Source organism: Streptomyces halobius, assembly GCF_023277745.1.
GTDB classification, from domain to species: Bacteria; Actinomycetota; Actinomycetes; order Streptomycetales; family Streptomycetaceae; genus Streptomyces; species Streptomyces halobius.
Window position 1 is genome coordinate 4,257,703 of record NZ_CP086322.1, and the last position, 55,532, is coordinate 4,313,234.

60 protein-coding genes, 1 tRNA gene and 4 pseudogenes (2 of these 65 only partly in view) are annotated in these 55,532 nt (G+C 66.8%); 11 read left to right on the plus strand and 54 right to left on the minus strand.

The annotated features are described in order from the left end of the window. From K9S39_RS19320 to K9S39_RS19410, 19 genes and pseudogenes are all read right to left on the minus strand, one after another. Positions 1-2,630, minus strand: the 5' portion of a protein-coding gene (locus tag K9S39_RS19320) for a BTAD domain-containing putative transcriptional regulator (protein ID WP_248864617.1). It extends 337 nt beyond the left edge of the window; the window shows 2,630 of its 2,967 coding nt (coding positions 1-2,630); its start codon is at positions 2,628-2,630; the stop codon falls past the left edge of the window. Positions 2,631-2,679: 49 nt separating this feature from the next. Then, a complete protein-coding gene (locus K9S39_RS19325; protein WP_248864618.1) occupies positions 2,680-3,150 on the minus strand; it encodes a TadE/TadG family type IV pilus assembly protein in 471 nt (156 codons plus the stop codon). Further along, positions 3,147-3,545 carry a TadE/TadG family type IV pilus assembly protein gene (locus K9S39_RS19330; protein ID WP_406707969.1) on the minus strand — a complete coding sequence of 133 codons (399 nt, stop codon included), beginning with the start codon at positions 3,543-3,545 and terminating at the stop codon, positions 3,147-3,149. The genes K9S39_RS19325 and K9S39_RS19330 overlap by 4 nt, the downstream gene beginning before the upstream one ends. Positions 3,546-3,602: 57 nt before the next feature. Beyond that, the gene (locus K9S39_RS19335) at positions 3,603-4,058 is read right to left on the minus strand and encodes a TadE family protein (protein ID WP_406707970.1); all 456 of its coding nucleotides are present in this window, start codon (positions 4,056-4,058) and stop codon (positions 3,603-3,605) included. Between the two features lie 11 nt (positions 4,059-4,069). Then, a complete protein-coding gene (locus K9S39_RS19340; protein ID WP_248864621.1) occupies positions 4,070-4,315 on the minus strand; it encodes a hypothetical protein in 246 nt (81 codons plus the stop codon). Positions 4,316-4,351: 36 nt separating this feature from the next. Next, positions 4,352-5,263, minus strand: coding sequence for a type II secretion system F family protein (locus K9S39_RS19345; protein WP_248868860.1), 912 nt, complete (start codon positions 5,261-5,263; stop codon positions 4,352-4,354). Positions 5,264-5,265: 2 nt separating this feature from the next. Continuing rightward, positions 5,266-6,237: a type II secretion system F family protein gene (locus K9S39_RS19350; protein ID WP_248864622.1), complete on the minus strand. Its 972-nt coding sequence runs from the start codon at positions 6,235-6,237 to the stop codon at positions 5,266-5,268. A 25-nt stretch (positions 6,238-6,262) separates the two neighbouring features. Beyond that, entirely contained in the window at positions 6,263-7,570 is a 1,308-nt protein-coding gene (locus tag K9S39_RS19355) for a CpaF family protein (protein ID WP_248864623.1), read from the minus strand. After that, on the minus strand, positions 7,567-8,397 hold the full coding sequence (locus tag K9S39_RS19360; RefSeq protein ID WP_248864624.1) for a hypothetical protein: 831 nt from the start codon (positions 8,395-8,397) through the stop codon (positions 7,567-7,569). The genes K9S39_RS19355 and K9S39_RS19360 overlap by 4 nt, the downstream gene beginning before the upstream one ends. Positions 8,398-8,411: 14 nt before the next feature. Continuing rightward, entirely contained in the window at positions 8,412-9,149 is a 738-nt protein-coding gene (locus K9S39_RS19365; RefSeq protein WP_248864625.1) for a hypothetical protein, read from the minus strand. 504 nt (positions 9,150-9,653) lie between these two features. Beyond that, entirely contained in the window at positions 9,654-10,691 is a 1,038-nt protein-coding gene (locus K9S39_RS19370) for a hypothetical protein (protein WP_248864626.1), read from the minus strand. Next, positions 10,682-11,398, minus strand: a complete 717-nt coding sequence (locus K9S39_RS19375) for a hypothetical protein (RefSeq protein ID WP_248864627.1) — start codon at positions 11,396-11,398, stop codon at positions 10,682-10,684. The genes K9S39_RS19370 and K9S39_RS19375 overlap by 10 nt, the downstream gene beginning before the upstream one ends. 865 nt (positions 11,399-12,263) lie before the next feature. Then, positions 12,264-12,587 carry a histone-like nucleoid-structuring protein Lsr2 gene (locus K9S39_RS19380; protein WP_248864628.1) on the minus strand — a complete coding sequence of 108 codons (324 nt, stop codon included), beginning with the start codon at positions 12,585-12,587 and terminating at the stop codon, positions 12,264-12,266. Positions 12,588-12,658: 71 nt separating this feature from the next. Next, positions 12,659-13,027 (minus strand): annotated as a pseudogene (locus K9S39_RS19385) (transcriptional regulator); the annotation flags it as partial. 15 nt (positions 13,028-13,042) lie between these two features. Continuing rightward, positions 13,043-13,363, minus strand: coding sequence for a hypothetical protein (locus tag K9S39_RS19390; RefSeq protein ID WP_248864629.1), 321 nt, complete (start codon positions 13,361-13,363; stop codon positions 13,043-13,045). 69 nt (positions 13,364-13,432) lie between these two features. Next, complete coding sequence (locus K9S39_RS19395) at positions 13,433-13,648, minus strand: hypothetical protein (RefSeq protein ID WP_248864630.1); 216 nt, start codon at positions 13,646-13,648, stop codon at positions 13,433-13,435. Continuing rightward, on the minus strand, positions 13,648-14,697 hold the full coding sequence (locus K9S39_RS19400) for a major capsid protein (RefSeq protein WP_248864631.1): 1,050 nt from the start codon (positions 14,695-14,697) through the stop codon (positions 13,648-13,650). The genes K9S39_RS19395 and K9S39_RS19400 overlap by 1 nt, the downstream gene beginning before the upstream one ends. Beyond that, positions 14,694-15,122: a head decoration protein gene (locus K9S39_RS19405; protein ID WP_248864632.1), complete on the minus strand. Its 429-nt coding sequence runs from the start codon at positions 15,120-15,122 to the stop codon at positions 14,694-14,696. Before K9S39_RS19405 ends, K9S39_RS19400 begins: the two co-directional genes overlap by 4 nt. Positions 15,123-15,240: 118 nt before the next feature. Then, positions 15,241-15,912, minus strand: a complete 672-nt coding sequence (locus K9S39_RS19410) for a hypothetical protein (protein WP_248864633.1) — start codon at positions 15,910-15,912, stop codon at positions 15,241-15,243. A gap of 162 nt (positions 15,913-16,074) precedes the next feature. Between K9S39_RS19410 and K9S39_RS19415 the strand changes: the two genes are divergently transcribed. Then, positions 16,075-16,632 carry a hypothetical protein gene (locus K9S39_RS19415; RefSeq protein WP_248864634.1) on the plus strand — a complete coding sequence of 186 codons (558 nt, stop codon included), beginning with the start codon at positions 16,075-16,077 and terminating at the stop codon, positions 16,630-16,632. Here the strand turns inward: K9S39_RS19415 and K9S39_RS19420 are convergent. Next, positions 16,517-18,316 (minus strand): hypothetical protein, encoded by a 1,800-nt coding sequence (locus tag K9S39_RS19420; protein WP_248864635.1) that lies wholly within the window; start codon positions 18,314-18,316, stop codon positions 16,517-16,519. The genes K9S39_RS19415 and K9S39_RS19420 overlap by 116 nt on opposite strands. A gap of 200 nt (positions 18,317-18,516) precedes the next feature. On the opposite strand from K9S39_RS19420, the gene K9S39_RS19425 reads away from it, so the two are divergent. From K9S39_RS19425 to K9S39_RS19435, 3 genes are all read left to right on the plus strand, one after another. Then, positions 18,517-19,266, plus strand: coding sequence for a DUF4145 domain-containing protein (locus K9S39_RS19425; protein ID WP_248864636.1), 750 nt, complete (start codon positions 18,517-18,519; stop codon positions 19,264-19,266). A 124-nt stretch (positions 19,267-19,390) separates the two neighbouring features. Beyond that, a complete protein-coding gene (locus tag K9S39_RS19430) occupies positions 19,391-20,002 on the plus strand; it encodes a TetR/AcrR family transcriptional regulator (RefSeq protein WP_248864637.1) in 612 nt (203 codons plus the stop codon). Then, on the plus strand, positions 19,999-20,409 hold the full coding sequence (locus K9S39_RS19435; protein WP_248864638.1) for a DUF6069 family protein: 411 nt from the start codon (positions 19,999-20,001) through the stop codon (positions 20,407-20,409). The genes K9S39_RS19430 and K9S39_RS19435 overlap by 4 nt, the downstream gene beginning before the upstream one ends. A 49-nt stretch (positions 20,410-20,458) precedes the next feature. Here K9S39_RS19435 and K9S39_RS19440 read toward each other — a convergent pair. Continuing rightward, a pseudogene (locus K9S39_RS19440) lies at positions 20,459-20,650 on the minus strand (ion transporter permease); the annotation flags it as partial. 119 nt (positions 20,651-20,769) lie between these two features. Here K9S39_RS19440 and K9S39_RS19445 point away from each other — a divergent pair. Next, positions 20,770-22,011, plus strand: coding sequence for an IS701 family transposase (locus K9S39_RS19445; protein WP_248864639.1), 1,242 nt, complete (start codon positions 20,770-20,772; stop codon positions 22,009-22,011). 166 nt (positions 22,012-22,177) lie between these two features. Here the strand turns inward: K9S39_RS19445 and K9S39_RS19450 are convergent, their stop codons facing one another. The 4 genes from K9S39_RS19450 to K9S39_RS19465 form a co-directional block, all read right to left on the minus strand. Further along, positions 22,178-23,716, minus strand: coding sequence for a phage terminase large subunit family protein (locus K9S39_RS19450; RefSeq protein ID WP_248864640.1), 1,539 nt, complete (start codon positions 23,714-23,716; stop codon positions 22,178-22,180). Continuing rightward, positions 23,703-24,245: a hypothetical protein gene (locus K9S39_RS19455; protein ID WP_248864641.1), complete on the minus strand. Its 543-nt coding sequence runs from the start codon at positions 24,243-24,245 to the stop codon at positions 23,703-23,705. The genes K9S39_RS19450 and K9S39_RS19455 overlap by 14 nt, the downstream gene beginning before the upstream one ends. A gap of 124 nt (positions 24,246-24,369) precedes the next feature. Beyond that, positions 24,370-24,582, minus strand: coding sequence for a LexA family protein (locus K9S39_RS19460; RefSeq protein ID WP_248864642.1), 213 nt, complete (start codon positions 24,580-24,582; stop codon positions 24,370-24,372). After that, a complete protein-coding gene (locus tag K9S39_RS19465; protein WP_406707971.1) occupies positions 24,579-24,824 on the minus strand; it encodes a hypothetical protein in 246 nt (81 codons plus the stop codon). The genes K9S39_RS19460 and K9S39_RS19465 overlap by 4 nt, the downstream gene beginning before the upstream one ends. 291 nt (positions 24,825-25,115) lie before the next feature. Here K9S39_RS19465 and K9S39_RS19470 point away from each other — a divergent pair, with 291 nt between their 5' ends. Both K9S39_RS19470 and K9S39_RS19475 read left to right on the plus strand, forming a co-directional pair. Beyond that, complete coding sequence (locus K9S39_RS19470; RefSeq protein ID WP_248864643.1) at positions 25,116-26,396, plus strand: hypothetical protein; 1,281 nt, start codon at positions 25,116-25,118, stop codon at positions 26,394-26,396. After that, positions 26,393-27,523 (plus strand): hypothetical protein, encoded by a 1,131-nt coding sequence (locus K9S39_RS19475; protein WP_248864644.1) that lies wholly within the window; start codon positions 26,393-26,395, stop codon positions 27,521-27,523. The genes K9S39_RS19470 and K9S39_RS19475 overlap by 4 nt, the downstream gene beginning before the upstream one ends. A gap of 109 nt (positions 27,524-27,632) precedes the next feature. Here the strand turns inward: K9S39_RS19475 and K9S39_RS19480 are convergent, their stop codons facing one another. The 5 genes from K9S39_RS19480 to K9S39_RS19500 all read right to left on the minus strand — a co-directional run bounded on the left by K9S39_RS19480 (position 27,633) and on the right by K9S39_RS19500 (position 35,090). Beyond that, positions 27,633-28,157 (minus strand): hypothetical protein, encoded by a 525-nt coding sequence (locus K9S39_RS19480; RefSeq protein WP_248864645.1) that lies wholly within the window; start codon positions 28,155-28,157, stop codon positions 27,633-27,635. A 4-nt stretch (positions 28,158-28,161) separates the two neighbouring features. Further along, positions 28,162-29,601, minus strand: coding sequence for a methyltransferase domain-containing protein (locus K9S39_RS19485; RefSeq protein ID WP_248864646.1), 1,440 nt, complete (start codon positions 29,599-29,601; stop codon positions 28,162-28,164). Then, positions 29,598-30,266: a ParB/RepB/Spo0J family partition protein gene (locus K9S39_RS19490; protein ID WP_248864647.1), complete on the minus strand. Its 669-nt coding sequence runs from the start codon at positions 30,264-30,266 to the stop codon at positions 29,598-29,600. Before K9S39_RS19490 ends, K9S39_RS19485 begins: the two co-directional genes overlap by 4 nt. 142 nt (positions 30,267-30,408) lie before the next feature. Further along, a complete protein-coding gene (locus tag K9S39_RS19495) occupies positions 30,409-32,940 on the minus strand; it encodes a DEAD/DEAH box helicase family protein (protein ID WP_248864648.1) in 2,532 nt (843 codons plus the stop codon). After that, positions 32,937-35,090 carry a DNA methyltransferase gene (locus K9S39_RS19500; protein WP_248864649.1) on the minus strand — a complete coding sequence of 718 codons (2,154 nt, stop codon included), beginning with the start codon at positions 35,088-35,090 and terminating at the stop codon, positions 32,937-32,939. The genes K9S39_RS19495 and K9S39_RS19500 overlap by 4 nt, the downstream gene beginning before the upstream one ends. A 299-nt stretch (positions 35,091-35,389) precedes the next feature. On the opposite strand from K9S39_RS19500, the gene K9S39_RS19505 reads away from it, so the two are divergent. After that, positions 35,390-36,655, plus strand: a complete 1,266-nt coding sequence (locus K9S39_RS19505; protein ID WP_248864650.1) for an IS701 family transposase — start codon at positions 35,390-35,392, stop codon at positions 36,653-36,655. A gap of 135 nt (positions 36,656-36,790) precedes the next feature. Here K9S39_RS19505 and K9S39_RS19510 read toward each other — a convergent pair whose 3' ends face one another. The 18 genes from K9S39_RS19510 to K9S39_RS19595 all read right to left on the minus strand — a co-directional run bounded on the left by K9S39_RS19510 (position 36,791) and on the right by K9S39_RS19595 (position 48,117). After that, positions 36,791-38,977: a hypothetical protein gene (locus tag K9S39_RS19510; protein WP_248864651.1), complete on the minus strand. Its 2,187-nt coding sequence runs from the start codon at positions 38,975-38,977 to the stop codon at positions 36,791-36,793. Beyond that, positions 38,974-39,645, minus strand: a complete 672-nt coding sequence (locus K9S39_RS19515; RefSeq protein WP_248864652.1) for an ABC transporter ATP-binding protein — start codon at positions 39,643-39,645, stop codon at positions 38,974-38,976. Before K9S39_RS19515 ends, K9S39_RS19510 begins: the two co-directional genes overlap by 4 nt. Positions 39,646-39,739: 94 nt before the next feature. Next, positions 39,740-40,009: a hypothetical protein gene (locus tag K9S39_RS19520; protein ID WP_248864653.1), complete on the minus strand. Its 270-nt coding sequence runs from the start codon at positions 40,007-40,009 to the stop codon at positions 39,740-39,742. A 738-nt stretch (positions 40,010-40,747) separates the two neighbouring features. Then, positions 40,748-41,029, minus strand: a complete 282-nt coding sequence (locus tag K9S39_RS19525) for a hypothetical protein (protein ID WP_248864654.1) — start codon at positions 41,027-41,029, stop codon at positions 40,748-40,750. Next, positions 41,029-41,247 (minus strand): hypothetical protein, encoded by a 219-nt coding sequence (locus K9S39_RS19530; protein WP_248864655.1) that lies wholly within the window; start codon positions 41,245-41,247, stop codon positions 41,029-41,031. Before K9S39_RS19530 ends, K9S39_RS19525 begins: the two co-directional genes overlap by 1 nt. Before the next feature lie 152 nt (positions 41,248-41,399). Then, positions 41,400-41,720 carry a VRR-NUC domain-containing protein gene (locus K9S39_RS19535; RefSeq protein WP_248864656.1) on the minus strand — a complete coding sequence of 107 codons (321 nt, stop codon included), beginning with the start codon at positions 41,718-41,720 and terminating at the stop codon, positions 41,400-41,402. Beyond that, complete coding sequence (locus tag K9S39_RS19540) at positions 41,717-41,977, minus strand: hypothetical protein (RefSeq protein WP_248864657.1); 261 nt, start codon at positions 41,975-41,977, stop codon at positions 41,717-41,719. Before K9S39_RS19540 ends, K9S39_RS19535 begins: the two co-directional genes overlap by 4 nt. Positions 41,978-42,185: 208 nt before the next feature. Beyond that, positions 42,186-42,374: a hypothetical protein gene (locus K9S39_RS19545; RefSeq protein WP_248864658.1), complete on the minus strand. Its 189-nt coding sequence runs from the start codon at positions 42,372-42,374 to the stop codon at positions 42,186-42,188. A 19-nt stretch (positions 42,375-42,393) separates the two neighbouring features. Then, positions 42,394-42,660 (minus strand): hypothetical protein, encoded by a 267-nt coding sequence (locus K9S39_RS19550; RefSeq protein ID WP_248864659.1) that lies wholly within the window; start codon positions 42,658-42,660, stop codon positions 42,394-42,396. Between the two features lie 34 nt (positions 42,661-42,694). Next, positions 42,695-42,937, minus strand: a complete 243-nt coding sequence (locus tag K9S39_RS19555) for a hypothetical protein (protein WP_248864660.1) — start codon at positions 42,935-42,937, stop codon at positions 42,695-42,697. Between the two features lie 119 nt (positions 42,938-43,056). After that, the gene (locus tag K9S39_RS19560; protein WP_248864661.1) at positions 43,057-43,566 is read right to left on the minus strand and encodes a hypothetical protein; all 510 of its coding nucleotides are present in this window, start codon (positions 43,564-43,566) and stop codon (positions 43,057-43,059) included. A gap of 232 nt (positions 43,567-43,798) precedes the next feature. Beyond that, the gene (locus tag K9S39_RS19565; RefSeq protein WP_248864662.1) at positions 43,799-44,677 is read right to left on the minus strand and encodes a hypothetical protein; all 879 of its coding nucleotides are present in this window, start codon (positions 44,675-44,677) and stop codon (positions 43,799-43,801) included. 32 nt (positions 44,678-44,709) lie between these two features. Beyond that, on the minus strand, positions 44,710-45,069 hold the full coding sequence (locus K9S39_RS19570; protein WP_248864663.1) for a hypothetical protein: 360 nt from the start codon (positions 45,067-45,069) through the stop codon (positions 44,710-44,712). A 28-nt stretch (positions 45,070-45,097) separates the two neighbouring features. After that, positions 45,098-45,322, minus strand: a complete 225-nt coding sequence (locus tag K9S39_RS19575; protein ID WP_248864664.1) for a hypothetical protein — start codon at positions 45,320-45,322, stop codon at positions 45,098-45,100. Next, positions 45,319-45,645 carry a hypothetical protein gene (locus K9S39_RS19580; protein WP_248864665.1) on the minus strand — a complete coding sequence of 109 codons (327 nt, stop codon included), beginning with the start codon at positions 45,643-45,645 and terminating at the stop codon, positions 45,319-45,321. Before K9S39_RS19580 ends, K9S39_RS19575 begins: the two co-directional genes overlap by 4 nt. Positions 45,646-45,762: 117 nt before the next feature. Continuing rightward, positions 45,763-46,767: a ParB/RepB/Spo0J family partition protein gene (locus tag K9S39_RS19585; RefSeq protein ID WP_248864666.1), complete on the minus strand. Its 1,005-nt coding sequence runs from the start codon at positions 46,765-46,767 to the stop codon at positions 45,763-45,765. Positions 46,768-46,919: 152 nt separating this feature from the next. Further along, on the minus strand, positions 46,920-47,099 hold the full coding sequence (locus K9S39_RS19590; protein WP_248864667.1) for a hypothetical protein: 180 nt from the start codon (positions 47,097-47,099) through the stop codon (positions 46,920-46,922). A 313-nt stretch (positions 47,100-47,412) separates the two neighbouring features. Next, on the minus strand, positions 47,413-48,117 hold the full coding sequence (locus tag K9S39_RS19595) for a beta-ketoacyl-ACP reductase (RefSeq protein ID WP_248864668.1): 705 nt from the start codon (positions 48,115-48,117) through the stop codon (positions 47,413-47,415). A gap of 358 nt (positions 48,118-48,475) precedes the next feature. Between K9S39_RS19595 and K9S39_RS19600 the strand changes: the two genes are divergently transcribed. Further along, on the plus strand, positions 48,476-49,288 hold the full coding sequence (locus tag K9S39_RS19600) for a helix-turn-helix domain-containing protein (protein ID WP_248864669.1): 813 nt from the start codon (positions 48,476-48,478) through the stop codon (positions 49,286-49,288). Between the two features lie 15 nt (positions 49,289-49,303). Here the strand turns inward: K9S39_RS19600 and K9S39_RS19605 are convergent, their stop codons facing one another. The 5 genes and pseudogenes from K9S39_RS19605 to K9S39_RS19620 form a co-directional block, all read right to left on the minus strand. Continuing rightward, on the minus strand, positions 49,304-51,031 hold the full coding sequence (locus K9S39_RS19605) for an immunity 49 family protein (RefSeq protein WP_248864670.1): 1,728 nt from the start codon (positions 51,029-51,031) through the stop codon (positions 49,304-49,306). A gap of 26 nt (positions 51,032-51,057) precedes the next feature. Next, positions 51,058-51,150, minus strand: a pseudogene (locus tag K9S39_RS19610) (EamA family transporter); the annotation flags it as partial. A gap of 252 nt (positions 51,151-51,402) precedes the next feature. Beyond that, positions 51,403-52,161, minus strand: coding sequence for a zinc ribbon domain-containing protein (locus K9S39_RS19615; RefSeq protein ID WP_248864671.1), 759 nt, complete (start codon positions 52,159-52,161; stop codon positions 51,403-51,405). Between the two features lie 3 nt (positions 52,162-52,164). Then, positions 52,165-52,362, minus strand: a pseudogene (locus K9S39_RS43010) (recombinase family protein); the annotation flags it as partial. Between the two features lie 307 nt (positions 52,363-52,669). Then, positions 52,670-52,903: a DNA-binding protein gene (locus tag K9S39_RS19620; protein WP_248864672.1), complete on the minus strand. Its 234-nt coding sequence runs from the start codon at positions 52,901-52,903 to the stop codon at positions 52,670-52,672. A gap of 138 nt (positions 52,904-53,041) precedes the next feature. Between K9S39_RS19620 and K9S39_RS19625 the strand changes: the two genes are divergently transcribed. Continuing rightward, positions 53,042-54,697 carry a tyrosine-type recombinase/integrase gene (locus tag K9S39_RS19625; protein WP_248864673.1) on the plus strand — a complete coding sequence of 552 codons (1,656 nt, stop codon included), beginning with the start codon at positions 53,042-53,044 and terminating at the stop codon, positions 54,695-54,697. Positions 54,698-54,792: 95 nt separating this feature from the next. Here the strand turns inward: K9S39_RS19625 and K9S39_RS19630 are convergent. After that, a tRNA-Thr gene (locus K9S39_RS19630) sits at positions 54,793-54,866 on the minus strand. A 179-nt stretch (positions 54,867-55,045) separates the two neighbouring features. Here K9S39_RS19630 and K9S39_RS19635 point away from each other — a divergent pair. Next, a protein-coding gene (locus K9S39_RS19635) for an ABC transporter ATP-binding protein (RefSeq protein ID WP_248864674.1) crosses the window boundary here: on the plus strand, positions 55,046-55,532 show its 5' end (the start). It continues 650 nt past the right edge of the window; the window shows 487 of its 1,137 coding nt (coding positions 1-487); the start codon lies at positions 55,046-55,048; its stop codon lies beyond the right edge, outside the window.

The following is a 55,532-nucleotide window of genomic DNA, read 5'->3' on the forward strand; positions in this document are numbered from 1 at the left end:
TCGGGCCGGTCGGCCAGGAGCGGGCCGCGAGCGAGAGCGAGGGCGTCGGTGAGGAAGCGTTCGCGGACGGCGGGGTCGTTGGCGCCGGCTCCGGCCGTGGCTTGGTGGTGGAGGGTCTGGAGGACGTCCCAGTCGGATACGACGGAGGGCGTGAGGGTGAGGCGGCCCGTGGCGTCGATGGTCAGGCGCGGGGTGCCGTCGGGGTCGTTGCCCAGCCAGGTGCGTAGGCGGCCGATGAGGGCGTCGTGGACGTCCTGGGTGACGCCGCGGGGCCACAGGGCCGAGGCCAGGACGCGGGGATGGACGCCTTCGCGGTGCAGGAGGAGGAGCGCCAGGGCTTCGTGCAGGAGGGCGCTGCGTTCGGCTTCGGGGGTGTCGAGGCCGGTGATCTCGTACGGGCCGATGATGCGGGCGTAGACGGCGGGCGGGGTGGGGCCGGTGAGGTCGACAGCCAGGGGCGGTGCCGCCGGGCCGGGGCCGTCATCGGTGGGCGTGGCCTGCGCGAAGAGTTCGACGACGGCGTCGTGTTGTGCGGCGGGGAGGAGCTGCGCGGCGAGGTCCAAGCCGAGGAGCGGGGCGACCAGGCGGCCCTCGGGGGTGATCTCAAGCTGCCAGTTGGCGCCCGGCAGGTCTGTTTGGGCCGTGGCCAGAAGGTAGCCGATGCCGAGCCGACCGGAGTCGGCGGCGAGCTCGGCAAGGTGCTGTGCCTCTTCCGGGGAGGGCTCTGCGCCGAGGAGGACCAGGTGCGGCGCCGACTGGGCGTGCTGGGTTCGGCCCGTGCGGCCGGTGAGGACGGTATCGTGGCCGGCGGCTGCGAGGGCGCGGCGGCGGTGATCGGTCTCAGCGTCCATGGTTTCGAGCAGCGCAGCCACGTCGGGTAGGTGACGGAGCCGGGTGGGCGCGAGGGTAGGGAGCGTGTCGCCGAAGCCGACGAGGGTGACGGTCATGCGGTCGGACCAGCCATTGGTCGCGAGTTCGGCGGCGATTGAGGAGAGGACCGCGGTGCGGGCCATGGGGGCGCCCGAGAGCGATACCAGGCCGGGAACGGCTTCGAGGTTGAGCAGCAGGCGCGCGCCATCCAGGGTGCCGAGGCTCACCAAGCCGGGGTACGGCGCGGCGGTGCCGTCCTCCTGCGGCAGCTGCGGCACGGCTGCGCGTTCCAGGCGCCAGAACAACTCGCCCTGGCCCAGCGTCCAGGGGGCGGGCGGCTGACCTGCGTTGTGGGCGAGCTGGAGATGGAGCTCCGTGCCGGTGAGCCAGGCGGCGTAGATGGTGGGCAGGGTGCGCCCGGACGCGGTCAGGGCGCAGGTCAGACCGCGCAGGGCGAGATCGAGATCGCGTACGGCGTTGGGATCAGCGCCGATCAGGAGGGCGTCGTGGGCGTCGGCTGCCGGGCCGGTCGGGACCGGGGCAGCGTGGCGACCCGGGTGGATGGCACGCGCCGCTGCGTCCCACAGCGCGGTGCGGCGCCGGCGGCCGAGCGCGGCGAGCAGCCCGGCGGCGAGCAGCGGGGCGGCGATCAGGACCTCGGGCAGCCCGACCGCCGGGGCGTCTTGCACGGAGGTGGAGGGCGCCGGAGCGGTCGTACGGTCGGCGGGGGAAGGGTGTGACGGCGCGGGCGGAGCGACGTGCTCGGCGGGCGGCTGATTGCCCCGGTGTGCTTGTTTCCCTTGTTGTGCCCGTTGTTCACTGTTCTGATCGTTGTGGGCATGGTCCGGGGTCTTTGTGGTGCTGGTCTTGTCGTACGCGGTGATCTGCTCGTGTACGTCGGGGTCGACCTTGGGTGCCTGGTCGGGCATCTCGACGAGGTCGCCGCCGTGTGCGTCGGCGGGCATTTCCACGATCCATCCGGGGCGGATCAGGCTGGCCAGGGAGAGCCGGGAGCCGTCCGGCTGGAGCCGGTCCTTGTTGAGCTCGTAGATCTCCTTGTAGCGGCGGCCGTCATCGAGGTGGCGCTGGGCGATTTCCCACAGGGAGTCGTGATGGCGCCCCTCGGGTGGCTGGATGCGGTAGAACTTCGTCGATTTCGCGCTCTTGTGCGGCGTCGCGGCGTCCGGGCCGCTCGTGGCACCCGCCTTGTCTGCCGCGGCATGCTGCTGGTGCTGTGCCGACCCGTGCGGGGCTGCCTGCTGGTGCGCACCCGGCGTCTGCTGTGCGGCCGCTGTCGTCAGGTTGCGCTGTGGTGCCTCGTTGCCCGGGCCGAGACCGGACAGGTTCGGGGCCAGGCTTGCCGCGGATGCGCCGAGCAGCAGCAGAGCGGCAATGAGCTGCCGAGCCATGAGCTGGCTGGGGCCCGCTCCAGGGATCTGGGTGGGCAGCCCGACCCCGGACACTGCCGCTTTGACCTCGACGAGGACGCAAGCGGCGAACTGCGCCCAAGCGACCCAGACGACGACGGTGAGAACGTCGATGAACGTCGTCAGAGTAATCGGCTGCTGGAGAGTGGACAGGGACGGAACGGAGTCGGGGAGCGGCCAGCCAACGAAGTAGACGAGCGCGCCGGGTACGGCGATCAGCAGAGCTACAAGTGCGAGGGCGGCGAGGGCGGCCTTGACGAAGTCGCCGGCGGTGCGGGTGTGGCGGGGCAGCGGCCTGGGCTGTGGGGTCGTGTAGGGGGTGTGTCGGGCCATGGCTTGCTGCTCCCGTGGATCGTGGATCGGTGTGGACGGCGGGTGGGTCTCAGCCAGTGCGTGACTCGGCAATGGAGGTTCCGTGCACAGTGATCGCTCCGTCGTAGAAGAGCCCGGTCAACACGGGCCGATAGGTGAGCTGGATATCGACCTCTACCTGTTGTGCGTTGGCACTCAGGCAGTGGGAAGCGGCGGCGTCGGGGCCGGACAGTCCGACCTCGCGGGCATAGGCGGCCACCCGGCTGCCACAGTTCTGGTAGTTGATGCGGGCTTCGCCGGTGCTTCGCAGAGCTTCCTGGTCGATGTCCTGAGCGGCGTAACGGGCGGCCTGCTCGGCGATATCGGCGGCGCGTTCGCGCTGGGAGATGGACAGCCCGCCGTCGATGACGAAGGCGGCCAGGGACATGAACAGAACGGCGAAGATGATCGCGGCCGCGCTGCCGGAGCCTCGGTCGTCCCAGTGCCTGATCCGGCCGAAGGTGAGAGCGCGCAGGACGGTGTGCCGGCGGGGGGCGCTCATTGGGCCCTCCGGAACGGATCGAGGGGCGAGGTAGCGCGGCCGGTGAGGTTGGTAGGAATGTTCAGGCCGAGCATGCTCAGCCCCCGGATCTCGCAGCTGACTTCGACGGTGAAGAGCCCGCCGGCCTTGAAACCGGCGCTCGCCTTGCGGACGGTGACCGGCCCCGAGCACACGTCCGTCAGGTCGGCTGTGGCCGCCTTCTTTGCTTCGCTCATGGCGACCGGCGCGTCCCGCTGGATCGACCCGGCGCGTGCGGCATCGCGTGCCGCACCGTCCACGGCACCGCGGCCGTCGACGAGCTGCCCGAACGCGACCAGCACCAGGATGAACAGGATGATGACCGGCGCGAGGATCACCACCTCGATGGAGGAAATGCCCTGATCCATGGAGGGCATCTCCTGATCAGCGTCGGCGCCGGAGCCAAGACGTCGTATGAGCCTGCGCACGCCCGGTCAGCCCCCATCCGGCACGAAACGCTCAACCGGCCCCTGCGACCGCGCATGGACGGTGAAGTTGAGACCGGGGAAGATGTTCGGCACGCGGGCTGTGATCTCCACTCCGACCGTGTTCTGTTCCGGCCGGACCGGATTGACGTGTGGCTCGATGAGCAGCTGCGGCCCCAGCTGCTCGATATAGCTGTTGGCCTTGGTCGTTGCCTTGCCTCGCCAGCCGCCGGGATTGTCGTCCGCCTCGGCACGGGCGTCGCGCGCTCCGGCCTGGGCTGCCGCTTGTGCCACATGATCGGCGAAGAAGTACAGGGCGAACTGCACGGTTGCGAAGATCATGAAGAACAGGACAGGGGTTAGCACCACGAACTCGATCGCGGACATCCCCGCATCGCGCTGCGTGGTGGCCGCCTGCGTTCTGCGGCGTACGAAGCGTCGAAACCCCTGACGGACTCGGTTCATTGCGGGGTGGCTCAGCAGGTCTTGCTGGCCGAGGCGCCCTTGATGCAGTTGCCGACCTTCGTCGCACCGCTCTTGAGCGCATCGTTGATGATCCAGGCGACGGCGCCGACGATCGCGACGACGACCGCAGAGATGATCACCCATTCGACGGCGGATACACCGCGGTCCGAGTCTTCGGAGCGGGCGCGCTCCAGCCGCCCCTGCAAAAAGGTGACCAGGAAGTCCACGGCCGGATGACTGAAGCCGAGCTTGTTCATATCAAGAGTCCCCCTTGAAATTGGTGATTGCCATCGTTACATCTGGAATACGCGGATCGCCGCTGGAAAAACGAGGAAGACCAAGAACGCGGCGCAGAGCAGGAGTTGGGCCACGAGCATGGACTGCGACTTCTCGCCCGCTCCCCCCTCGATCTCCGAGAGTTCGCGCTGCCGCATGGTCTCCGCCCTTGACGCCAGAGACTCGCGGACCTTTGCCCCGTCGTCCGCCACAAGACCCAACGACGCGGCGAGGTCGCGCAGTTCCTCCACGCCGAGTTCCTCGCCGAGCCGCCCCAGTGCTTCCCACTGGCTCGTACCGGTGATCCGCGCATCGGCGAGGCAGTTACGGATCCGACGCAGCGCCCATCCGTCGCCCACCTCGGCCGCCGCCATCAGCGCCTCGGGCAGCCCGCGACCGCCGGCGAGGTTCATGGCCACCAGGTCGAGATACGCCCCGATCACCCGGCGCAGGTCCCGCCGCCGATCAGCCGCGTCCCGCCGGATCTCCAGATCAGGCAGTACGAAGAAGATGGCGGCGAACACCAGGGCCAGCCAGATGGGGATGGCCGGGCTGCTGCCCCATCCCGCCGCCCACACGGCGGCGAAGACGAGCGGTCCGAAGAAGAGTCCGCACGAGGCCAGCAGGACCTTCGTGGCCAGAAAGGACTCCCAGCCGCGGTCGAGAACCGCCAGGTCCGCGCGCATCGACCGCAGCTCCCACCCTTGCTGCAGGTAGAAGGCGGCGACCCGGGCCCCCACGCGAGCACGCAGTGGCGCCAGTCGGCCCGTCACCGGCGCGGATGCACGGATCGGAGCGTGTACGGCACCACGGGAGCGCAGCGCATCGACTCTGGCCACCGTCGCCACGGCTCCGCGCCGGGAGGGCAGTAGAGCACGCACGAGCAGGTAGACGCCTAGTCCGAAGACCGCGCCGATCAGCACCATCATCGTCATCGCTGGACCGCCCCCTTCCCAGGCCGAATGCTGTCCGACTGAGAGCCGTCAGGTCCGAGTGAGGTCTGCGGCGATTGTGGGCGGGCAAGGTGGGTGGGTGGCTCTTCCCGGACCAGGAAACGGTCCGGCGTCTCGACGCGTGACAGCTTCCGCAGCCACACAAAGCCCAGCGCGAACAGTCCGCACACCACCGCCAGGACGAGCTGCCCGAGCGGCGTGCCGTACGGCTCGACGAAACTCCGGTTGAAGATCGACAGGCCGAAGACGAAGGCCAGCGAGACGCCCACCACGATCTGCACGCTGCGCCGGGTGCTGGCGCGCTGCGCCATGACCCGCTGCCGCATCCCGACTTCCTCACGCGCGGATTTCGCCAGCGCACCAAGGACTTGGCGCAGCCCGGGGCCGCGCAGGCGGGAATTGAGAATGAGCGCCGCGATGATGATGTCCGCGGATGCGTCATCGATCTCGTCGGCGAGCTGCTGCAGCGCGGCGGGCAGCGGAGTACGGGCGCGCAGACGGTCCACGAGGGCATCCAGGTGTGGGCGCAGGGCCGGGGCGGCAGCGCGCGCCGAAGCCGGGATGGCCTGTTCCAGGCCCACCGCGCCGGCAATGGTGTCGCGCATGGACTCCGTCCAGGCGGCCAGCGCCTCCACCCGCCGCATCGCGGCCCGTTCCTCGGCCGCGCCGCCGAAGAAGCGATGCCATGCCAGGACGAGCACGGCGGCGGCGAGGGCGAGGACAATCCACCGGGTCAGCAGCAGCGTCAGCAATCCGACACCGACAGCCAGTGATCCGCGGCGGCTGGCGAACCGGGCCAGGTCCTGGGCCCGCTTGCTCGCCTTGGCTCGTTCATGCGCGGGCTTGGCGGGCAACCCCCGCAGGGCGAGGACCAGCAGCGCCAGGCCCCCGCCGACACCAATCCCGCAAGTGAGCGCGATCAGCACCGGCAGCGAGAAAAGGCTGCCCATCGAACCGAAACCTGTCATCCGCCGCTCACCCCCACGATCCGCTGGAGCGGTAGCCGTAAGCGGCCAGCTCCTCGACGCAGGAAAGGGGCGCGTGCGGCACGATCCGCCCGTCACCCGCCTCGGCGAACACCTCACTCGACAGCACTCGCCCGTCCATACCGTTGACCTCACGGATGGAAGTGACCGTGCGGCTGAGCCGTCCACCGGCGGCATAAGCGTTGCGCCGCTCGATGAAGACGACGAAGTTGATCGACCCGGCGATCAGCATGTGCGTGGCCTCAATCGGCAGCCGCTCCTGCGCCTGGAGCGCATACGTCGCGATACGGCTGAACACCTCGGCGCTGCCATTGGAATGGATCGTCGACAGAGACCCGTCGTTGCCCTGCGACATGGCGTTGAGCATCGTGACGATCTCATCGCCGAGCACCTCACCGACAATGACCCGGGACGGGTTCATACGCAGAGAGCGCCGCACCAGCTCCGCCATGGAAATGGCGCCTTGCCCCTCGGAGTTGGCCAGCCGCTCCTCGAACGCCACCACATTCGGGTGCAGTTCCGGAAACTGATCCAAACCCAGTTCCAGCGCACGCTCGACCGTGATCAGCCGCTCCTCGGCCGGGATCTCATTCGCCAGCGCCCGCAGCAGCGTCGTCTTACCGGCATTCGTCGCACCCGCGATCATGACGTTCTTCCGCGCCCGCACCGCAGCCGACAGGAACGAGCCGATCTCCGGCGTCAGCGTCCCGTTGCCGACCATGTCCGAGACGAACACCTTGCCCATACGAGCCCGCCGGATCGACAGCGCGGGCCGACGGGTCACGTCCATCACAGCCGACAGTCGCGAACCGTCCGGCAGACGCAGATCCAGCTGCGGATTAGCCGTATCAAACGGCCGCGAGGACAGACCCGAGTACGCACCGAGCACCTGAATCAGCTCGACGAGCTCCTCATCGGACTCGGCCACCGGCTCGGCGGCCACCTCACGCCCATCGGCGTAACCGACAAAGACGCGGTCGCAGCCGTTGATGTCGATGTTCTCGACGTCCGGGTCATCCAGCAGCGGCTGAAGGCGCCCCACACCGAACAGGGCCGCGTGCACACCGGCCGCGTACGCCTCCTCGGTCTCCGCATCCGGCGGAGTACGCCCCAGGTTGATCTCAGCCCGCGCGTGATCCTCAAGGATCTGGGCGATGACGGAGCGCGCGTACTGCCGCTCATCCTCACCCGTCATCGGCGCGAGACCCGACGCCTGGTCGAGACGGCGCTGCTCGGCAATCCGGTCGCCGGCCTCCTGCCGGAACCGCTTGATCAGCTGGTGATCGATGACGCTCATCGGCCCGCCCCCGGAACCGGCCCCCGCAGCCAAGCGGCGCCGTACTGCCGATACAAGTCCTGCACGACCTTGCGCGACGAACGGATGAGCAGCGTCTTGTCCAACCTGCCCCCCTTACGCCCCGCCAACTGCGCGGCACCCGCCGGATCGCGGGCAATCGTGCCGACGACCTGAGCACCCACCTGCGCCTGCAGCAGCATGCTGTTCACCTGGCCCGCGATCCGCGCCGCCCCCGAGGGCTCGGCAATCAGCAGCACCCCGATCAACGGCATGCCCAGATGGGCCCCGCCATGGTGCCCGCCGTGCAGCTTCGCCGATAGCGCAGCCGCACGATCCCGCACCCGGGCGATCTGCTCCGGCTCCGTACTCGACACCAGCAACACCACAGATGCGTCCGCCAGCAGCTCAGGTGTGGGGGACTCCGCCCCGATACGGCCGCAGTCGGCGATCACGTCCGCCGCGCCCCTGGGCGACTCCCCGAGACCGGCGAACGCACGCCCCAAGGTGCCCCAGAGCCCCGACAGACCGGCAGCCTGCTCGGACGTACCGAGCCCCACGAGAACGTCGAGCCCGCCGGACATCGGCTGGACGTGATCCCACACCTGCTCCGCGACAAGCCCACGCCGCGCTGTTGCCGCCAGCGACAACAACCCGAGGTTCGGGTCCAACGGACCGCCATGCGCAGCGACACTTCGATAGACGAGATCTCCACCGGCCGGATCGGCCTCCGCCAGGAGCGCGCGGCGTGGCCACACCGCAGCCAGGGCGACCGCCGCCGTCGTGACCCCAGGGGACCCCTTGTCCGCCGCGAGGGCAATCAACGCCATATCTCTCGCCCCGGTCAGCTGCTGTGCGCGGGAACGAGAACCAGCGAAACCTCGCCGGCAGCGGCAGCTTGGGTCAGCTTCGGCGCGGCCGTCTGGTCAACGACCAAGGAAACCGGCAGATCGCCGCCGCCGGCAGAAGCACCGTCTCCACCGTTGACCGTCTGGACCTTGGCGCGATCGACGAGCAGCGGTTCGCTTCCGGCCGTACCACCAGTGCCGCCCGTGGCGGCTCCGCTTGCCCCAGCAGAAGACTTCGAACCATCGGTCCCGACCCGGTACGCCGCAACCACGTCACCGGCCTTGAGCCCACCCGGATACTGCCCGCTCTTCAGCGACAGCCCCACAACGACCTGATTGGCCTTCGGCCCCTGTTGCTCGGTCAGCATCGGCCCCACCAGCACCGAACCCTCGACAAGATCAGTCGAAGCGCGGTACTTGCTCAAAAGGCCGCGCTGGGACCACTCGACATATTGGACATCGGAATCCTTCGCCACCATGACCGAAGAGATCGCCGACTCCGGAACCTTCTCACCGGCCGAGACCCTCTGCGTCACCTTGATTGCCTCAACACGTTCCCCGGCACGCAGCACGAGAATGGTGGAACCAAGTGCGCCAGCCAAAATCAGGAGCACGGCCAGAGCTGCGAGCGCAGGCTTCCGCTCCCGTGGCGTAACTGGCAGCCGCTCACCGACAGGTGGACTTACCGGACTGCCGCCGCGGGTGCCCGCCTGCGCATGCTGCTGAGTGTTCACGAGCTCCCCCCGGATGTCCCCAAGTGCCGCTGTGCATCCGATGAGGTGGGTCTTGAGCCCGCTGCGACAAACGGCTAACTGCTAAGCCTTGGCACCGTATCAGCCGCTCAGTACCCCCTCAAGGGAGGTCAACTGGCTCGCACCGTTGGCGGGAGAGTGACATGCCCCATTCATTCCGCTCTCCGAAGAGTGCACGCCGGGACGTCCACCAACACTGCTGGCTGGCGCCGAATCACCACCGAAGACAAAACCGACCGACACGCACAGCAAGACAACGTTGAAATTGAGCCATCCACGCCCCGTCGCCGGGCAGTGCCCGGCGACGGCGTAGGCTTATCAGCCCCAAGAAACACGGCGATGCCGCGGAAATCGTGGAGTGGTGGCGGTGTTCCAGGGGTAACCGGTTCATCGCAAGGCTGCACGCGGCCCGAGCTGCCGCGTGCCAGCCGCTGCCATCTGCGCATCATGTGCATCGTCTGCGTGACGATGATCCGTGTTTGCGCGTCAGCGATTGATCGCTTGGGCCTCTTGAACGGTGATGTCGGTGGTTGTACCGAAGGTGCCGTTGGGAAGGTCGCCGCTGGCGCCACCAGAGCCCTTCCATGCGATCTCCCAGGTCAGGGTTGCTTTGAGTTTGTGAGGCGGCGTGTTCGTGGTGGCGCGCAGGTAGGTGACGCCGCAGGGTGGGTCCTGCTTTCCCTTGCCCTTGACGTAGGGGGTGCCAATGCTGCCATCGTCGTTGATCGGGCAATCGCCAGAGGCAGGGAAGACCTCCGCGTCCTGAGTGCCCGGCTCGATGTGCAGGCTGACCGGTTTGGCAGTCGTCGTCGCCGACATGTCGAGGGCTGGGAGGCTCGCCGTCACAGATATTGGCTTGAATCTCGCCTTATTTAGCCAGACCCAGGTAGGGAGGTTAACTGTCTGCTTCCCGTTAGGGTTCATTGAGACGGCGGTGTCAGGGACTCGGATCTTGTCATAGGCGAGTCCCGCAAGAATTTTTGGTGAAATGGCGTGCTCGACCTTAGGGTCCTCACCCTTTTTCACCCACCATGGGTCGCGGGAGAAGCACTCCCACGCAGCGGTTTCATCCATCCGGTCGCGGTTAATGAAGTGCCCCCACCAGTAACCTTTTCCGGTGTCATCCTTGTGGAAGTTCTCGTCGGGGGCCCCCTTCCCGAACTTCTTCTTCGATTTCTTCACCCACTCGGCTTCGTCGGGGCCATACGACCACAGGTCTTCCCACCACGCCTTGTACTGATCGGGCGTGTATTTCGGCGCAAACCAGCAAGGTGGAGGCGTCCAATCGCCAACGGGTGTTACCGCACCAACAGATCCGCCCGACCCGTTTTTCGTCAGATCGTAGGTGATCTTCGATGCGATCTCTTGCCCCTTCTTCTCACCGCTCGGTTGACCTCCCTGAGACCCTGGCTTCGGTCCCCGGCCTGGGGCACGCCCATTGGCAAGTGCCTCAGATGAGGTCGAAGCGAACGTCACGGCAACCAAGGCCACGGCTAGAATCCGGCCTGTCTTCTTCAACGGCATTGGTGAGCCCCCCTCTTGGACATCATCTGCGCGGCCTGCCACACGCCCTTCTCGTCCTTCTCCAGTCGCAAGTTGTAGAAGACATATGCGTCGGCGACCGATGATGCACCATCGGTCCGTTTTCCAGTCTTGCGATCCTTGTTGTAAGCCTTAGTCTCATCACCACAGTAGGTGAGGCCGGCCGATCCGTCCTTGAGGAACGTGACCTGCCGGTTGAAATAGCGCACGGTTCCCGTGATGCTCTGGCCGGCATCCACAAACTGCTGTACCCATTCCACACTTGCCTTCAAGGCGTCGCTCTTGGCATAGAACTTCAATGCATCAGAGTCCGGCACTCCTCGAATGATGGCATCATCCGTTGCCCGAATGAACTCTTGGTTGTCCTTAAGTACAGCGGCCTTCCTCGCATCGTCGGCGCCACTCTTCTCAAAGACGAGCTTGTCGTCCTCTGGAAGGGTGATCTTGGGCCGCTCGACCCCATCGTCTGAGGGGGAAGTGCTCGGCACTGCTGACTTCGACGAGTGATCTGTGCCTGGGATCTCGTCAGACTCCTTAGACTTGTCGTCGCTTCCGCCGCACGCGGTCAGCAGCAGAGCCGCGCTGACAGCAAGCGCGATGGCGGTGGGCACAAGACGGCGGGCCACGAGCAACAACTCCCGGTAGGAATAGACTATCCAATGAGCTAAGACGCTATCGCTGTCGTGCATGGTTCCGCTGCAGGACCGGTCATGTCATGGCTTGCTCAGGGACGGGATCGGGTCAACTGGCCCCGCCAGCCGCAGAGGGTCGAGTGCGGCCTGCCCCGTGTTGCCAAATCTGTGTCAGGACCTGGCACTTGCCGAATCTGGAGAGCGGTCCGCCCACTCAGATAGAAGGAACGGGCCGCAGCGACCGCGCCACCGAAGTCGTGGAAGGCCCGGTCGCGGGCGGCTGCGTCGCGGGTGACGGTACCGGCGTCCAGCCCCAGGTCCCAGCAGGCCAGCAAATGGCGAGTGATCCGGGTGGTATCCAGGCGAGAGACTGTGTGCTGCGGGTTGGCGTCGACGGCGTGAGCGTTGATGTGCAAGGCGGCAGTGACCGCCTCGGCCGTAGCCGTAGGGTCGACAAGGAGATGGTGGCCGCCGATCGGGGTGGGCCACACGTCCCAGGCGCTGTCCCAGACTGCCGAGCGGACCAGGATCCGCAACATTTCCTCGGAGCCGTCGAGGGTGGCCAGTTCGTGGTCGGTGAGCTAGAACGCGCGCTGGCCGGGTACCAGGGCGTCGGCGTGAAGTCCTTGGGCCGCGGAAGCTTGAAGGGCTGCTGCCTCCAGATCCGCGGGGCTCTCGCAGTTGCGCCATGCGATGGCGGACAGGATGTGGGTGCGCCACGGCTGCGTGAAACCTGACTCGTGTTCGCGAGCATGGATATCACGTCCCCGACGTAGCCGAAGGGCAATTGATCAGTCTGGCTAGCGAATTGCCTGAAGTTATGTGACATTAGGTCCCAAAATTCCAGACACTGAGCTGGGTGTCGCGTGAGACTGCGAAGAAGCCCTTCACGGCACGTGAAGGGCTTCTTCAGTGTGCCAGTTCAGTGAGCCTTCTGGTACGCCTCGCGAATGTCAGCTGGCACACGACCGCGATCGTTGACCTGGTAGCCGTTCTCCTTCGCCCATGCCCTGATCGCCGCGGTGTCGTCACCGCTGACGGCAGCCTTCCGGGGCTTGCGAGCCCTTCCAGTCTTGCGGCCGGCCTTCAGGAAGGGGCCAACCGCCTCAAGCAGTTTGTCGTAGCTGTCCGACCCGAGGTCGATCTCGTACGTCACACCGTCAAGAGAAATGGTGTGCGTTGCGGCCTCTGAGGACTCTTCGCCCGTGAGGTCGTCTGTGTAGATGGTGACAATCTTCTGTGCCATGGGTCAAAGTGTAGAGGCGCCTGGTGCTTTCCATCTCCACAGCTGATCGCACTGCAACTTTCGTCAGTGTTTTAAACGCCAGCTGGCAGCGCGTTCAGTCGTTCGCGAAACTCGCGTACGGCCGGGACGGAGCGATGTGCGTTGAGTCCGCCTGAGAACTCCTTCAGCCTGTCCAAGGCGCGAATCGAACTGACTCGACTCTCCAGCAAATCGGCGCCGTAATTCGCGGCATCGAGTGCGCCGTCGAGGTCGTGGCCTTCTAGACGGGCCTCAGCGAGTCGGCTGGACCGCACGGCCTTGTCCCTCGGAGCTGCCTTCCTGACCGAGGTCTCCAGAGAGGCGGTGGCCCGGTCCACCTGACCGGACCGAAGCATCACCTTGCCCTCCGTCGACTTCAACTGGGCCTCTCCGTACCAGTCAAGCCAGTCTGGCGACTCGTCGTCTGCCAAGTGTGCTCACCGTCGCCGCCGAGCGCAGAGCTGGACGGTGGTGAGGAGGTCGTGGCCCGTGGCGTGCGGATCGTCAGGGGCTGTCTCGTCGGCGATTTGCGCGGCGCGGCGTTCGAGGGCGGCGACGTTGGCTGAGTTGTCGATGGTGGCGACGCCATTGACGGTGACCTTCAGCGGTTCGGCGACGAGCGCGGCGACCCGCTCGTGCAGGACTTCGAGGGCGACGGCTTTCGCTGAGCGCAGATGCTCGTACCGGGCCGTGAGGTCTTCGGCGTCGGTGTCGGGTCCGAGCTGGGATTGAAGCCAGCGCAGTACGTCGATGTTCACGCAGTTCCTGGTTAAAGAGGCGGCGGGGAGGAGCGCGGGTTCGGCTCCTCCCCGCCGCGTGGGTCGGCCCTAGGCGGGCTTCGCCTTCCGGGCGGACTTACTGGGGGCTGACTCCTGGGTGGGCGGCTGTCCGCCTTCCCAGCAGCACGGATTGGTGATCTGCTCGGCGATCGCCCGATCCGTGACCTGCTCGCCGGCGAGCAACACCACGGGGATGCGTTCAACCGGGTCGAGGACGTGGACTGCGGCTGCCAGGACGCCCAGGGAATTCACGGCGGCGCTCATTAGAGGACGGTCGCGGTGATGTGGCAGTCCGGCGAGTACAGGACCGGCATCGCCATCGCGGCACCCTTGGTCCAGATCTGCACCGGGTCGTCTTCGACATCGCGGGTGATGACGATGCCCGGCGCGTCCTCCCGCTCGATCTGGGGGTTCGTGCCGCGCGACAGAGCCAGGGATTCGGTGGTGGTGCCGTACTGGGTCTGGCCCCACTTCGCTCGGTCCGGCGGAAGCATGATCCACCGGTCATCCGGCAGGACCCGCTTCGAGACGTCGTCCTGCCAGACCTGAGCCTTGTAAAACGTGACGGGCGGCAGACCGTAGGTACCACGCACGGAGTTGATCTGTTCCGGGTTCAGCGTCGCAGTCGGCGTCTGTCCGCCAGCCGGCGTGCCGTAGTAAGCCGCCCGGTAGGACTGGTTGCTGGCCAGGTGCGACCACGCCTTACGGGAGGTGAGCACCATCTCCGGCGCGGGCGCGCCGATCGAGTCGAGGTAGTCGATCCACCGCAGCTCGTCCGCTATCGGATCGGCGTCCGGGGCGCTCCACGGCTTCGGCGCGGTCGGCATGTTGGCCTGCGGTACGCCGTAGTCGACCTCGACGGTCAGACCGTTCTCGCCTGCCAGACTGAACTTGCCGTCCAGGAGCACATCACCGGCAGCGAGCTCCAGACGGGAGCGGATCGCCTCGACGTGCCGCTCCACGTCGTCGTACAGCAGCTCCACCAGGCGGTCGTCGTCCGCGCCGCGGGAAGCGTCGAGGAGCAGCTGCTCCATCTCGCCGATCAGGAGCTTTTGGCCCAGCGCCGGAAGGGTGCCCTCGGTCTGGGTTGACTCGGCCTGCCGCTTCGCGAACGGTACGGACGAGTCGAAGGCACGGTAGGAGGCGGTGTTGACGCGTCGCTTGGACTGCCGGACCCGCCACTTCACGTCCTTCACCTGCGTCTCGGCGAACACTGACTGGGTGAGGAGGAAGTCAGCCGGGGTCGGGATGGACCTGGCGTAGACCGTCAGGTCGGCGACGGATACGCCCTTGAGGAGGTCGGCGACGCTCATGCGCTCACCGCCCCGAGGAAGCGGATCTGTGCGGCCGTCGGGTTGAACGCAATCTTCGTGGGGTCGATGCCGCCGGGGATCTTGGAGGTCTTCACGGTGCCGTGCCAGAACAGTGCCGCGGGGACCTTGGTGGTGCCGGGCGTGAACGCTGCTTCGGCGTATACGAGGCCGGCGAGGGTCTCGCGGCCGTCCTTTGCCGCAGGGTCGTACGGGCCGTAGAGGCCGGAGGTGGTGATGCGGCCGACTGGGACACCGGAGCGGACGTAACCGTGCGGCTGGCCTGCGGACGGCTCGACGTAGTGAGTGTCCTTGGCGAGCTTGGTCAGGTCGAGAGTGATGGTCTCCGTGGAGTCGGTGCCGTGCCGGGAGGCGAGCCAGTCCCGGTCAGCGGTCACCGTGACGGAGGTGGTGTACGGCTGGATCAACGCCGCTTCTCCTGGTGGTGCTGGGTGCGGTCGCGCACTCACCCGGTGGTGGCGCGGTCCACGAGGAGGAAGGGAGGGGCGTGGTCCCCAATTTGACCCCAGCCAGGGCCAGTCGGTGTTACTTGGGGGCGGGGAGGATGCCGCGGCGGCGGGCCATCTCCAGACCGGCCGACCCGGGTTTGTGGTCGACGCCGCCGGGGCGCGGCGGCGGGACCGAGGCAGGAGCGCCGCCAGGAGCTGCAGGAAGCTGCTGGGCACCTGCGGGGATGCTGGCGAACAGCTCGGGGCGGCGAGTCTTCAGCTCCTGTACCGCCTCGCTGAGGGCGTCGCTGTCCGCGTCGTCCGGGGCGCGCAGGAGTGCCACGGCGTCGTCCAGGTCGTGACCGGTTGCCCCAACGCTGGCGAGGGCAGCTCGGCGGGCAGCGTCGCGCTCGCGGGTAAGGGCCGCAGCTTCACGGGCGGCAGCAGCCTTCTCACGTTCGATCACCGTCTGTTCGCGGCGCTCCGCCTCGGACAGCTGCTCCTGCTCGGCCTGCCGGGCACCGGCGAGGTACTCCTCAAGTGCGCTGGTATTGGAGAAGCCGAGCTTTTCGATCAGGCCGCGCACCGCGGCCCGGCCGCCCTGGTCCTTCTCCCGGGCCATCAGCGTGTTCAGCTGCTTCTGGCTGATGCTGACGGTGACCTCGTCGTTCGACGGATCGTCGGAGGAGGCGCCGAGCATGGGGTAGATCGGGCGGCCGTCACGGCGGTAGCCGAGCACGGTACGCGGAGCGGGCAGGCTGCGGGTCATCAAGTGGTGCTACTCCCATGACGGCCCCGCGCCGTGATCGAGTCTACGGATGCCAAGAGCACATCTGCTGCCCGGCACTGGCCACTCGGATCCGGTAGGCCAACCAGGCTGGCACACGGCTCCGTTAGATGTCGGTCGGCGCAAACCTGAGATGATCAACTTATGTCTGAAGTCCCAGGATCTAACCTGATATCTCCTGTCGTGTCCCTGGCGAAGGGCTCCGAGCCGCTCAAGAAGCGCCGTGCGGCGAAATGGGGAGCAACGGCCGCCGTGGTCGTCGCTGCGGGAGTCTCGCTGTGGGCATGGGAACCGTGGGTGGACCGCAGCCCCTTCACCGCCTTGGTCGCCGGAGCGTCACCCGTGACGGACCCCGGGTCCAAGACTGAGAGCGGCGAATGCACTCCCAATCTTGCCGGGGAAGCCGTGGTCATCTACGACGCCTCAGGCAAAAGCAAGTTGGCCTCCGGCATCGAACCCAGCACCGGCGAGGTACTGCCCAGCTCGTACGGTGACGTCGCAGGTTGGTGCTTCTACGTGACGCGCATCGACGGCCTGCCCGGCGGCGAAGGCACCTACAAGGTCCAGGTGGGCCGGGGAAACCTCGTCACCGTCGAAGAAGAGCATCTTCGTCAGCCCGTTGATCAGCAGCGGGAAGGGATGAGGAAGACGAAGCTGCCGCCCGATGACGCACCGGCACCGGAGCTTCCTGCCGAGCAGTGATCCGGCTGACTTCCTCCCGCGCATCCTCGATCGGGTATCCGGCGTCCTGCAGCATCCGGATCCCGGTCTCCAGAGACAACACTCCGGCGGACACACCCTTGACGACCTCATCAAGGATCGCCGTTCGGTCGGTCGGGGTGTGCGGGCCGAACATGATGCGCGCGGCCAGCGGCTGGCCCGTGGGCCAGCCTTCGGCTCGGCCGGCCTGGTGGATGCGCTGCACCATCTTCAGCAGCAGCGCGTATTTGTGGGCGCGGGCCAGACGCATGGAGTCCACCAGGGAATCCAGCGGCCCGAGTGACAGCTGGAGCGCGTAGCCGCTCGGCACGTCGGAGGGGTCGACGGTGCCCAGACTCACGGCGGGCAGGCGGGCGTTGACGGCGGCCCGGTCGCGGATCTCCTCGACCCTGGCCCGCAGCTCCGAGAGCTGTCCAGAAGTATCGAGGACGTCCATGCGTCCGCCGTCCGCGAGCTGGAAGACCGTGCCGGGCTCGACTGCAAGGGGCTTGGGGCGGCCGGTGACGCGGTCGACTTCGGCACGGGCCCCGGCAAGGCCGATGATGGGCGCACCCGTGGTCGCGGAGGCGCGGGCGGAGTCGGTGTCGGTCTCAGCCAGCTCGTCCAGGGCCTGCATGACCTTTGCCAGGGTGGACTGTCCAAAGTGCTCGCCGTCCGCGACGGTGTTGCTGATGTGGACGAGCGGGATGAAGTCGAGGTGCAGATCCAGCTGGTGCAGGACTTCACCATCAGTCCGGGTGCGGAAGTGCGCCTTGTCCAGGGGGAGATCGTCCAGGCTCTGCCCGTGGCGGAGATCGTCGAGGAACCATTCGGCATCGGTCAGATAGCAGGTGGTCCTCGACGAACGGTCGAGAGCCCACGGGTAGGTGCGCTCGATGTGGCCCGCTTCCGGCACATACCGGTCGCCGGGCTTCAGCACCTGGGAGCCCGCTTCGTCGAGGACGGGATGCCGTCCCGCCCGACCGCTCTCGTCCGTGCTGCTGCGGGTCGCCGGAACCACGGGCCCCAACTCGTAGGTGATCCTGCGGACCTTCGGCTTCAGTCCACTTCTCGGATCCTCAGGTATCTCCCAGGCCAGATGGACTCGCCGCGGGTAGTCACCTGGATCGGCGTCGTCCTCAAGGACAGGGAAGTAGAAGCCGGGATCGTAGGTCTTGAGTCGCACTCGGCCCTTCTCCGGATCCCAGGCCAGCAGGAATAGCCCATCGCCGAGGAGGACCGCCTTACGTTCCGCGGCCTGCATCCGCAGCGGCAGCAGCTCAGCCTCCGCCCACTCCCGCAGCCGCTGCTGCACGGCAACCGCCGCCACGGCCTCGGGGGGTGCATCGTCGTCACCTGCGTGCTCGGCGCCGGGCACAATGATCTGCTGTGTCTTCCCCAGGAGATGAGCAAGCGTGGTATCGACGAACGTGGACGGGTCCCCGAACTCCCTGCGCTCAGCCGCGCCCTCGTTGCCGGCCAGTGTGGCCAGTTCACCGGCCTGGTTGGAGTCGTACGCGGCAAGGAGCTTGTATGCGGAAAGACGGCGAACCGCATCGTCGGGGAGCCAGGTGCCCTGTAGCTCAGGCGTGAGGGCCCGATGCGGTCGCCCATTGTACGTACCGGCCATCACCGGTTTGTAGTTCAGCCACGACCAGGCATCGGTCAGGAAGGTCCGGAGGCCCACGAAGACAGTCCGATTCGTCAGCCCCGCGCTCCCTCCACCATAGCGAGGTGGACAACTGAGGATCTCTGCTGCTCTCTATCCTGAGAGATCAACCCACCCGAGTCCTGGGTCGGTTCCTCGCAAGCGGACCGTCAACAGCGCAGACCCATACGGAAATTGATGATGTCCCGAGCGCCGTGGACGGCTAGAGTCCAGACACCATGACGATCGAGCGTACGGTCCTCGAGGAGGACCTCGAACTCAGGCCCGGTGCGCGGCTCGCCGGCCAGTGCGCGCACTGTCGCAAGCATGTGGCCTATGGGGTGTTGAAATACGATGCCTTGGACCCCCGTATCGGCTTCTTGGATCCACCCGAGAGGCTCTATGAAGGATTATCTCAACCGAGTGATGTGACCTTCGAGCTCGGCATTATCTGCAACTGGTGTAACAAAACCAGCCTCTACGTTCACCGTGTGAGGGGCGAGTACCGCCACAACAGTGACGGCGTAGTGGTGATGGAACGGAGCACCGCTGAAATCACCCAAGTGTGGCCGGCGCCGCTTCCGCGAGAGCTCGCTGATGATGCGCCACAGACAGTGCGCGAAATCTTTGCCGAAGCCGCACTGGCTGAGGCGGCAGGGGCACTCCGCCTGGCTGGAGTTGGGTATAGAGCAGCAGTTGAGCAGATCGTGAAGGAGCGTGGTGCGCAGGGAAACAGTCTGTACCAGCGCATTACCACTCTCTCCCAGCTGGGAGTAGCTCAGGAAACTGTGGACGCCTTTCACGAGGCTCGCCTCGTAGGGAATGACGCCGCACACGACGGTCTGGCGTACTCCGCTGAGGAAATTGCGGACATTGCAGAGCTGATCGAGGAAGCCGTTCTCGTGTTGTACGTGCAGCCTGCACAGCGGGCCAGGCTGGTGTCCCAGCGAGCCGCTCGACGTGCGGCAGCGAAGCAGGCCTCACCCTAGTACTCCAGCCGTAGTTGTGGATCTTGGTGGGCCGCCATCGACAAGCAGCCGAGTGCGGGAAAAGTGAGCGGAGTGAGGACTCACTCATTGACGGAGTGAGTCCTCACTCCGTACTCTCGCGGTCATGACAGCACCTAAGGAGAACCAGACCACCCGCCGCCGCGCCCCCGGCATGTCGCCGGAGCAGCGCCGCGAAATGATCATCCAGACCGCGATCCCGCTGATCGCCGAGTACGGCGCTGCGGTGACGACCGCGAAGATCGCCCGCGCCGCGGGCATCGGCGAGGGAACGATCTTCCGGGTCTTCGCCGACAAGGACGAGCTGCTGCAGGCATGCGTGGCCGAGGCGCTCTCCCCCGAGCACGCGGTCCGTGAGCTCGACGCGATCGACGTATCCCAGCCGCTGCCCGACCGGCTCGCGGAGGCGGCCGAGGCGCTGCAGGCGCACATGTCCAGGATGGGCGCAATCCTCGGCTCGCTGGGGCATCGCGGCGGCAAGCACCCCGGCACGGTGCGCGGCGCGGGCCGCGACGAGTCGACGGCCCGTATCCGTGCGGCCCTCGCGGAGCTGCTGGAGCCCGACGAGGCCGCCCTGCGTCGACCGCCGGAGCAGATCGCGGCCCTCTTCTTCGGGCTGCTCTTCACTCAGCCGCGTACGGAGGGCGAGCCCGACCTGACCCCGCAGGAGCTGGTGGAGGTCTTCCTGCACGGGGCGCTCTCGGGGGCCGCCAAGTGAGCGCGCGGAGAAGGCGCCTGGGGGTTACGGCCCTGGCCGTCCTGGCCCCCGTCCTGGTGTGGCTGGTTGCGGACCCGCTGCTGGGGCACCGACTGCGGATCGCCGACGGCGAGCAGACGCTCGACATCGGCGCCGTGCCCGTGGCGGTCGTCGCGCTGCTCGCGTCGCTCTCCGGCTGGGGACTGCTGGCCGCCCTGGAGCGGTTCGGGGCGCGGCGCGCCCGCGCCATCTGGACCGGGGTGGCCGGCGTCGTACTGGCCGTGTCCTTCCTGCCGTTCATCGGCGCCGGCATGGACGGCGGCACCCGGTTCTTCCTCGCTCTGATGCACCTGGCGGTGGCGGCGGTGCTGGTCCCGGGGCTGGTCGGCAGGTCCCCCGGGGCGGGAGCCGGTGCTGCTAGGGGGTGACCGCCAGCACCAAGTACGCCGCGAACAGCACCAGATGGCGGCAGCCCTGCTAGAGCGTCGCGCGGCCGGGGATGACCGTCAAAGTGCCCACCACGATCGAGATGAAGAGCGATACCTGGTGGGTCGGGCCGAGGCCCAGCAAGAGCGGACCCTCGTGCCAGATCGCTGCGATGGCCACCGCCGGGATGGTCAGGCCGATGCTGGCGATGTCGGAGTCGTAGGCAAGGTCGGGGGAGGTCTGGGGGGTCGGAGACAGGTGCGGCCACCGGTGATCATCGGTGTGTGAAGACTGAAGATCAGGCGGTGGCCGCTGGTCACAGCGTAGACCCGGGCCGTTGGGACGATGACTTCGCAGGGCTGATGCGGCGCATAGCCGGACGGTTCGCGCGTGCCGAACCCCGCCGTCGGGTGGGGACGTTCGTCCGAGGGCTGCTGGCGGACCTGCCGCGGAAGAACTGCTGGACGATCGCGGAGTGGGCCGGCGAGGCCACACCGGATGGGATGCAGCATCTGCTGGAGCGGGCGAAGTGGGACGCGGACGCAGTCCGTGACGATCTGCGTGAGTACGTCGTCGACCACCTGGGCGCCGAGCAGGCGGTGCTAATCGTCGACGAGACGGGCGATGTGAAGAAGGGGCAGGCGACGGTCGGGGTGCAGCGTCAGTACACCGGCACGGCGGGCAGGATCGAAAATGCGCAGGTGGCGGTCTACCTGGTGTATGCCACCGAGCGTGGACACGCCGCTGTGGACCGGGAGTTGTACCTGCCCCGCATCTGGGCCGAGGACCCTCAGCGATGCCGGGCGGCCGGGCTGGAGTCCGACACCACGCGCTTTGCGACCAAGACGCAGCTGGCCGCGGCGATGATCGAGCGGTTCTGCGAGGCCGGGCACACGGTCGGCTGGGTGACCGGGGACGAGGTCTACGGAGGCAACCCCGCTCTGGCCCAGATGCTGGCCGAGCGCCAGATCGGGTCTGTCATGGCCGTCTCGTGCCGCACTGAAGTCCGCACGGCCGGTGGGAAGTTCCGTGTCGATTCACTGGTACGCAAGGTGCCACGCACCGCTTGGCAGCGAATGTCCGCCGGAGGCGGCGCGAAAGGGCCGCGCCACTACGACTGGGCCGCCATCGACCTGCTCCCGGAGGCCGTCGCGGGCGTCTACCGGCTGCTCATCCGCCGCAACCGCACCACCGGCGAACTGGCCTACTACCGCTGCTTCAGCCCCCATCTGGTGCCGATCGGCACGCTGGTACGCGTCGCCGGGATGCGCTGGAGGATCGAGGAGACCTTCCAGGCCGGCAAAGGACTCGCCGGCCTGGACGAGCACCAAGTCCGCCGCTACACCCCCTGGCTGCGCTGGGTCACCCTGGCCATGCTCGCGCATGCCTTCCTCGCCGTCGTCCGCGCCCGCGAGCACCGCGACCAACCCGTCCCCGACGGGCTGATCGCACTCACCTGCAACGAGATCCAGCGACTGTTCACCACCCCCACAACGCCGCCCGACAACCAACGCGAACACCGTCTGCACTGGTCCCTATGGCGCCGCCGGCATCAAGCCCGGGCCCGCACATGCCACTACCGCCGCCGCACAGCCACACCATGAAGATCCACAACTACGGCTGGAGTACTAGGTAGTGGTCGCCCCGGCAACCCTGTGCGGCAGCGTCGCTGAGAACGTACTGCGCCGTGGAGCAGGGGCCCTATGGCATCGAGTCACGCAGAGGCCTGAATGTTCACCCTGTGATAGCGGCTTCGAGGTATGCGAAACGTCACCTCCGTGCCCGCAGGCGGCGATCGCTGTACGGCAATGGAGTTGCTCCACTGATCTGTGGGTCTGCCAGCTGCGTCAGAGCATGCACGGCAGCATCCATCCGGTCTGGGCTGTCCATGCCCGCGACCCAGGTCACCATCTGCTGCTCCAGCGTGGGCCACTCCCCGACATGGTGGACACGGCCCTGCTCATAGAGCTGAGCGATCGGCTCCGCCCGCAATCTCTTGCCGTGCTTGGCGGTCACTGGCAGCACCGCGGGCATGAGCAAGTTCTCCGTGCGCTGCTCGCGCTGGAGCTCCTGCCATGCTTGCTGCAGGATCTGGCGGGTCATGTCCCCGCCGTAGTTGCTCTCCACCACGATCGCGTCCGCCCGCAGCTCGATCGCCAACAGACAGGCCTCGCGCCCCCACGCGTCGGCGCCGCGGTTGCCGGAGCGGTCGTCGAGGACGTACAGATGTCCTTCGCGGTCGTTGGCTGCGGCCACGATGCCGGTTTCGTCACCGACAGCGGACTCCCCGCCCGCCGGGTCGACGGCGACTACGATCCGGGCGAGGTCGATGCCGCGGAACTGGGCGGCGCTGATGCGGTTGTTGGTGATCCAGGGCCACTGCCATACGCCGCCATCCTGCGGGCGAGGCTGCTGCATGTAGAGGGACCACCAGACGCGTTCGCCCACGGAGCGGCGGATTTCGGCGAGCGCGTCAGTGTCGTACCGCTCCGGCCACAGAGCTGTCCCGATCGGGCGACCGAGGGCGTCGTCTTCGGAGAGGGCGAGTGCGGGGAGGTCGATGACCGTCCACCGGTCGCCCTCGTCCGCGAGGACTCGGCCGGCTAGGTCGTCCTCGTCCCAGCGGGTCTGGATCAGGATGACTGAACCGCCGGGCTCGATGCGGGTCAGGAGGACGGCCTGCCACCACTCCCACAGCCGCTTGCGCATGGTCGGCGAGGAGGCCTCGGCCGCGTCTTTGATCGGGTCGTCCACCACGGCCAGGTGTGCGCCCTTGCCGGTGAGGCCACCGCCGACACCGGCCATGACGGCGCCACCCTCGGTACCGGCCAGGTCGAAACGATTCGCCGCACTGGAACCAGGCCGCAGGCTGACGCCGATCTGAGGCCCGTAGTTGAGGATCGCGTCGCGGATCCACCGGCCGTGATCATCAGCCAGGTCCGAGGAGTAGGAGGCGATCATCACCCGGTGCTCGGGGCGTCGTCGCAGGTACCAGAGGGGCGCCCACCGTGCGGCTCTGCGGCTCTTGCCGTGTCGGGGCGGCATCGTCAGCAGTAGTCTGGTCGGCTTCCCGGCAGCGACCTGTTCGAAGGCGGCGTCGATCAGGCCCAGGTGCGGGGCCTGTATCTCCCGGCTGTCGGTGAGCACGGCGGCCATCGCGCCGGGCGAGCGGTCCATGGCCAGCTCGCGCTCGATGCGTACGAGGCGGGAGCGCAGTTCAGGACTGGAGGCTGCGGCTATCTCATGACGGCGCTGGGCGGAAAGCGTCCGGTAGAGCTGGAGGACCGCAGCTTCGTCAGCCCTCGCCACCCTCGCCGCCAGCGAGGTTGATAAGGCGCTCCAGTTCGTTCAGACCCGCGGTCTCCACCTGGACGGCACCGCCGTCCGGGCCGGACAATTCGGTGCGGGCGGGCCGGTCCAAGCCGAGGAGGCGGCTGCTGCGTTCGATGATCCGCACGGCGCGGTCGATGGCTTGGTAATCGCCGTTGCGGATCGCGGCCCGGTATACGCCGAAGAAGAGTCGCTCCAGTCGCTCGACCATGAGCTGCCGCAGTTCGTCGGCGTTCTCGTCGAGGGCGGTGGTGCGCTCGGCGAGGGCTTTCGAGACGTCCTTGCAGGCGAGCTCGATGAGCCGCTTGTCGCTGGGGGGCTCCTGGCCGCGCTTGTACTTGTCGATGCCGTACCCCTGGGGGTAGGCGATGGCGTCGGAGTTGATGGCCGGGTCGGCGGCGAGCTTGCGGCCTATGGTCAGCCAGTCCACCCCGGCGAGCTTGAGGTCGATCGCATCGGCGCGGCGCTGGGTTATCGCAGCCCGAGTGGCCCGGTTGGGGCGGCCCATGACACAACTCCCTGGCCCCGCGCCTCCCGTCCATGATCCCTGACTGAAGCGCCAGGCCGGATTGTGCGGGTGCGCCGCGCCGCATAGGCCAGATTCATCGTTGGCCGCCGGACCGGCGCCTGGTCTATTGCAGCACCTGGTACGAGCGGCTGCGGCGTGGGGTGTGGGTGACGATCCCCTCGCGCTCCATCGCCTGCAAGTGGTATACGACCGTCGAGGCGGATACGCCCACCGCCGTCGCAACCTCCCGTATAGACGGCGGGTATCCGACGTCGTCGGTCAGCTCGCGCAGAGCGCGGAATATCCGATGCTGGGTGTTGGTCATGTAGGCGGTCATGATCTGCCCGCCTCAGGTTCGGCTCCCACGCCTGCCGCTTCAACGCCATCCTGGCGGCCCGGTGCACGGCCGGGGATGGTCGCCCAGTAGGGGTCCGTGCTGATGCGTACGGACAGCCGCTGCAGCGTGCGCCGCAGAACCGTGGTCTGGGCGGGATTCTCTGTCGTGGCGAGCTGCCGGTACGCGGTGTACCAGTCGCGCTGGGCCTGCATGAGGTCGTCTGGGAAGGCATAAGGCATCACCCAGGAATTGCATCACATGTTCGAATTATGGCGCAGCGCACGGATGGGTGAATGTGCCGTCGACGGATACTTGACCATTTCGATCTTTAGTTGGCCAGTCGGCCCCGTGCGCTTCGGAGATTGATCCGGCCTGTGTCCGTCCGGTGCGGAAGAATGTTGGTCAGTGCGGGCCCGCGTCGGCGCTGGCGCCTGCGGCGCCCTCAGGTCCCTTCATGCCTTCGCTCGGCAGGACGGGCGTTAGAGGGTCGCGAGGGCCGCCTGGTCACAGTTGAGCTTGGATGAGGGGGCTTGGTGGAGAAGTTCGATGAGGGACTGCGTTGCCAGGACGTGCACGCGGGGCTACGGAACGTGGACCCGAATTCTGGGTCGCTGACGCCGCTAGCCGACACCCAGCTGATCGGCATGGCTGCCAGTCTGGCTGCCCTCATCCGGGGGCAGGAGGTGATCCAGAACGCACAGGCTCTACGCGCCGTGGCAGCGGAGCAGCTGGATGTCAACCAATTCGCCTTCGATCAAGTCATCACCGCATTGGCGGACGTGGGCTTTGTTGAGGGCATGCAACGATCCGGCGGCAAGATCACTCAGTTCACCGAGAGCGTGCCGTACTACGACGACCTCTACGCGAAGCTCGGGGAGGCGTGGCGGGACCGTCAGCCCTCTGAGGCGGAGGAGCAGTTGGTGCTCCTCGTGGACTACTTGGCGGATGGGCCAGTTCCGGAAGAAGAAGCCGCAAGCCAGGTGGGTCTGGACTCGGCCGCGCTGCCCAGCTTGCTGGAGATCGGCGAGCGATCCGAACTCGTCAAACGGATCCAGGTACCAGACGGTGACGTGCTCTACTCCCCTTTCTTCGGCTTCGAGAACCCGCAGGTGATTGCTGAACTGGTCCGTGATCACGGGGCGGACCAGCTTGCGGAAGCCTTCGCGGCCGTGCGCGGGGAGCAAGGCCTGCCGGTCGGGGATGGCCAGCCCCTGTTGCAGGACGCGATCGCGCGAGGTCTGCTCCTGGCGCCTTCGGTGGAGCGGCCGGACCATACAGTTCAGCCTTTCGCGGCGTTGCCGTACACCCTTGACCGGGAGCTGCTACGAGGCCGAAAGCCCGTCTTGGAGAAAGCTCTGGCGTTGCTGGCCTGTCTGCGGTGCGGCCAGCACTTCGGGGGCGTCACTGACCTTCCGCCCGAGGCGTTGGTGGCCGTCATCGACAAACTGCTCGATCCGAACCGTGGCTTCCTGTATCCGCACGGCTCGCACGAGCGGCAGTACCGGTTGGTGCACGCGGCAGGGCTGATTGCGTTCGATCCCGACCTCAAACCGGGTGGCAGCTGGGTCACCCCGCGTTTCATCGACACGCCGGACAACCGCGAGGCTCTGCGGATCGCCCGTGAGCTGATCGCCTTCGGGGAGCAAATCGAGGGCCGGGTGGGCGACGAGCAGGCTCGCCAGGCACTGGCGCTGGGGCAGCCATTCATGGCGCCCATGCAGACCATGTCCCGAACGCGTGCCAAGGCTCATGTCGGGCCGAAGCAGTGGCAGGGCTTCGTGGATGCCGCTCTGGGAAGGGGACGTGCCCGATGACCGAGCTTGACCTCGGCCTCAAGGTCGCTTCGCGCCGGCTGCTGTGGCGGATGGGCTACTCCACCCGTTTGGACGTGCAGCTGCGCAGCGTCGCCATGTTCGATGCCCTGCCGCCTGGGCAGCGCGGGCGCCGCTCCGGGGCGCCCGAGGCCTACACCGATCTGGACGTGCTCGGGTACACCGTCGCGGGGGGATTTCGCCTGCAGAGCGCCATCGTGGACTGCAAGACTTCCAGCAAAGGCTCGACGAACCGCATGTTCTGGGTTCGGGGCGTGGCCGATTTCTTCGCCGCGGACGCCGCTTACATGGTGCGCGAGAAGGATCTGAGCAACGCAGCGAGGCAGTTGACGTCCCGATTGAAGATCTCCGCGCTCAATAGCGTGGAGGTCACAAGCCTGGAGAAGCTGCATCCATGCGATCTCGCACTGGACGCTGAGCCCCTGGCGTGGCTGTTTCAACCGGATAAGGCCACGACCGTACTGCGCTCCTTCGGTGAACTAGACAAGCGGCTCAAGCCGCTCGTGGAGTACCGGGAGTTTACGTACTGGATCACCGAGCAGCACCGGAATCTGATGCAGTTGATCGACGAACTCGCCGCCGCTGCTCAGCACTTGGATCCCCGAATCCCTCAGCACCTGGCGCTTGTCCTGGACTGCGCCTGGCTATATCTGCTCTCACTGAGCCACGCCGTCGAGAGTGTTCGGGTCACCCATGTTGCCGATCCTGATCGCGGACTGCAGGAGTATCTATTCGGAGGGCCCGCAGGGCTGCGCGAAAAACAGAACCTGTCGCAGTTGCTGGAGAGCATCAAGAGCAGTGGCGCCCTGCCGGAGCAAGTGCACGTCGATCTGCTTCCGACGTACTTTCCGCGCCTGCGTGAACTTGCGGTCCGAGTCCTTGCGAGGCCCGATGCTGTGTTGCCTGCTCTGCGCATGCTTGAGCTCGCCACGTCGGTCACCGCGCTCGGCAAGCGGATCGAACAGCCGGAGGACATGGGGGGCCTGTACGAGGAGGTAGCTGCCAAGCGTGCTGCCGATGTCGTTGGCTTCCTTGTAGGCAGTGCCAACCTGGATGCCGGGTTCCGTTCTCGCGCACGTTCCCTGCTCCTTGGTGAGCCCGTGACGTGATGGCACATGACGGGTTGGGAGCGGGGCAGGCAGCGCGCGTCTGACGGTGCACAGGTCGGGTGGCCTAGCAGCGGGCGGAGCCCGTGTGCTCCCGGGCTCCGCCTCCGGGCTACATGAGCGGCAGTTGCTCGCTCCCTAGTAGCGGTTGTTCGTCGGCTACGACCTCGACCTCGGGAACCCCGCGATGAGTCCGCAGCCACCAGGCGAATTGCCAGTTACGGCAGGTCCGGTGCAATCTCGACTGACGCAGTGGAGCGTCGGCCGGGATGGATTGCTCACCCCAGCCGAAGATGGGCCGCGCGTTGGCCAGCCGCACCGTGAGACCGGGCACCATGGCGTCGCCCTCCCAGGTCTCGCCCGGCGCATACTCAAACGCCAGATGGGCGTTCCTGGGCCAGTCCCATGGGAACGGAAGGGCGCAGAGATACCAGGCAGCCGGCGGATTCGTTGCCGGCAGCCAGAGCGTTTGATGCTGCTTCCGCCGGTCGATCCAGGGCTTGTCGCAGTCGGCGAAGGTCTTCAGACAGTGCTGCGTGAGGTCGAGTTCGCGGATGCCGGCCAGCCACATGATGCGGTAGCTGGAACGTGCTTCTATTTCAGTGCGGACCCTTTGCGGGTCCGCCCCCGATTCCATTCCGTCACCCCTCCATTTTGGAATTCCTATTCTTCATCAATTCTATCAGAATTGCTGAAATTCCCTCATTTTTGTTGTGTCGGAATTCGTTGGGGTAAGGCATGTTGAACTCGTTCTTGAAAGCCTCCTCGTACTCGGCCAGAGGGAAGGGACGCGGTTTGCGGCACACGGCCTTGACGGTCGCCCGGGTGGTGTCGCTGAGCTGTACGTCCTCGAAGTACCGGGACAGCAGACCCCGCAGCGACTCGGGTGTGTGGTAGCGGATGCGCTGCCACTTTCCGCGCACGAAGCGCATGTCCACGTTGTTGGAGTCGAGGAAGGACAGGCGGGTCGAGTCACGGCTGATGGAGTGGTCGGAGTTCTCGTACGCCATCTCCCGGTCGAGATTGCGGGTGCCGATGCACACCTGTCCGTCGGCCGCGCAGAGTGCATTCACCGTGAGCAGCACCCAGTGCTGGTAGTCGAGCGATGTCGTGGCGTTGATGACCGAGTCGAGGACGACCACCTCGTACAGACCCCGCTCGCGTAGCTCGCGTTCGATGCCGCGGATCTGGCCGACGATCGTACGGATGTCGAGGGCGTACTTCCCCTTGATCGTTCGGTACGGCTCGTAGTCCTGCACCCGGTAGCCGCTGGCCCGCAGATGCCGGGCGTAGTCCCCGTGACCGGCCCCGAAGTCCACGACGCGATGCGACGTCGTCAGCCATGGCAGAGCGAGGCGCTCCCACACCTCGGACTTGTAACGGACCTTGTCCGCCTTGGCCTTCGAGGAGTGCTCGCGCAGCCGGTTGGGCTGGACGATGTGCTGGTTCCACACCGGGGCCTGGTCTTCGAGACCGGTCCAGTCGTAGACGCCGTACTCGCCGGTGAGGTCCTGGACGAGCTGGCCGGCGTCGAAGGAGGCGACGGTCCAGGCGAGGACGTCGAAGCGTTGGGCCTTGGCGACGGCCGCGTACTCGGCGTTGAGGACGATGCGGCCCTGGTCATCGATAACGACGGATCCCCACGGACCGTGCGCGGCGGTCATGAAGCCGATCGCCTGCTGGAACGGCAGGTTCTTCGACTCCTCGACTTCGATGGTCTGCCACGGGATCCAGCACCACTGGCCGATCGGCCCCGGCTCGGCGTACACGACGCTCGATTCGGTCTCCACACGGTTGTGCAGGAGGTTGAACTTGATCTCGTCCTGCAGCCGGACCTTCTGCGGCAGGACCATCGCCGGCGTCGTCGTCTCGCCGATCGCCTTCAGCCCCTTGGTTCTCTGGTGGCCCGCGACCAGTGTCCCGTCCGCGTTCAAGATGACCGGCTTCACTACGCCGTGGCGGCGTAGCGACCCCTGGAGTCGAATGAACGACTCCTCGGACAGGCGCCTCGGGTTGTAGTCGGCGGGGCGCAGCTTGCTCAGCGGGTAGGCGGGGTCGAACCGTACGTCGAGGCTGCTCACGCGACAGCTCCCTCTGCGGCGCGGTGCTCCTCGTTCAGGACGTGCCAGCCGAAGCCCATGTCAGAGTCGTGCGCGTCGACGAACTGCTTGTACAGGGCGTCGAGTAGTTCCACCTCGGCTTGCGTGATCCGTACGCGGGTGGATGACCACTGCATGTAGCCCCACTGGAGGTAGTCGACCGTGGCTGCCGCACCAGTGCCGGCGCCGTCGCTCGGCAGCTCGATCGGGGCGGGAAGAGCGGTATCGTCCAGGAGCTGATTCAGCTGCTGCTGGTCGTAGCCGGTGCCCTGAAGGTCGGGGAGGTCGGTGAGGATGTCGGCGAGGAGCGCGGTGTCGTATCCGGCGAGGTCGTTGGTGCGGTTGTCGACGATGACGATCTTCGCTGCTGCGTTGTCGTCGACGTCGAGCCAGGTGACGGCGATTTCGTCCCAGCCGAGTTGCTTGGCGGCTTTCAGGGTGTGGTTGCCGGCGAGGACTTCGTTGGGTCGGCCGGTCAGCGTGCCCCGGTTGACCACGATGGGACGGTACTGGCCGTTCGTGGCCAGGGATTCGGCGATGGCATCGAGGTCACCGGTGCGCGGGTTGCGGTGGTACGGGGCCAGCTCGTCGACGGGAACGGCAAGGTCCGCGAGCGAGGCTGGTATGCGAGAAGCGGCAGTGGACACGAGGCTCCAGCCCCACGCCCGCCATTGAGCCTAGGTCATCAAACGAGGCAGCCATGCTGTCCCACGCGGGCTCTCCTCACGGCCTGCCGAGCGTGATGCTGAGCAAGGGAGCGCCGTATGCGCCGTCGCTGCCTTTCTGATACTAGGAGTACAGTGAGCCGAATCTCCTGAACAAAGCATCGATATCCTCGGTTTGCTCAACTTCCAGTGCGGCCTCGCGTTGGTCGGCTCGGCACAGGTTCAGCCGCGATAATCTCCCATCCTCGCCCCTCGCTACAGCATCGATACGGGCATACCGTTGTCCGTGCTCGGCAGCGTAGGCGGCCAGTGCGCGTAGCTTGTCGACGCCATCCGCAAGGTGCGTCCCGTGTGGGTCTACGATCGATATCGACACTCCGCCATCCGGGTTCCGATGGAAGAACACGAAGTCGGGGTAGACCGCCTGCCTGTGATCTGACCCATCGGTGTAGGGGATGCGGAGAGCTCGTCGCCCGCCTGTGGGGTTGCGGTACCAGCCCAACAGTGTGGGCTCAGCGAGTTCGGTGTCGAGGATCTCGCGTTCCCACCCGTTCGCCACGTGCGGATACAGCCTGTCAGCTTCGACGGCATACAAGTGGAGCGGGTCGCTTGATGCCTTCTCGGACGGGCGAGCAGTGACCGCCTCCGGGAGGATCAAGCGCGTCTCTTCGGCACTGGCAGACTGTTCGCGCAGCTCGTCGTACTCAGCCCGGCGCGCGGCAGGCAGGGTGTCGACCCGGCGTCGGTATTTCCGGTCAAGTTCGCGGACGTATGTGGCGGCCGCCGCTTCCACAGCAACTAATGCGTCGGGGCCTTTGGTGAGGGCGATGATCTCGCCCTTCGCGGAGGCAAGGTCGGGACCGTCCTTGTGACGGCGGGCCAGGTACTCGTCCGCGGTCTGATCTGGCCACAGTCGAGCTGCCTTTCGGTACTCCCGGTCAATCCCCCGTGGGTCGAGGCGTACGGCGCGGCCCTCGGTGGCCTTTGAGTGGCCTGTGACGAGGTTATGGGCGGTCGAAACCATGCGCACCGTTGTGGCGGCTCGAACGGCCCGTTCAAGCTCTCCCGTCGCTCGTAGGGCCTCGATGCGGGAGGACATAGCACCCAGGATCACCTCGTTCGCCTGGGCGGGGGCATCCTCATCGATGCCGTCGTAAGCGAGTAGGTGCGCCAGCTTTCGTAGGCGCGTGATGTCAGAGCGGCTCCGATGCGCGGGCCGGGTGTAGGTAGGAAGGTCCGCAGCCGCCTGCCACACTTCCTCTGCTATCTCTGGGTTTTTCAAGCAGGTTGCTAGCTCCGTCGTCGTATCAGATACGCCGATGTCCTCCGACGGTGCCCCATCTTGGAAGGCTGATGCCACGGCGTTGACCTGAGTGGCATCGAAATGTGGCAGGAATACGGCCACCGTATTAAGCGTCTCGTCGCCGTCAATCCTTCGTGCCAGCGGGGTTCGCACCATCCGCCCGAGCAATTGGGCGATGTACGTCGCATCCCGCGCGGTGCGGAATGACAGCAGTACCTCAGCACGGGGGCAGTCCCAACCCGTTGTGATCGCTTCCTTGCACAGCACGACGCGCGCCCGGTCGTCGTCCTGGACCGCGTGCGGCTCCACGTACCGGACAGCCGCTCCGTTGTTGATTGGGATGTGGCCATGCGTGACCCCGTCCCAGTCGCCGAAGGTATGAACAATTCCGTCCGTGGTCAGGCCGCTCCACGCGTCCCGTAGCGATGCCACGAGATCGCTCACGTCCTTTGCGGTCACCTTCGCCTTGACTTGAATCACCAGGATGGGCAACGGCGCAGCCTCGTCATTGGCGGCAGCGTACGCTGCCCACTTGGCCTCGTAGTCGCGGACGGTACGCACTGCCTCGACGGTGAGTGCGGTGTCCGCCGCAGGGCTGTCCTGAGGATTGTGGAGAACGATGACATCCTTCACAAGGCCGGAGGCGCGCACGTCGACTACGTCCACGGCCACGGCTCGTTGGACACGTGACGGCTTCCGCGTCGCTGACATCGCCTGGTGAAAGCGTTCCGGGGTGGCGGTAATGCCCCACACCAGCGGTACCGCCGCTCGCCCTTTGCCTTGGTCGCCGCCGATGATGCGGCTGATGATCGTCGGCCGGTCCGACCCGTTGCCGGTGCCCCTATGTGCTTCATCGATCACCACGACGAACCGGCCGCCCACACGACCTGCGGTGTTGCTGATTGTGTCCCACAGAGACCACTTGCGTCGGTCTGTGCCGCCGCGCTCATAAAGGGAGCCACGACGCAGCTTCTGAATGTTGAGGAAAGACACCGCATTCTGGGGCAGCAGCTGGGCATCGAATGCCCCATCGATGGTCACCAGTTGAGGCCCCAGGTCCAGGCGAGACGATGCGGCGTACATCTTCCGAAGCGTCTGCACATTCAGCGAAGGGTCATCAGTGACCCACAGGACAGTAGTGCCATCGACCGCGGGATTTCCGATCTCGGGGTCACCGTGGAAGAGACGCTCGACAACGGCCGTGGCAATCACTGTCTTTCCTGCACCCGTGGGTGCGGTCAGACACACCGCCTGATATTCGTCCGTGGCCTCGTACTCGTCACGAGCTCGCTCCATTGCCGAGAGGAGATCATAGACGGCCGATTCTTGGTAGTCCTTGAGCGCGTACCTCACGCCGCGTCCTCCCCCGTTACGTTAGCGGTGCCAATCTCAAAACTTGTCAGGTAGTCGTCCCACAGGTGCACCGCATTTACTCCGGAGGGGAGCTGACCTGCGACCTGGGTAAACACCGCAGCTGACCTACTGACGATGAACACGCACCGCACATCAGGCCGGGCCCGTACAGCACGCACGAACGTGCGGGCCTTGCCGGTGTCGAACAGCACCCCGTACGTTCCTCCGTCGGGCAGTGCCCATCCCGACGGGTCGACTTGGCTGACTCGTGGACCGGTGGCCCCGGCTTTCAGCCACAACAGGGGAGCCACGGCCTCGAATGCCAGGCCCAGGCTCACCGCATCACGGTCAAGGTACGCAAGGCGGAAGAACTCGACATTCTCTGGAAGGCCGCCTGCGATAGCTGTCCCGTCCAGATAGGTGCCCGCGACGGGCTCCCCCTGTGGGGTTTGGCCGGCGAGGGCCGCCCGGATTCGTGGCCACGTGATGTTCTCGGCGATCCCCTGGGCCTCCCACTCGGCGTTACCTGGGAGGTACCCTGCTTTGCGCAGAGCGGCGGCCTGGTCAGGACCTACTTCATTGTTCGTCACAAGGATGAACTTTCGGCTGCCGTCGTCCTCTGCGTTCAGCTTGGCGACCGCGTGTCCCGTTGTGCCTGAGCCGGCGAAGAAATCGAGTACGACTGCGTCGGGCTTGTCGCCCACCGCGATGCGCAAGGCATCCATCACGGCGTATAGAGACTTGGGAAACGGGAACGGCCGTCCGGTTAGGGACTTGACTAGTTCGGTCCCGTATTTTCCGGCGCTATGTGCAAGACGGTTCCACACGGTCTTAGCAGTGCGGATCCGGGGGGTTCCGTTGTACTCAACCTGCATGACGCCGTTGGCGTCGTGGCCTGTGAGTAGAAGTTCCCCGGTATCGATCATTCGCACCAGGCGGTCGGGGAGGTATGACACCGACCAGCGGTCCCGCTTGGCGTTGTACTGGCCGACGCGAATGTGTCCGTCCTTAAGCTTGCGAAGGAAGGTCTCACGACGCATGCGCCAAATGCCCTCTGCGCCATCGGTCTTCAGCGGCCAGAGGGAGATCAGCCCAGGCGGGGTCAGGACAGTGCGCCAGTCCTCATCGCGTGCAAGCGGTTCTCCTGCTCCCACGATGTGACGGGCCTCGGGGTCCAGGTACAACGGGTAGAACCACGTCGGCACGGCTTCGCGCGAGGAGTTTGAGTTGACCCCTCCACGTAACAGGCGTTCCCAGCGGACCTTTTGCTGGGTTTCTGCCTGGTCTTCGGGCGGGTCGTCGGTTGCCTTCGCTGGATCCGCAAGCAGATCGTCGGCCACCCTGGCCGGCGCCGCATCGCCGATGAAAACGAAGAAGGCGAACTCTTCGACTCTGGTCAGCTCCGCTGCCCGGGGTGACCCATTGGGGTTCATCACGATCGTGACCATCTGGCGAACCGCAGTCGGAAAGATCTGCTCCAGCAGGCAACCGAGGTGGTGGACTTCCTTCGCATCGATGGTCACGATCAGAACCGAAGATGCAGGGTTGAGCAGGTCGCGCGCAAGTAACAACCGGCGTTCCATGAACGCGAGCCACTTGCTGTGACGGTAGGCGTCCTGTCCGTCTACGTAATCGTTGTTGTACCGCCAGTCACGCGCCCCGGTGTTGTACGGCGGATCGATGTAGATGCAGTCGATGGCGCGTCGGTGCGTGTAGCGGAGGGCTTCTAGCGCATGGTGATTCTCTGCGTTGATCACCGCGTGCCACGGATGGTCAGCCGGGCCGTTCTCGGTGCGGTCCACGGAGATGAGTCCGGGATAGAGCGGCTCACCGAACACGGCGACCGGCGTGAGGTCGGCGACCGGTACGGCTAACTCGTCATCGGGGGTTTCAGCATCGGTTGTAATGTACGCCGTTCCCGCCTCAACAGCCGTCACCTGATATGTGATCCGGTCGTCGGGGCGGTCACGGTGGATCACCCGCGCGCCTGCCACGATCGGCGTACCGGGTAAGGCGGTGTGTTCTGGCAAGTGCCGTTCGAAGAAGATGCCGAACCGTTGCCGATCCCGGATGCGCGCCAGCTCGGCACGTATGACCTGGGCGGCGTCTTGGTCAGCGAGGTTGCTTAAGACGTCGTCGATGTAGGCCATACCGGTGGGTCCCCCTGCGTCTGACTATCTCATAGCCTTGGCGGCTCGGAGGGGCCATGTTAAAAGATCGTCATATGGCTTTGGCAACAGGCTACTTGATCCAACCACGGGGTTGCGGCGGTGGCCTGAGAGTGCCGGGTGGTGCCCTGCTGGGAGCCGCGGACTCGACAAGCTTGGACACCACGCCAGGCTCGCTGCGTGGTCGTCGGCGTAGAGTGCCGTGCAATGCACTAGTAGGGCTTGGTCAGGTGCAGTTGTCGGTGGCGTGTCCAGATGATCGGTTGTTGCGTTGATCGGTTGTGACGCCTGAGGAGTTGGCTGCGGTCCGGTGTGATCTGGAGGATTTCGCGGCGGATGTGTTCGAGCCGTTCGCGCGTGCGGATCAGCGTCGGTGGGGATCGGTGTATCTGCGCGGGCTGCTGACGGGCGGCGGGCGCAAGTCGGTCGAGCCGATGGCCGCCCGGCTTGGTGAGGACGGGAACCGGCAGGCTCTGGCCCACTTCATCACCTCCAGCCCGTGGGACCCGGCCCATGTGCGAGCCCGGCTCGCCTGGAGGATGCAGCACGCCATCGGGCCGGCCGCGTTGATCATCGATGACACAGGGTTTCTCAAGGATGGAGAGGCGTCGGCGTGCGTGTCGCGGCAGTACACCGGCACCGCGGGCAAGGTAACCAACTGCCAGGCCGGCGTCTCGCTGCACCTGGCCGCCGACCATGCTTCGGCCGCGGTCGACTGGCGCCTGTTCCTCCCGGAGACCTGGGACCCAGGCTCGCCGAAGGCCGATCCCGCCAAGGTCGGCTGCCGCGTGAAGTGCGGCATTCCCGCCGACATCGGCCATGTCGAGAAGTGGCAGCTGGCCCTGGACATGGTCGACGAGACGCGGTCGTGGGGCCTGGACGTACCGCTGGCCGTCGCCGACGGCGGATACGGGGACACCGCCGCCTTCCGGCTCGGCCTGGAAGAACGCGGACTGCACTACGTGGTGGGCATCTCCACCACCGTGACCGCCCAGCCGGAAGACGCACAGCCGCACACCCCGCCCTACAGCGGGCGGGGCCGCCGCCCGGTGGCCGCCTATCCTGATCCGCCCAGGAGCGTGAAAGAGCTCGTCATCGAGGCCGGACGGATGACAGCCCGGCCTGTGCAATGGCGCGAGGGCTCCCGGCCCGGCACCGGCCGCAGCGGGTTCAAGCGCATGTACTCCCGCTTCGTCGCGTTGCGCGTCCGGCCCGCCGGACGGGAGATCCGCAAGGCGGTCAACGGGCCCGACCTGCCCGCGTGCTGGCTGCTGGCCGAATGGCCTGCCGACCAGGAAGGACCAGTCCAGTTCTGGCTCTCCAACCTGCCCTCCGATACCCCGCTCACCACACTCGTGCGGCTGGCGAAGCTGCGGTGGCGCATCGAGCATGACTACCGCGAGATGAAACAGGCCCTGGGCCTGGCCCACTTCGAGGGCCGCACCTGGAACGGCTGGCACCACCACGTCACCCTCGTCTCCGCCGCCCACGCCTTCTGCACCCTCCAGCGACTGGCCCGAGCCCCAAAAGAAACGGCGCCGGCCTGAGCCTCTACCAGGTAGTCCGCGAGTTACAGACGCTCCTCGCGGTCTGGGCCGGCGCCTGCCCCACCTGTCACCGCGACATACCCACACCCACACCAACCTGACCAAGCCCTACTAGGGATTCAGCCGTCCTTGGGGTCAGTCAGCTCGGGGCCGCCACGTCAGTGCACGTCGTGCGGCTGTGGAACCGCCCGCCGCTGTTGCGGCTGCGGCGAGGAGGGCCGTTGCTGTCAGGACGGCCGTGATGAGGTTCCAGGACAGGGTTGCTCCGCTTTCTCCTCCGGTGACGGGCTGGACCAGGACGACGTGAACGAAGGTGCCGATGGCACCGGCTCCCAGAAGCGGGGCTCCCAGACACCAGAAGGCTGTGGTGTGGAATACCTGGCCGCGTCCGGTGAGCACGGTGAGTGGGGCGAGTGTTTGGGCGAACTGCAGGAATTCTGAGAGCGCGGCGAGTGCCATGGCAGTGAGTAGAACGAGTGTGCCGATGGTGCCGAGGAAGGTAATCCAGCGGGACTGGTAGCCGACGGCGAAAGACTTGGCTCCGTCTTCAGCTACCGGCTCGGTGAGGGCTTTCACGCTCAGGTAGAGATGGGCGGCGCGTTTGACGGCCGGGATGTCCATGGGTTTGTCGATCTCGGTGAAGACTACGGCCTGCAGACCTGCGGCAGAGTTGATGGCGCTGACCGGGCCGGTGCGGACAGCTGCGGGGGTTTCGCCGAAGGTCTGGTAGCCGGAGACGCGTAGGCGCTTGTCGAGGGCCCCGTACGGCACGTTGGCCTCCTGCCCGGGGGCGGGGCAGGGCAGTTGCAGGGCGCGGAGGCTGCTGCAAGGTGCTTGGAGGACACGGCTGGCGCTGGAACCGTCGGACTGGATGTTCCCTGTGCCGATGGCGACTGCGTGCGCCCCCTTGGGAAGTGCGGCGGCGAAGGCGTCGGTGAGTCGTGGTGCCGACGTTTGCACGAGTGCCATGGTCCGGCCTTGCGCGGAGTTCAGCTGTTCCTCGTCCCCGGAGCGGGCGAACAGGAGGCTGGTGATGATCTGGGTCTGCCCGATGACGCCGATGGCGATGATCATTGCGGCGACCAGTCGGACCACCATTCCAGGTCGGGCGGCGGTGGTGCGGGCGGCGATCAGGCGCGCGGGGGCGCCGCTGTGGTGAAGCGACTTTGAGGCGCGGCGGCTGATGTGTGACGCGGCCCAGCCGATCACACAGGGAAGCGTCACCCACACTCCGACGACTGCGAACAGATAAGCCGCTGCGGAGCGTTGCGCGCCGAAGGACTTCGACGTCAGCGCCAGGACGAGAAAGGCAGGACAGGATCCCAGGGCCAGGAGGCGTAGCAGACCGCTGCCCGCTGTGCGGGGCCTGGTGGATGCTCCCTTGCGTGCGGCGGCGGGCCGTAACAGGAGGACGAGCCCGAGCATCAGCACTACGGAAGCGGCGATGGCAGCCGCCAGCGTCGCGCCGACGCGGCGCAGGTCCGGCGCGTACAGCGTGTAGTCGATCCACGGCAGCTGCACGTCCACCAGCAGGAAAGGAGCGGTGAGCAGGGCGGCGACAACTGCCCCGATGCAGACGGGCCGGATCGCAGCGCCGATGTCCATCCAGGCGCGTGCCGCCCGCCCGGCACCGAGGGTGTGCAGCAGAGCATCGCGGCGGTCCCGTCCGGCAGCGCCCATTCTGGCCGCTGCTGCCGCGAGCCCCAGAGCAGGAAGACCGAGCAGTACGCCGATGATGGCCAGCATCGACGACTGGGGGCCGATGACCCGCAGGTCACCGAAGGCCGGACCGGCGCCTCCGTACCCGGTGATCTTCTCCATCCGGGCCGTGCCCAGCATCGCCGTGGTGGGGCGGACGTAAGCCAGCCGTTCGCCCGGTGATGCCAGTCCCTCGTCCGAGATCGTTCCGACACTGGTCCCGTACCGGTGGGCGAAGTCCTCACTGGTGGGACCCTCGGCCAGGGCCGGCGACAAGAACACTTCGCCAGGTCCTGGCCAGCGCGGCACTCCAGGCGGCAGGGGCGCATCCGCGGCCAACGGGGCGATGACGACCACGGTGAACTGGCGCCCCTGGTAGCTGTCCCAGTACCGGCTCCACAGAGCCGAGCCCTGCTGCCCGTGACCGGCAAGGACAGGTACACGCGCCGCCCCGCGTTGCTCGCGGCGCTGCCAGGTCGCGGCCGTGGCGGACAGCGAGCAGAGCGTCACGGCCACGATCGCTGTAGCGGCCAGCAACGCCCAGAAGCGAGCCCTGCCACCCTCGGCGGTCCGCCCGGCCGCCCCGCCGATGCGCAGCATGTGGCGGATGCTGCCGCGCTTCATCGGGCACCTGCCAGGGCGCCTTGTTCCAGGTGCATGACGCGGTCGGCCCGGTTTGCCACAGCGGGGTCATGGGTGACGACGAGCAGTCCGCACCCGCGCGCGGCCGGTACGGCGAACAGCGTCTCGGCGACATGGTCGCGTGAGGTTTCGTCCAGCGCGCCAGTGGGCTCGTCCGCCAGGAGTAGGGCGGGGCTGCCGATCAACGCCCGTGCCACGGCTACTCGTTGACGCTCGCCGCCGGACAGCTCACTGGTCGCGGTGTCGGTGACAGGTACACCGAGTTCATCCAGGAGCTTCCGGCTGTCGTCATAGGCGCGGTCGCGGTCCACGCCGTCCAGCAGGGCGGCCAACGCCACGTTCTCCATCGGAGAGAGCTCGGGCAGCAATTCCCCGAATTGGAAGACCATCCCCACGTGCTTTCTACGGTGCTCTGCCAGGCGACGCCCCCGCAAAGCGACAACATCGCGTCCAGCGACCAGGACCGATCCAACGTCAGGTCGGACAAGGCCGAGGAGGATCGAGAGAAGCGTGCTCTTCCCTGAACCGGAAGGGCCCATGACGGCAACGGACTCGCCGCCGCTCACGGCAAGTTCGAGCCCGTCGAGCAGACGTCGGCCCCCGACCTCGTACCCCAGCTCACGGACTTCAAGGGGCAACGCATCCGACACGCCATCGGCCTTTCAGGAGAAGAGAAGTCAGCAGTGCGCTGCCCGGGGTGAAAAGCGTCCCGGGCAGCGCGAAGTCACAGCGGGCCGTTATGGCTTAGTGGTCGTCGCTCCACCAGTTGGAGCAGTCGTCGGGCCACTTGTCGATCTCGGTGCAGACTCGCATGTCCCACACCTTTCCGCCCTTGTTGCTGTAGACCTTGGTGCCCTGCCCGCTGTGATTCCACAGCGTGTACAGCTCCTTGCTCGGGTAGCCGCGGTTGTACTCAGCCTTTACGGAGTCGCCGTCGCCCTTGGTGTCCTGCAGGCCGACTTGAGACCCGCCCGCCGTACGCCACGCGTGCGCACCAGACGTGTACCGGTCCATGTCCGCGAACGCGGTAGTGGACCCTGCCGCTACGGCGACCCCCGCGATCACCACAGCTGCCCGTGACACTAACTTGCCGGCTCTCTTCATGAAACGCCTCCCGTTGTCGCGCAGACCCCCACTGACAGTGATCGTGGGGTGATGAACGCTGACGATCTTTACAGTTGGCGAAGGGGCGATGAAGTCACCTTCAAGCCATCGAATTAGCAGAGTGGCATATTTCTCCGGATACCGACCTTGTTCCTGCATAGATCATGAAACGGAAGGATGCACTCCCGACCAACATCCGCATCGGCCGCCCTCGGCCTGGGGAAAGCCAACCGTCATGCGTTCCCTGTGTGTGGACTCCTCTGGCCCAGACCTCGCAAGGGAAAGCTCAGCCTTCCCGGGGCTCATGCCGCAGCCTGGAGCGATGTACTCCGTTCACCTGCCAGCCGCGGCGAGATCTCCAAGTACTTGGCCTGAACAAGCAGCCCTGCAATATTCCGTACGGAAAACCGATGCCGAGCCGAAGCCAGCATCTCGCGGTGGGGGGCTTCGGGATAGCGCAGCGACTCTTCCCTCGCCAGGCTTCACCGCGCGCCATCAGGTATAGCTGGAACATTGATGACGTGATCACCGCGGCTGAGGGCGTTCGGCAGTCCTGAACGCGTGACGAAGCCCTGCGGACGGGGGGTGCCGCAGGGCTTCGTATGCAACCTTACCTGCCTGTCCAGGTGTTTTCCGTGCTGTGTTGCTTCAGGCGGGCGTGCCTGACTTCGTGGAGGGGCCGATGTAGCGCGCCCACACTTCTGCCGTCCCGTCCTTGGCGCTGATGGCTTTGGCCTCGAAGGCGCCGGCTGGGCGGAAGGCGACGAGCTTGCCCCTGCGGATCCGGTGGCTCTGGTTGGAGGCACGGTTGACGTTGTCGTGGGTGTCGATGTGCGCCCAGTCGCCTCGGCGGGCGCGAAGGGCGTCAGCGGTGTTGAAGGCCTCCTCGCTGCGGCGCGGGGCGGGCAGCGTGTCGAAGTGTGCGTGCATCAGGAGGCTCCGTTCCGGGTGCTGGAGGTGAGTGCGGATTCGGCAAGGTGGCGGATGCATTCGGCAGTACGCCACTGCTCGTCGGTGAGGTGTTCGCACAGGCCGTTGGCGAGTTCTGCGATCTCGGCGAGTGCCTGTTCCTGGCCCAGGCCCGCAGCCGGCCGGTCCGGGTCCGGTGTGCTGGCCGGTGCGGTGTCGGGGCGGTCGGTGTGAGCCACGGTGTTTGCCTTCGGGGTCAGCGGTTGTTGCAGCGGCAGGTGTTGGTGATCACGTTGAACCAGCTGTCGCAGCTGGCGCACCAGATTGAACCGGGCGCCGGTGGGGTGTCGGGGGTGTGGTCGCGGCTGGTCACTGTACGGGTGACTCCTGGTCAAAGGTCGTGGGGGAGGTGGGCGCGGGGTCCGTTGGGGGCGAGTGTGGCGACGATGAGACCGAGGTCTCGTGGTCTCCACAGGGCGGTTTCGAGGCCGCAGGCGGCGAGGTGTCTGAGCCAGTCGCGTTGGGCGGGGCGTATGCGCCCGGTGTTCGTCTTGAGTTCGGCGAACAGGATTCGGTTGGCCTTGGGGTGTCCGTAGACCTCGTCGGGCCATCCGGCGTCGCTGCGCCGGGAGTTGTGGGTGTGGTACGCGAGGGCCCAGCCGCGGAGGGCGGCGAGCTGGCGGACGTGCCGGCGGAACTGCTCCTCGGTCACGCGGTCCTCCGGCGCGGCCTGGGGGCGATTGCCGCTTCGAGGGCTGCGTAGTGCGCGGCGCCTTCGGGGTCCGGTGCCAGCGGCATTCGTATTCGCCGCGGGGGTGTGGGTGCCGGGCGCCGGTGTCGCTCCTTGAGGAGTTCCGGCAGGGGGCGCCGGGTCTGCTCCTGGAGGAGTTCGCTCATCGGCCGTCCGTATCGCTCGGCGATGAGTGCTTCGTACAGGTCGTCGTCGCATCCGGTGTTTCCAGCAGGCATCTGGGGTCTCCATGGGCGGGCCGGGACCCGCAGTGGGGTGCGGGTCCCGGCCGGAGGGGTGGCTCGCATCCGGCGAGCCGTTCTGGGCGGGCGGGGCGCGGGGGGTCGCTGCCCGTCCAGAAGTCGGGTGTGTGGTCGGGCCGTGCCTGGGCCTGACAACGATCAAGAACCTAGCACGGTTTTGTATCGCGACCTATTTAGGAGGTGCTCAGTCGACGATGGCCAGCTCGTCGTCGTCATATGGGAGGGCCTTCAGTGCGCCGTCCCACCGGACCATGTTGAGATCTGCGCCAGTGATCGGGTCGGTGGCATGGCTGACCACCTGTCCGAACAGGCGGAGCTTGCCCGCGGGGACGGGCTTGGCGGGGGTAACGGGGGTGCGCTTCTCAAGGCTCACGCCAGTGTCTCCTTGCTGGTCAGCGGGCAGTTACGGGGGTGAAGGCGTCGAGGCCGCAGCCCCATTGGGACGTGATGGGCTCGTTGAAGGCGCAGCCTCCGCCCGTGCTTTCGAAGTCGGTGGCGCGCCAGTCCTCCGGGCCGCCGGCCGTGGCGCGTTCGAAGTGCTGGATGCTGCCGTCGGGCAGCGTGACGGCCAGGCGGGTAATGCCGGGCGGTGCTGCGGCAGGTGTGACGCGCATGCCCGTGGTGAGGGCCTGCCGGGCGAGGGAGTCTCCAAGATCCACGATCAATCTCCTATCAGTTGTGACCTATCTCGGGTTAGCAGAGCGAGCCGTACCCGTCGCAGGTTGCACAGGTCTCGCCCGTGCCGGGCTGGGTGCCGTCGGTGCAGTGCGGGCAAGGGAGGCTGCGGCCGATGCCGTGGCAGCGGTCGCATTCCCGCTCTCGTTCGTACGGTCCGTGGAAGTAAGTCACCGCGCCCACCCCTTCGCACTCGTCGCACTCGGGGGCGGTGATGCCGAGCGTCTCGTAGGCGTCGATGACGGTCGGAGTGGTGAGCATGATGCTCCTTCTCGGTCGTTGGCCGGAACTGCCCGCCCCGCTGGCCCGTATCTAAATTCTACTCTTATTTAGGGGGGTGTCCAGCTCCCCGATGTGCCCTCGGGCACGGTAACGGCAGGTCAGGCGCGGTCGGTTGGGACCGAGAACAAGCTCTCCTGCACCGGATCAAGCCGGTGCGCGGGGCCCTCGGCTTCAATGCGTGCGAGGTGCTCGGCCACGCTCCAGCTCAGCCACTGCCATTCCGGAAGCAGCGGCCAAGGGCACAGCCCCACCCTCTCGACGAAGGTGGTGACCCCGGCCGCACGGGCGGCACTCACGCTGCTCGTGCGTTCCAGGATCAGCAGATGCGGCTTGACCCGGTGCATCGTGGTGTCGTCCAGCCACACCTCGCAGTGCGGGCTGCCGAGGCGGGTGAGCATCGCCAGGCGGTGCATGTCTCCCCACGCCGGGTGAAGGCCACCAGGCTTCACCCACAGCCAGGTTCCCGGACGGATATCGCCGGGCCCGCGAGGGACGTGAGCGTACGGCGGACGCTGCCGTCGCTTGCGCCGCGGCGGCGCGGGCCGCTCGGGCGGGTAGTGCGGATGCGCCTGGTGGTACTGGTGCAGCTCCTCGGCGAGCGCGGCCATCAGGTCGGCATGGCTGTGGCAGGTGGGGCCGCAGTGCCAATGGCGCGGACCGTCCCTCTCCCAGTACGTCGGGGAACCGCACTGGCAGGTGCCCGGCGTGAGGTACGCGCTGGCCGTTTCGCACGGCCAGGCGCCGGCACAGGAGCGGCATGTCCAGGGTGTCGTAACTGAGTTGGGCAGATGCGTGTCCGGCAGGAAGAACGGGCGCGGCGGGGTGTAGGTCGCCACGACGTCAGCCCTCGGTGTGCGAGAGGAGAGCGGCGGCCGCACCGTAGATCTGCTCTGGTGTCCACGTTGATCCGCTGAACGACAGCCGTGCCAGGGTCTCTCGGCCCGCCATCAAAGTGACGCTGCAGGCACCCCAGTTCGCCCCAAGCACCAAGTGGCGGCCACGGCCGGTGTCGCTCGGAAGGCTGAGCTGCCACGAGTGCAGCGACAGGACACCGTCATTCGCCTTCTCGGGGGTGTGGTGCCCGATCACGTTCAGCAACCTTCCGTCGCTGTGGAGGCATTGGCCGTAACAGGTGAGCAGGGCAGCCCTGGTCTGGTCTACGAAGAACGCATGCCGGGTGAACGTCCCGTGGACCTTGGTCCGGACCTCGACGTGCGGCGGGGCCGCGTGCGCGGTGCGGTGAAGCCAGAAGCCCTCACCGATCTCGTCGCGGTACCGTCGGCCGAGCTCCCAGTCCTCCAGGCGCTGGATCCGCCGCCAGGTCCATTTCTGCCCGTTGCTGCGGTAGTCCGGATCATCGGGCTGGTCGGTCACCCAGAGCGTGGTGACTGGCGTGGCGTTGAACATCGCGCCCTGGCTGATGGTGGTCTCGATGCGCACCAGTACCCGCGGGCTGTTGAAGGTGACCTGCTCGGTGGAGGTCTCCAGTTCGGCGAGGACCGGGCAGGTGCCGCAGTCTCCCTCTTGCCGGATGCAGTCCCCGAAGCCGCCCCACCGGGCGCGCCGGGTGTCGTAGCTCTCGAACAGGGTTGGGTACGACTTCGGCATCAGCGCGCACTGCGCGCCGCCCGCCCAAATGTGGGCGTTCAAGGTGAGGCGGTTGAAGCCCTTTCCGTCGGCTGGACGTGTCGGGGACGGCCCGGGCAGGTAGATCGGCATGGAAAGTCCTTACGGTGCAGGAGATGTGAGACTCAGCGGCCGGTCTGCTCTGCGCCGGGATGGAAGATGGCGAGAGCGACGAGGGCGCGGCCGGGCCGGGTGTGGGGGCGCTCCTCGAAGAGCCGCCCCACGATGAAGTCCCGCTCCAGACGTCGTTCCAGCTGGACGAGCCATCCTGCGGCCACGGATCCGGCACTGAGCTCGGCCATGTGGGCGTGGTAGGCGGGGACCTTCACGCCGCGCCACGTCAGGGTCACGGCGGGCAGGCCGTCGACCACGGTGGGCTGGGCATGCCAGCCTGGGCGGTCCTTGTCCGGCGCGTGTGACCAGATGCGCTGTTGGTGCAGGGCGGTACGGACATCGCTGATCAGGGTTTCGATGGTGTTGCTCACGGTGGTTCCTCCGAGAAGGCGTGGTGTTTCAGAAGAGTTCGTCTTGGCCGTCGACATCGGCCGGCGCGAGAGGACGCCCGGGGCGAGGCCGCGGGCCGGGAGTCGGCTCGCCGAACAGGGCCTCGGTGCCGAACCGGTCGGGCAGGGCCGGGATCCGTGCGGGGCCTGCGGGTACCGGCAGTTGGTTGGGGGCCGTGTCGTCGAAGTCGGCTCGGCCCATTCCCGTCCAGTCCTTGCCGGCCTCGGCACTCACTGAGTCGACTCGGTGGCCGGGGCCGACGGCGTGTCCGGCTGCCTCGTTCCGCTGGCTTCGAGGACCGCGTCCGCCCAGTCGAGGATGAGGGCGGTACCGGCCCGGCCTGCGGCCTCTCCCGGCCGGTGGCCTTCCTCGAGGGCCTTCAAGTAGCGGGCCGCGGTGACGTCCAGGGCGTTGGAGGACGTGAAGGCGTTCATGAGGCGGTCGATGTCCACGCCGTGCATGTGGTTGAGGGCCTTGGCGGCGAAGGCGACGATCATGCCGACGTCCTTGCCGAGCTGCTCGGCCTGGGCTGGGGTGAGGGGCGCGGTGTAGCGCATGACGGAGCTGTCTCCTGGGGGTGTGGCGAAGAGAAGGAAGGGCCGGTCGGTGCGTCCGGCCCTCTGTGGATCGGGTGCGCGGGCGGGATTCGCCCGCGCACCCGGCGACTGCGGCTGTCAGACCGCGACGGGCTCGCGCTCCGCGTTGTCCGACTGCTCGACGTTGCTGTCCGCCTCGGCCTCCGGGTTGACCGTGACCAGCGACCTGGCCTCGGCGTGCGCCTTGGCCTGCTTGAGCTGGAAGCGCGCCTTGGTCAGCGACTCGGCAACCCGGTCGAGCTGCTCCAGGCGTGCCCCGACCTGACCGTCGAGCATCTCGGCGAGCTTCATCGGCTCGGTGCGGGCGATCTCGTCGAGCAGCCCACGGACCTGCTCGATCTTGTCGAGCGTCGTGCGGGTCTTCTTCTGCGCGACGGTGCGTTCGGTGCGCTGCTCCTCCGTCATCTCCTCGACGATCATCAGCACGGCCTGGTCCTGCTGCTGCTTCATCGCGTAGGCGAAGTGCACGATCTCGTTGTCCGAGGCGAACTCGCCGCGCACGAACTTGCTCAGGACTGAACCCTGGTTGGCGAGGTTGAGCGAGGCTATCTGCACGGCCGCCTGCGTGCCGATCTTCCCGTCCTGCACAAGCTCTTGGACCTCGATGCGCAGATCGAGGAGGGCGAGGCGCAGCTTGACGTAGGTGGTGGTCTTGGAGAAGTCGGCGGCCACGGACTCGATGGTCGCGCCCTCTTCCTCGTCGAGGATGCGCTGGTAGCCGTGTGCCTCCTCAAACGGCGTCATGTCCTCGCGGGTGACGTTCTCCGACATCGACCGCTTGAACCGCTGGATCTCGCTCTTCTCCGAAGTGATCGTCGCGCGGATCTTGGTGCGGCCGAGGATCTGGTGGGCGCGCCAGCGGCGCTCCCCGGCGACGATCTCGTATCCGCCCTTGTCGTTGTCGGGGCGGACCTCGATGGCCTGCATGAGGCCGTACTTGTCGATGGATGTGGCGAGTTCGTTCAGCGCGTCCTGGTCGAAGTGCTCGCGCGGCTGGCGCGGGTTGCGGTGGACCTGGGACATCTTGAGGACGCGCTGCACTGTGGGCTCCAAGAGGTAGTTGGTGAGTTCCCTTGCCCTCACCTTGTATCTAAATTCTACTCTTCATTAGGGGGGTGTCCACTCCCGAACAACCCCCGTGAAGTGACCTCGACCACGCCCGATAGAGGGCTCTGAAATGCGGAAACACCTGTGGGCGCCGGGTTGCTCCCAGCGCCCACAAGTCAGTTAGTCATTCACGGCGCAAGCGGGTGGCCGCCCCCGTCCGCCCGCTCGCGCCACCGCTGGACTTCGGCGGGCGCGCCCGCCGGTACGGCTGTGCCGCAGTCGCTCCGGATGGGGCACACGGAACAGACCCGCACCGCGTCCTCGGCCGTGATCAGCGCCCCGTCGTCCCCTGTCTCCAGCGGCTGCATCGCACACAGCCCACTGCTCCAAAGAATCGGCCTCGCCGCCTGGTTCGGTTCGCGGTGAAGACCGCTGAGTGTGCGGATGATTCCCACGCCGTCTGTGTGGTCGGTGCCCGTCCCTTTCGGACTGGGCAGTTTCGCGAGCGCCATGATGCGCTGCGCATCAATCACTTCCGCCCCTTCGTGACGTCAGGACCGGTCCCGTGTCCGGCCCTGCGCAATGGCGGCTGCCCGTATGCGGCGCAGCCGCCGGCCCCAGGGTCCGGCCCCCGCCAGCCGCATCGGACGGCTGTACTTCCGGGCGCCTGGGGCCGTGGGCTCAGTGCCCCATGCCCACTCCGCCGTCGACGGGCAGCACCGCGCCGGTGATGTACGACGCCTCGTCACTGGCGAGGAAACGGACGGCGGCCGCGATGTCCTCGGGCCGTGCGGCAGTGCCGAGGGGGATCTGCGCCAGGAGTGCCTTCGTGCGCTCTTCCGTGAGGACCGCGGTCATGTCGGTGGCGGTGAGGCCCGGTGCGACGACGTTGGAGGTGATGCCGCGGGAGCCGAGCTCGCGGGCCAGGGAGCGGGAGAAGCCGATCAGTCCGGCCTTGGCGGCCGCGTAGTTGGACTGGCCTGCCTCGCCGAGCATGGCGACGGCGGAGGAGATGAAGATCAGGCGGCCGGAGCGGGCGCGCAGCATGCCGCGGCTGGCTCGCTTGGCGACCCGGTAGGCGGCGGTGAGGTTGGTGTTGATGACGTCGGCGAAGTCCTCCTCCGACATGCGCAGCAGCAGGGCGTCGCGGGTGATGCCCGCGTTCGCCACCAGGACCTCGACCGGGCCGTGCTCTTCCTCGATCCGCTTGTACGCCAGTTCGACCTGCTCAGGGTCGGTGATGTCGCACTGAACCGCGAGGAACCCGGCTGGAGGCTCCCCCGAGCGGTAGGTGATCGCGACCCTGTCCCCGGCCTCTGCCATGGCCTTGGCTATCTCGAAACCGATGCCTCGGTTGCCACCGGTGATGAAGACGCTGCGGCTCATAGGGGGTGTCACCTCTCGGGACTCGTCGGTGCAAGGCCGCCCGTGGCAAGGCGGGTTGCGCCGAGCCGCGAAGGCGGTTCGTCTGGAACATCCCGTTAGGGATCCGTTAAGACCCCATTACTTTGCACTGGTCGGTCAGTTATTTCGGCCACGTCGCCATGGCTCGAAAGCGGCCGCAACCGCGACTTGCGCCACACGCTGACACTCCACCCCCCAACTTGACCCAACGTGTCCGTATATGGGCATCTTTCATGTGAGGTGGGCAACGGGGGGCGAAGTTCGCGATCTATCACGAAGGCATTAAGGTCCCCTAAGTCTTTCCTATACGTTTACTTACTAAAGATGGAGTAATGCGCGGATGTCAGCAGCTCTGCCACCGATTGGCCGTTTCCTGAAGGCGTGGCGCGCCCAGCGCGACCCCAACCAGGTGCCGGGCTTCACCGCCCGGTTCGGCCCCAGGACCAAGCCCGGGATCAAACAGGTGGAGTTGGCCCAGCTCACCGGGGTCTCCACTACCTGGGTGCGTGAGCTGGAGCACGGCCGGGCTAAGAACCCGTCGGTGGAGTGGCTGCAGCGCATCGTTCGAATACTTGACCTCGACCCCGCCCAGCGCCACACGCTGTTCGTCTACGCCACCGGCCAGGAGCCTCCGCTGCTGTACCGTCCGGACGCTTCGAACCTGGACCCGTCGACCGCAGCTCTCATCCGGGTCCAGCCCTGGCCGGCATACATCTCGGACTTCGCCTGGGACGTGCTCCTCTACAACGAGGCGAGCGAACGCGACTGGCCGTGGATGAAGCACGGCATCAACATCATGATCTGGGCCCTGGCCTTCCCCGAAGCCCGCCTACAGCTCATCAACTGGGAAGAGGACTGGGCCAAGCCGATGGCCTCCCAGCTGCGACTGCGCGCAGACGCGCACCCGGACAACCGGCGCCTGGCCGAAGTCATCGCCCAGATCAAGGAGCGCGACAAGGTGGCGCGCAGAATCCTCGAAGAAGACCTGACGTCCGTCACCCACCCCGACGGCGACCGGCGCTGGCTGTACCTGCCCGGCCACGGCGACGAGGAGTTCGAAGTCGTCTTCCGCGCCTACGCCCCGCTCAGCGACTACAGCCAGCGGTTCATGTGCGTCGTTCCCGCGGCCGAGGCTCACACCCTGGCGAGCTGATGCGGCCCCCCGATCTCAGGTCGGGAACTCCCCGCACCACTCCCGGTTGAGCAGGTACTTCGGCAGGTACGGCGACGCGGTGTCGATGGGGAAGTCCCAGTCGTGGGCGAGACACGCCATCGCGAGGGGGCCCAGGGCCACGCGGCCGCGCGGATCGTTCGTCGAGCCGTTCCAGTAGCGGTCGTGGTGGGCGAGCGCCTCGGTGAAGGCTTCGGCGAAGGCGGCGTGGTCGTTGGTGATGAGCCGGTGGCAGAGGGCGACGGGCTGGTAGTCGACCAGGTCCAGGAAGTCCTTCGGGGTGCGGGTCGCCACGTGCGGGTGGGACGTCTCCATGGTGGCAAGCAGCTTGGGGACGATGTCATCCATGGGCTGGCGCAGCCAGTGGCTTTGCAGGGTGTCGATCCAGTGGAAGACGTAGTCGTCCTGATTGCTCGCCCGGCGCAGGTCGTCCAGCGGAACCTGGCTCAGGCGCGTCAGCCGGTCGGTCTCGCGGCAGACGAGGGCGAGCCAGAAAGCGTCGAGCCAGGCGCGGGCGTCGGCGTACGGCGCGGGGCCGGTGGCGGGCAGGGCCAGCATGCGGTCACCGACCCGGCACTCCACGATGCCCTCCCGGGCGAGGGTGGTGGCGAACATTGCGGAGCCGACCTGCATGGCGGTGACCCAGCTCTCCCAGGTCTCCAGCATCGCGGCGTCGGGGTCGTCCGCGCAGCGGGCGTGGGCAACCGTCAGGGCCGCCGCAAAGGCGTCGCCGAGGCTGCCCGGATCCTGTTCCAGCCGCTCGGTGAACTCGCCTACCACACACGCCAGTTGCTCAACATCGGCCGCCGAGCTTCCGACGGCGGTCTCCTGCTCCCCGCGCAGTGTCTTCATCATCTCCAGCAGCTCCTGCGGCGGCTGCACGGACAAGGAGCGGTTCTCGTGGTCGAAGACCGTGAGGCAGACCAGGCGTGACTGGTGCCACCAGTACAGCCTGGGGGTGAGCGAGCCGGGGCCGTCCTCGTAGGCGCCGAGGGCGTAGGTGCCCAGCTCGTTGACCGCGTCCGCCAGGGTGCCGTCCACGATCGGATGGAACGCCAGCAGGTGCCGGGTCGGAACCGCGACGAGCGCCCCGGCCTCCGGCAGCTCCCGGCCGGTGACGACCTGGGCCAGTTCGGGCAGCATGAGCGCCTTGCTCGCGATGAAGTGGGACGCGCCGCTGACTGAGTGCAGCAGCGCGCCCGACGGCCCGCGCACCTCCACGTGCTCCACCGGTTCGCCCAGCAGGTTCGCCCGGCCCGCCGCCCACAGCTCATCGAGGCCGGCGCGGGCCACGTCGGCGTCGTTCAGGAGCCGTATGGAGGTGGGCGTGTCCAGCGCCAGGGCCGCGACGAGGTCCTCGGCCACCGGCCGGGCGTAACGGAAATGGCCGGCGGCGTCCGCGGGGAAGGCGTCGGCCGGCAGGAGGCGCAGATACGTCTGCCGCAGCAGCTCTGCCGCACCCTCATCGCCCTGGGATGCACTCTCCAGTCGGGCGAAGTGCTCGGCGACCAGCTCCGGCCAGTGCCGCTCCGCCACGGTGCGGCACCGCTGCGCCAGCGCCGTCAGCGGGCTGAGGCGCCCGCCACGCTCGACGGCCCCTCCCCCGATCGTCGGGCGAGTGCCGTCCCGGGCTAGGAAGTAGTCGGCCGCCAGATTTCGCAGGCGTTCGGCCTGCGGCACGGTGAGCATGGGCAAGTGGGCGTCGGGTGCGTGGTGTTGGGTCACCCGGCAACTCTATTAGGCCCGGTCAGCTACCCCGCGTGCAGCATCAGACCTATCCCGACCACCAATAGCCCCACGGCGGCGATCCGGGGCGCGCCGAAGCGTTCCTTGAAGAAGGGCGCCTCCTCAACGTCTGTGAGTAGCGCAACGCGTAAGTGATCACGGCCTGAACAGGGTGGACCCAACGGTCCACCGCGGCCGACCGCCCCGGGCGGTTCCGGGGGGCTTGGGGGCTCTTCACAGCTTCTGAGCCCCAGGAAGGCCAGCCCGCACCCCTGCGACCTCTGGGCCAGGGCGAGTCGTCCATGCCGAACCATGCGCTGACCGCAGGGTGGGGTCCAACCTGGTCCGGGAGCCCCCGTCTGCCGGTGCCTTCAGCGTCGGGCGGCCGACGCTGAAGGAGAGATGGACGGCTTGCGCCAGTCGATCTCAATCCGCTCGCTCGGATCGCGGTGCTTGCCGCGGCCGACTGCCAGCACTCGTACCTTGACGATCTCCACACAGACCAGGGCGCGCTGCGAGGAGCGTGGCGCTGAATTCCACCACTCCACGAGGTTCGTGACGCCCTCGACCGGGAGATCCGCCATCTGCTCCAGGAACCGCAGCCGATTGCGCGACTGGCGCAGGTCGCCCTTCGTGGCCTTCTCCGCGGCGGCGTACGCGGCTTCCACGAGCACGTCGCGCATGTTGCGCAGCTCCTCGAACCGCTTCTCGGCTCCGGCGATGTGCTCCTTGAGGCGCTCCGCTTCCGCCTGGATGTCAGCCAGCAGCCGCGCCAGGTGCTCCTGAGCGCCCGGGCGCAGAAGCTCAGCAAGCACCTCCTCGGTCACCGAGTCTTCGAGCCGGTCGGCATTCATCCGGACTCGTCCACACGAAGGCTGCCTGGCGCGTGGCGGCGGGCAACGGTAGGACGGGTCGGCGTCGCCGGTCACCCGCGTCCCCACCATCGCGTGCTTGCAACTGCCGCACTCCGCCACACCATCGGTCAGCAGGTACTCGAACGCCTCCCGCGCTTCGGGCTGTTGGCTCCGCTGCTCCGCGAACAGCGCCAGCACGCGCCGGTATTCATCCGGCGTCAGGACTGTCGCGCCGAAGTCTTCGATCGGATTGCCGTCGCTGTCCAGACCGGCCATGCGCGGGTGGCTGAGCACCCGGGTCAGCACCTCGGGAACCCACTCATTCCCGAACGTGGTGCGATAGCCCTCGCGGTTCATCCAGCGGCATGTCTCTGCCTTGTTCTGCCCAGCGAACAGTCGCGACGTGGCCTTCCGTAGGGCCCCGGCCTCCTCAGGGTGCAGCACCCCGCGGCTTTGGTAGCCCGACAGCCGTGCCATGAGTCTCCGTCCGATCGGGAGCGTGATCGCCTGCCCATTAGCGATCACTTACCTCCGTAATAGGTCACGATATCTGGACTGCATGGTCGGCATGACTTTGAGGGTGCGCAGGTAGCAGGCGGAAAGGCGTTTATGCACGTCACAAGGCCAACCCGAAGCCGACGTGTGGCGCACATCACTGCAACCGTCGAGATGTAAACAACCTCAAGCAATAATGCGCACCACGCATCCCTGACCCGCGCAAAAGGGCCCGACCAGCCACCCTCGAGGGACAGCGAGCCGAGCCCATAGGGCGCAACGCATCACCTCACGCAGGCACTCCCAACGCCTCCCACAGGCTCAACGTCGCAACCTTCTGGGTCTCGCCCACCGGGATCGTCTTCGCCGGGAACTTCTCCGCCTTGATCAGCGCATACGCCTTGTCGGTGCCGATCCCGAACGCACGCGCAGCCGTCGCCACGCTCACCGCAGCAGGCAGCGACCGCAGCTCCTCAATCGACATCCCGCCCCGCGCACGGGCCGGCACGCCAGAGGTAGTCACAGATGAGGTCATAGGTGGTCACATCCCTCTTCCCCGCGCCACCTGACCGGAAGCATACGACGGCCAAGGAAGCGTCTCCTTCGCTACAGCAAGATCAGGACACGTACGGATGATCCAGCCCAAACCAGGGGGCCCAGCGTGTTCGACGGCAGCATCTACCGGCGATGCAAGTGCACCGAGCCGAAGCTCGACGACCAAGGCCAACCTGTCCTCGACGCGAGAGGCAAACCCAAGGTCCGCGAACTCGGCTCTGCATGCCCGCAGTTGAAGAAGCGCGACCACGGCTCTTGGTACTACTACCTCAACCTCCCCGACGGCCCCGGAGGAGAGCGGCGGCGCCCCCGCAAAGGAGGCCACAGCACCTCCAAGAAGGCCAAGGAGGAAGCGCAAAAGATCTGGGACGAGGCGCACGACGGCATCGACGTCGACTCCAAGGAGACCGTCGCCGCCTACCTCAACCGCTGGATGGACAAGCGCGTCGACCTCAAGCGCGGCACCCGCGACGACTACCGCGACTACATCGACCGCATCTTCATACCCGCCCTCGGCCACCTCACCATGCGCGAACTCCGAGAGCGCCACATCCAGGAGATGTTCAAGAAGGTCTGGGCGTTCAACAAGGTCAAGGAAACCAACCGCCTTGCCGCTCAGCAGGCCAAAGCCGAATGCGACGACGCCTACCGGGCATGGAAGCAGGCTCCCAAGCCCCGGCCCCAGCACTTCCGGCAGCGGTGGGACGCAGCCAAAGCTGCCCTCAAGGAAGCTCGCACCAAGCCCCGCCGGGACACCGGCCCTGGCACACAGAAGAAGTACAAGAACACCCTCGCCGCAGCCCTCGACGACGCGGTCACCGAGAAGCTGATCACCGAGAACTGGGCGAAGAACGTCACCCTCCCCAAGTACGAGCGCCCCGAAGCCCTCGTCTGGACAGACGAACGCGTCGCCCGCTGGAAGCTCACCGGCGAGAAGCCCAGCCCCGTCATGGTGTGGACCCCCGAACAGACCGGCGAGTTCCTCGACGCCGCAGTCGACCACCCCATGTACGTCATGTGGCACCTCATGGTGTTCCGCGCGCCCCGCCGCGGTGAAGCATCAGGCCTGCCCTGGACCGAAGTCGACATGACCCGGGGCGTAGCCAAGATCGTCGAGCAACTGGTCACCGGCTCTGCCTACGAGGTGTGGGAGGACACCCCCAAGAGCCGCGCAGGCAAACGCAGCCTCACCCTCGACTCCGCGACTTTCGCCCTCCTGACCGCCTGGCGCGAAGTGCAGAAAGCCCAACGCGCCGAGTGGGAAGAGAAGCACCGCGACAACCCCGACAAGTACGGCCCTTACATCGACTCCGGCAAGGTCTTCACCCAGGCCGACGGAAGCCCGTGGCACCCCGACAACGTCTCCCAGGCCTTCGAGCGGTTCATCAAGCGCCTCGGCCTGCCTCCCATCCGGCTTCACGACCTGCGGCACTGCGCCGCGTCCCTCAGCCTCGCTGCCGGCCTGTCCATGAAGGCCATCCAGGCCCTGCTCGGCCACAGCAGCTACCAGCTCACCGCCGACACGTACACCTCACTGATGCCGCAGTTCGAGCAGGCGGCAGCCAACGCCCCAGTCGGGCTCGTGCCGCGCCGCAGCACCGCCGAGCAGCCCGCCGACCCGGAGACGCCGGCTGTCGCCGCAGAGGAGGAACCAGCTGCGCCCACAGAGGTCAGAGAGCTTGACCAGAGCGCCGGAGACGGCCGCCATCTCTACGTTGTTTTGCCCTCTGTCCCCCTTGATGACGGCGCCGACGCCGCCTGACGGGCTGTCCCCCGTTTGTCCCCCGGGCCATGAAAAAGCCCCCTCGGAGATGACTCCGAGGGGGCTTTCCATTGCATTTTGCCTGGTCAGGCAAGAGCCCCCTGTCGGATTCGAACCGACGACCTTCGCTTTACAAGAGCGGTGCTCTGACCAGCTGAGCTAAGGAGGCGTGCCTGGAGAAGTGTACCCAGGCGCGCCGGATGCCGGTCCCATATTTTCGTGACCCACACACTACTGACTTCCGGTCCCCACCCGGGTAGCGTCACGAACAGTCCCGCCAGTGTGGACTACACCACTCCTTTACTCGGATCGTCCGGCACGTTCCTGCCGGTGAAGGGACCCATCACCATGGCTACGGTCACGTATGACCAGGCAACCCGCATCTACCCGGGTGCCGACAAGCCCGCCGTCGACAAGCTCGACATCGCCATCGAGGACGGTGAATTCCTCGTTCTCGTCGGCCCCTCCGGCTGCGGCAAGTCCACCTCGCTGCGCATGCTCGCGGGGCTGGAGGACGTCGACGGCGGTGCCATCCGCATCGGGGACCGCGATGTCACCCACCTGCCGCCCAAGGACCGGGACATCGCGATGGTGTTCCAGAACTACGCGCTGTACCCGCATATGACGGTCGCCGACAACATGGGCTTCGCACTCAAGATCGCGGGGGTCAACAAGGCCGAGATCCGGCAGAAGGTCGAGGACGCGGCCAAGATCCTGGACCTTACGGAGTACCTGGGGCGCAAGCCGAAGGCGCTGTCCGGTGGTCAGCGCCAGCGGGTGGCCATGGGCCGGGCCATCGTCCGGGAGCCGCAGGTCTTCCTCATGGACGAGCCGC

Excerpts from the sequence above, each read along its gene's own strand:
- K9S39_RS19325 (WP_248864618.1), bottom strand. The coding sequence starts at position 3,150 with ATGAGCGCCCCCCGCCGGCACACCGTCCTGCGCGCTCTCACCTTCGGC.
- K9S39_RS19330 (WP_406707969.1), bottom strand. The coding sequence starts at position 3,545 with ATGCCCTCCATGGATCAGGGCATTTCCTCCATCGAGGTGGTGATCCTC.
- K9S39_RS19335 (WP_406707970.1), bottom strand. The coding sequence starts at position 4,058 with ATGAACCGAGTCCGTCAGGGGTTTCGACGCTTCGTACGCCGCAGAACG.
- K9S39_RS19340 (WP_248864621.1), bottom strand. The coding sequence starts at position 4,315 with ATGAACAAGCTCGGCTTCAGTCATCCGGCCGTGGACTTCCTGGTCACC.
- K9S39_RS19345 (WP_248868860.1), bottom strand. The coding sequence starts at position 5,263 with ATGATGGTGCTGATCGGCGCGGTCTTCGGACTAGGCGTCTACCTGCTC.
- K9S39_RS19350 (WP_248864622.1), bottom strand. The coding sequence starts at position 6,237 with ATGGGCAGCCTTTTCTCGCTGCCGGTGCTGATCGCGCTCACTTGCGGG.
- K9S39_RS19355 (WP_248864623.1), bottom strand. The coding sequence starts at position 7,570 with ATGAGCGTCATCGATCACCAGCTGATCAAGCGGTTCCGGCAGGAGGCC.
- K9S39_RS19360 (WP_248864624.1), bottom strand. The coding sequence starts at position 8,397 with ATGGCGTTGATTGCCCTCGCGGCGGACAAGGGGTCCCCTGGGGTCACG.
- K9S39_RS19370 (WP_248864626.1), bottom strand. The coding sequence starts at position 10,691 with ATGCCGTTGAAGAAGACAGGCCGGATTCTAGCCGTGGCCTTGGTTGCC.
- K9S39_RS19375 (WP_248864627.1), bottom strand. The coding sequence starts at position 11,398 with ATGCACGACAGCGATAGCGTCTTAGCTCATTGGATAGTCTATTCCTAC.
- K9S39_RS19380 (WP_248864628.1), bottom strand. The coding sequence starts at position 12,587 with ATGGCACAGAAGATTGTCACCATCTACACAGACGACCTCACGGGCGAA.
- K9S39_RS19395 (WP_248864630.1), bottom strand. The coding sequence starts at position 13,648 with ATGAGCGCCGCCGTGAATTCCCTGGGCGTCCTGGCAGCCGCAGTCCAC.
- K9S39_RS19400 (WP_248864631.1), bottom strand. The coding sequence starts at position 14,697 with ATGAGCGTCGCCGACCTCCTCAAGGGCGTATCCGTCGCCGACCTGACG.
- K9S39_RS19410 (WP_248864633.1), bottom strand. The coding sequence starts at position 15,912 with ATGACCCGCAGCCTGCCCGCTCCGCGTACCGTGCTCGGCTACCGCCGT.
- K9S39_RS19415 (WP_248864634.1), top strand. The coding sequence starts at position 16,075 with ATGTCTGAAGTCCCAGGATCTAACCTGATATCTCCTGTCGTGTCCCTG.
- K9S39_RS19425 (WP_248864636.1), top strand. The coding sequence starts at position 18,517 with ATGACGATCGAGCGTACGGTCCTCGAGGAGGACCTCGAACTCAGGCCC.
- K9S39_RS19430 (WP_248864637.1), top strand. The coding sequence starts at position 19,391 with ATGACAGCACCTAAGGAGAACCAGACCACCCGCCGCCGCGCCCCCGGC.
- K9S39_RS19445 (WP_248864639.1), top strand. The coding sequence starts at position 20,770 with ATGCGGCGCATAGCCGGACGGTTCGCGCGTGCCGAACCCCGCCGTCGG.
- K9S39_RS19455 (WP_248864641.1), bottom strand. The coding sequence starts at position 24,245 with ATGGGCCGCCCCAACCGGGCCACTCGGGCTGCGATAACCCAGCGCCGC.
- K9S39_RS19460 (WP_248864642.1), bottom strand. The coding sequence starts at position 24,582 with ATGACCGCCTACATGACCAACACCCAGCATCGGATATTCCGCGCTCTG.
- K9S39_RS19475 (WP_248864644.1), top strand. The coding sequence starts at position 26,393 with ATGACCGAGCTTGACCTCGGCCTCAAGGTCGCTTCGCGCCGGCTGCTG.
- K9S39_RS19480 (WP_248864645.1), bottom strand. The coding sequence starts at position 28,157 with ATGGAATCGGGGGCGGACCCGCAAAGGGTCCGCACTGAAATAGAAGCA.
- K9S39_RS19500 (WP_248864649.1), bottom strand. The coding sequence starts at position 35,090 with ATGGCCTACATCGACGACGTCTTAAGCAACCTCGCTGACCAAGACGCC.
- K9S39_RS19510 (WP_248864651.1), bottom strand. The coding sequence starts at position 38,977 with ATGAAGCGCGGCAGCATCCGCCACATGCTGCGCATCGGCGGGGCGGCC.
- K9S39_RS19520 (WP_248864653.1), bottom strand. The coding sequence starts at position 40,009 with ATGGACCGGTACACGTCTGGTGCGCACGCGTGGCGTACGGCGGGCGGG.
- K9S39_RS19525 (WP_248864654.1), bottom strand. The coding sequence starts at position 41,029 with ATGCACGCACACTTCGACACGCTGCCCGCCCCGCGCCGCAGCGAGGAG.
- K9S39_RS19540 (WP_248864657.1), bottom strand. The coding sequence starts at position 41,977 with ATGCCTGCTGGAAACACCGGATGCGACGACGACCTGTACGAAGCACTC.
- K9S39_RS19555 (WP_248864660.1), bottom strand. The coding sequence starts at position 42,937 with ATGCTCACCACTCCGACCGTCATCGACGCCTACGAGACGCTCGGCATC.
- K9S39_RS19560 (WP_248864661.1), bottom strand. The coding sequence starts at position 43,566 with ATGGCCGCGCTCGCCGAGGAGCTGCACCAGTACCACCAGGCGCATCCG.
- K9S39_RS19565 (WP_248864662.1), bottom strand. The coding sequence starts at position 44,677 with ATGCCGATCTACCTGCCCGGGCCGTCCCCGACACGTCCAGCCGACGGA.
- K9S39_RS19580 (WP_248864665.1), bottom strand. The coding sequence starts at position 45,645 with ATGCGCTACACCGCGCCCCTCACCCCAGCCCAGGCCGAGCAGCTCGGC.
- K9S39_RS19590 (WP_248864667.1), bottom strand. The coding sequence starts at position 47,099 with ATGCAGCCGCTGGAGACAGGGGACGACGGGGCGCTGATCACGGCCGAG.
- K9S39_RS19595 (WP_248864668.1), bottom strand. The coding sequence starts at position 48,117 with ATGAGCCGCAGCGTCTTCATCACCGGTGGCAACCGAGGCATCGGTTTC.
- K9S39_RS19600 (WP_248864669.1), top strand. The coding sequence starts at position 48,476 with ATGTCAGCAGCTCTGCCACCGATTGGCCGTTTCCTGAAGGCGTGGCGC.
- K9S39_RS19615 (WP_248864671.1), bottom strand. The coding sequence starts at position 52,161 with ATGGCCGGTCTGGACAGCGACGGCAATCCGATCGAAGACTTCGGCGCG.